Source organism: Halorubrum trapanicum, from assembly GCF_017873555.1.
Classification (GTDB): Archaea; Halobacteriota; Halobacteria; order Halobacteriales; family Haloferacaceae; genus Halorubrum; species Halorubrum trapanicum.
In genome coordinates, this window is sequence record NZ_JAGGKE010000008.1 from 55,001 (window position 1) to 110,684 (window position 55,684).

The 55,684-nt window shown below is 70.1% G+C and carries 53 protein-coding genes, 1 other RNA gene and 1 pseudogene (2 of these 55 cut by a window edge); 38 read left to right on the forward strand and 17 right to left on the reverse strand.

Annotated features, from left to right (window positions below; genetic code table 11):
- Window positions 1-2 carry a 2-nt sliver of a transcriptional regulator FilR1 domain-containing protein gene (locus J2744_RS10030; protein WP_210113222.1) on the reverse strand. 3,853 nt of this gene lie to the left of the window's left edge, so only 2 of the gene's 3,855 nt are visible here; the start codon is cut by the window's left edge — 2 of its three bases fall inside, at window positions 1-2; its stop codon lies beyond the left edge, outside the window.
- A 117-nt stretch (window positions 3-119) separates the two neighbouring features.
- Here J2744_RS10030 and J2744_RS10035 point away from each other — a divergent pair, with 117 nt between their 5' ends.
- Window positions 120-1,676, forward strand: a complete 1,557-nt coding sequence (locus J2744_RS10035; RefSeq protein WP_210113223.1) for an aldehyde dehydrogenase family protein — start codon at window positions 120-122, stop codon at window positions 1,674-1,676.
- Between the two features lie 39 nt (window positions 1,677-1,715).
- Here J2744_RS10035 and J2744_RS10040 read toward each other — a convergent pair whose 3' ends face one another.
- The gene (locus J2744_RS10040; RefSeq protein ID WP_210113224.1) at window positions 1,716-2,627 is read right to left on the reverse strand and encodes an HD domain-containing protein; all 912 of its coding nucleotides are present in this window, start codon (window positions 2,625-2,627) and stop codon (window positions 1,716-1,718) included.
- A 157-nt stretch (window positions 2,628-2,784) separates the two neighbouring features.
- Here J2744_RS10040 and J2744_RS10045 point away from each other — a divergent pair, with 157 nt between their 5' ends.
- The 7 genes and pseudogenes from J2744_RS10045 (at window position 2,785) to J2744_RS10075 (ending at window position 10,065) form a co-directional block, all read left to right on the forward strand.
- Window positions 2,785-3,468, forward strand: coding sequence for a haloacid dehalogenase type II (locus J2744_RS10045; protein WP_210113225.1), 684 nt, complete (start codon window positions 2,785-2,787; stop codon window positions 3,466-3,468).
- A gap of 302 nt (window positions 3,469-3,770) precedes the next feature.
- Window positions 3,771-4,772, forward strand: coding sequence for a 4-hydroxy-tetrahydrodipicolinate synthase (dapA, locus tag J2744_RS10050; protein ID WP_210113226.1), 1,002 nt, complete (start codon window positions 3,771-3,773; stop codon window positions 4,770-4,772).
- Window positions 4,769-5,577 (forward strand): annotated as a pseudogene (dapB, locus tag J2744_RS10055) (4-hydroxy-tetrahydrodipicolinate reductase). The gene dapA and the pseudogene dapB overlap by 4 nt, the downstream one beginning before the upstream one ends.
- Before the next feature lie 57 nt (window positions 5,578-5,634).
- On the forward strand, window positions 5,635-6,474 hold the full coding sequence (locus J2744_RS10060) for a 2,3,4,5-tetrahydropyridine-2,6-dicarboxylate N-succinyltransferase (protein WP_210113227.1): 840 nt from the start codon (window positions 5,635-5,637) through the stop codon (window positions 6,472-6,474).
- On the forward strand, window positions 6,471-7,907 hold the full coding sequence (lysA, locus tag J2744_RS10065; RefSeq protein ID WP_210113228.1) for a diaminopimelate decarboxylase: 1,437 nt from the start codon (window positions 6,471-6,473) through the stop codon (window positions 7,905-7,907). The genes J2744_RS10060 and lysA overlap by 4 nt, the downstream gene beginning before the upstream one ends.
- A complete protein-coding gene (gene dapF, locus J2744_RS10070) occupies window positions 7,904-8,818 on the forward strand; it encodes a diaminopimelate epimerase (RefSeq protein ID WP_210113229.1) in 915 nt (304 codons plus the stop codon). Before lysA ends, dapF begins: the two co-directional genes overlap by 4 nt.
- Window positions 8,815-10,065 (forward strand): M20/M25/M40 family metallo-hydrolase, encoded by a 1,251-nt coding sequence (locus J2744_RS10075; protein ID WP_210113230.1) that lies wholly within the window; start codon window positions 8,815-8,817, stop codon window positions 10,063-10,065. The genes dapF and J2744_RS10075 overlap by 4 nt, the downstream gene beginning before the upstream one ends.
- A 25-nt stretch (window positions 10,066-10,090) precedes the next feature.
- On the opposite strand, the gene J2744_RS10080 is transcribed toward J2744_RS10075, so the two are convergent.
- A complete protein-coding gene (locus J2744_RS10080) occupies window positions 10,091-10,588 on the reverse strand; it encodes a LabA-like NYN domain-containing protein (RefSeq protein ID WP_210113231.1) in 498 nt (165 codons plus the stop codon).
- Between the two features lie 117 nt (window positions 10,589-10,705).
- Here J2744_RS10080 and J2744_RS10085 point away from each other — a divergent pair, with 117 nt between their 5' ends.
- From J2744_RS10085 to J2744_RS10100, 4 genes are all read left to right on the forward strand, one after another.
- Window positions 10,706-11,809, forward strand: a complete 1,104-nt coding sequence (locus J2744_RS10085; RefSeq protein ID WP_210113232.1) for an AI-2E family transporter — start codon at window positions 10,706-10,708, stop codon at window positions 11,807-11,809.
- 81 nt (window positions 11,810-11,890) lie between these two features.
- Window positions 11,891-13,072, forward strand: coding sequence for an FtsZ/tubulin family protein (locus J2744_RS10090; protein WP_210113233.1), 1,182 nt, complete (start codon window positions 11,891-11,893; stop codon window positions 13,070-13,072).
- Window positions 13,073-13,155: 83 nt separating this feature from the next.
- A complete protein-coding gene (locus J2744_RS10095) occupies window positions 13,156-13,890 on the forward strand; it encodes a hypothetical protein (RefSeq protein WP_210113234.1) in 735 nt (244 codons plus the stop codon).
- 150 nt (window positions 13,891-14,040) lie between these two features.
- On the forward strand, window positions 14,041-15,222 hold the full coding sequence (locus tag J2744_RS10100) for a 5-(carboxyamino)imidazole ribonucleotide synthase (protein ID WP_210113235.1): 1,182 nt from the start codon (window positions 14,041-14,043) through the stop codon (window positions 15,220-15,222).
- An 18-nt stretch (window positions 15,223-15,240) separates the two neighbouring features.
- Here the strand turns inward: J2744_RS10100 and J2744_RS10105 are convergent, their stop codons facing one another.
- Both J2744_RS10105 and J2744_RS10110 read right to left on the reverse strand, forming a co-directional pair.
- Window positions 15,241-15,492, reverse strand: a complete 252-nt coding sequence (locus J2744_RS10105) for a type II toxin-antitoxin system HicA family toxin (protein WP_210113236.1) — start codon at window positions 15,490-15,492, stop codon at window positions 15,241-15,243.
- A gap of 1 nt (window position 15,493) precedes the next feature.
- A complete protein-coding gene (locus tag J2744_RS10110; protein ID WP_210113237.1) occupies window positions 15,494-15,763 on the reverse strand; it encodes a type II toxin-antitoxin system HicB family antitoxin in 270 nt (89 codons plus the stop codon).
- A gap of 119 nt (window positions 15,764-15,882) precedes the next feature.
- Between J2744_RS10110 and purE the strand changes: the two genes are divergently transcribed.
- The 13 genes from purE to J2744_RS10175 all read left to right on the forward strand — a co-directional run bounded on the left by purE (window position 15,883) and on the right by J2744_RS10175 (window position 27,500).
- Window positions 15,883-16,491: a 5-(carboxyamino)imidazole ribonucleotide mutase gene (purE, locus tag J2744_RS10115; protein WP_210113238.1), complete on the forward strand. Its 609-nt coding sequence runs from the start codon at window positions 15,883-15,885 to the stop codon at window positions 16,489-16,491.
- A gap of 198 nt (window positions 16,492-16,689) precedes the next feature.
- Window positions 16,690-17,106, forward strand: a complete 417-nt coding sequence (locus J2744_RS10120) for an NADH-quinone oxidoreductase subunit A (RefSeq protein ID WP_210113239.1) — start codon at window positions 16,690-16,692, stop codon at window positions 17,104-17,106.
- On the forward strand, window positions 17,106-17,804 hold the full coding sequence (locus J2744_RS10125) for an NADH-quinone oxidoreductase subunit B (RefSeq protein WP_006629677.1): 699 nt from the start codon (window positions 17,106-17,108) through the stop codon (window positions 17,802-17,804). Before J2744_RS10120 ends, J2744_RS10125 begins: the two co-directional genes overlap by 1 nt.
- A complete protein-coding gene (locus J2744_RS10130) occupies window positions 17,801-19,465 on the forward strand; it encodes an NADH-quinone oxidoreductase subunit D (RefSeq protein ID WP_210113240.1) in 1,665 nt (554 codons plus the stop codon). The genes J2744_RS10125 and J2744_RS10130 overlap by 4 nt, the downstream gene beginning before the upstream one ends.
- Window positions 19,465-20,538 (forward strand): complex I subunit 1/NuoH family protein, encoded by a 1,074-nt coding sequence (locus J2744_RS10135; protein WP_210113241.1) that lies wholly within the window; start codon window positions 19,465-19,467, stop codon window positions 20,536-20,538. The genes J2744_RS10130 and J2744_RS10135 overlap by 1 nt, the downstream gene beginning before the upstream one ends.
- A gap of 1 nt (window position 20,539) precedes the next feature.
- Complete coding sequence (locus J2744_RS10140; RefSeq protein WP_210113242.1) at window positions 20,540-21,001, forward strand: NuoI/complex I 23 kDa subunit family protein; 462 nt, start codon at window positions 20,540-20,542, stop codon at window positions 20,999-21,001.
- A 43-nt stretch (window positions 21,002-21,044) separates the two neighbouring features.
- Window positions 21,045-21,311, forward strand: coding sequence for an NADH-quinone oxidoreductase subunit J (locus J2744_RS10145; protein WP_006629673.1), 267 nt, complete (start codon window positions 21,045-21,047; stop codon window positions 21,309-21,311).
- Window positions 21,308-21,655, forward strand: coding sequence for a hypothetical protein (locus J2744_RS10150; RefSeq protein ID WP_210113243.1), 348 nt, complete (start codon window positions 21,308-21,310; stop codon window positions 21,653-21,655). The genes J2744_RS10145 and J2744_RS10150 overlap by 4 nt, the downstream gene beginning before the upstream one ends.
- Window positions 21,652-21,972 (forward strand): NADH-quinone oxidoreductase subunit NuoK, encoded by a 321-nt coding sequence (gene nuoK / locus J2744_RS10155; protein WP_210113244.1) that lies wholly within the window; start codon window positions 21,652-21,654, stop codon window positions 21,970-21,972. Before J2744_RS10150 ends, nuoK begins: the two co-directional genes overlap by 4 nt.
- 1 nt (window position 21,973) lies before the next feature.
- Entirely contained in the window at window positions 21,974-24,019 is a 2,046-nt protein-coding gene (gene nuoL / locus J2744_RS10160) for an NADH-quinone oxidoreductase subunit L (protein WP_210113245.1), read from the forward strand.
- Window positions 24,019-25,551: a complex I subunit 4 family protein gene (locus tag J2744_RS10165; RefSeq protein ID WP_210113246.1), complete on the forward strand. Its 1,533-nt coding sequence runs from the start codon at window positions 24,019-24,021 to the stop codon at window positions 25,549-25,551. Before nuoL ends, J2744_RS10165 begins: the two co-directional genes overlap by 1 nt.
- Complete coding sequence (locus J2744_RS10170) at window positions 25,544-27,046, forward strand: NADH-quinone oxidoreductase subunit N (RefSeq protein ID WP_210113247.1); 1,503 nt, start codon at window positions 25,544-25,546, stop codon at window positions 27,044-27,046. The genes J2744_RS10165 and J2744_RS10170 overlap by 8 nt, the downstream gene beginning before the upstream one ends.
- A gap of 136 nt (window positions 27,047-27,182) precedes the next feature.
- Window positions 27,183-27,500: a hypothetical protein gene (locus J2744_RS10175; protein WP_210113248.1), complete on the forward strand. Its 318-nt coding sequence runs from the start codon at window positions 27,183-27,185 to the stop codon at window positions 27,498-27,500.
- 12 nt (window positions 27,501-27,512) lie between these two features.
- On the opposite strand, the gene J2744_RS10180 is transcribed toward J2744_RS10175, so the two are convergent.
- The 3 genes from J2744_RS10180 to J2744_RS10190 are packed head-to-tail and all read right to left on the reverse strand — an operon-like array spanning window position 27,513 to window position 29,978.
- Window positions 27,513-27,743, reverse strand: a complete 231-nt coding sequence (locus J2744_RS10180; RefSeq protein WP_210113249.1) for an H/ACA ribonucleoprotein complex subunit GAR1 — start codon at window positions 27,741-27,743, stop codon at window positions 27,513-27,515.
- 2 nt (window positions 27,744-27,745) lie between these two features.
- Entirely contained in the window at window positions 27,746-28,024 is a 279-nt protein-coding gene (gene srp19, locus J2744_RS10185; RefSeq protein ID WP_210113250.1) for a signal recognition particle subunit SRP19, read from the reverse strand.
- Window positions 28,025-28,082: 58 nt separating this feature from the next.
- Window positions 28,083-29,978 (reverse strand): ATP-binding protein, encoded by a 1,896-nt coding sequence (locus tag J2744_RS10190; RefSeq protein ID WP_210113251.1) that lies wholly within the window; start codon window positions 29,976-29,978, stop codon window positions 28,083-28,085.
- Between the two features lie 222 nt (window positions 29,979-30,200).
- On the opposite strand from J2744_RS10190, the gene alaS reads away from it, so the two are divergent.
- The 5 genes from alaS to citZ all read left to right on the forward strand — a co-directional run bounded on the left by alaS (window position 30,201) and on the right by citZ (window position 37,939).
- Complete coding sequence (alaS, locus tag J2744_RS10195; protein WP_210113252.1) at window positions 30,201-32,981, forward strand: alanine--tRNA ligase; 2,781 nt, start codon at window positions 30,201-30,203, stop codon at window positions 32,979-32,981.
- Between the two features lie 32 nt (window positions 32,982-33,013).
- The gene (locus J2744_RS10200) at window positions 33,014-33,817 is read left to right on the forward strand and encodes an alpha/beta fold hydrolase (RefSeq protein WP_210113253.1); all 804 of its coding nucleotides are present in this window, start codon (window positions 33,014-33,016) and stop codon (window positions 33,815-33,817) included.
- Between the two features lie 98 nt (window positions 33,818-33,915).
- On the forward strand, window positions 33,916-34,629 hold the full coding sequence (locus J2744_RS10205) for a type 1 glutamine amidotransferase (RefSeq protein WP_210113254.1): 714 nt from the start codon (window positions 33,916-33,918) through the stop codon (window positions 34,627-34,629).
- Between the two features lie 125 nt (window positions 34,630-34,754).
- Window positions 34,755-36,644 carry a PINc/VapC family ATPase gene (locus tag J2744_RS10210; protein WP_210113255.1) on the forward strand — a complete coding sequence of 630 codons (1,890 nt, stop codon included), beginning with the start codon at window positions 34,755-34,757 and terminating at the stop codon, window positions 36,642-36,644.
- Between the two features lie 146 nt (window positions 36,645-36,790).
- Window positions 36,791-37,939 carry a citrate synthase gene (gene citZ, locus J2744_RS10215; RefSeq protein WP_210113256.1) on the forward strand — a complete coding sequence of 383 codons (1,149 nt, stop codon included), beginning with the start codon at window positions 36,791-36,793 and terminating at the stop codon, window positions 37,937-37,939.
- Window positions 37,940-38,066: 127 nt separating this feature from the next.
- Here citZ and J2744_RS10220 read toward each other — a convergent pair whose 3' ends face one another.
- From J2744_RS10220 to J2744_RS10230, 3 genes are all read right to left on the reverse strand, one after another.
- On the reverse strand, window positions 38,067-39,302 hold the full coding sequence (locus J2744_RS10220) for a digeranylgeranylglycerophospholipid reductase (protein WP_210113257.1): 1,236 nt from the start codon (window positions 39,300-39,302) through the stop codon (window positions 38,067-38,069).
- Between the two features lie 128 nt (window positions 39,303-39,430).
- The gene (locus J2744_RS10225) at window positions 39,431-40,294 is read right to left on the reverse strand and encodes a 2-oxoacid:ferredoxin oxidoreductase subunit beta (RefSeq protein ID WP_210113258.1); all 864 of its coding nucleotides are present in this window, start codon (window positions 40,292-40,294) and stop codon (window positions 39,431-39,433) included.
- 3 nt (window positions 40,295-40,297) lie between these two features.
- A complete protein-coding gene (locus J2744_RS10230; protein WP_210113259.1) occupies window positions 40,298-42,055 on the reverse strand; it encodes a 2-oxoacid:acceptor oxidoreductase subunit alpha in 1,758 nt (585 codons plus the stop codon).
- 368 nt (window positions 42,056-42,423) lie between these two features.
- On the opposite strand from J2744_RS10230, the gene J2744_RS10235 reads away from it, so the two are divergent.
- Window positions 42,424-43,068: a ferredoxin--NADP reductase gene (locus J2744_RS10235; RefSeq protein WP_210113260.1), complete on the forward strand. Its 645-nt coding sequence runs from the start codon at window positions 42,424-42,426 to the stop codon at window positions 43,066-43,068.
- A 105-nt stretch (window positions 43,069-43,173) separates the two neighbouring features.
- Window positions 43,174-44,199: an aldo/keto reductase gene (locus J2744_RS10240; RefSeq protein WP_210113261.1), complete on the forward strand. Its 1,026-nt coding sequence runs from the start codon at window positions 43,174-43,176 to the stop codon at window positions 44,197-44,199.
- A 59-nt stretch (window positions 44,200-44,258) separates the two neighbouring features.
- On the opposite strand, the gene J2744_RS10245 is transcribed toward J2744_RS10240, so the two are convergent.
- A complete protein-coding gene (locus J2744_RS10245; RefSeq protein WP_210113262.1) occupies window positions 44,259-44,717 on the reverse strand; it encodes a hypothetical protein in 459 nt (152 codons plus the stop codon).
- Window positions 44,718-44,831: 114 nt separating this feature from the next.
- Here J2744_RS10245 and J2744_RS10250 point away from each other — a divergent pair, with 114 nt between their 5' ends.
- Together J2744_RS10250 and ffs are read left to right on the forward strand one after the other, a co-directional pair.
- Entirely contained in the window at window positions 44,832-45,245 is a 414-nt protein-coding gene (locus J2744_RS10250; protein WP_210113263.1) for a DUF7548 family protein, read from the forward strand.
- 70 nt (window positions 45,246-45,315) lie between these two features.
- An RNA gene (gene ffs / locus J2744_RS10255) (signal recognition particle sRNA) lies at window positions 45,316-45,627 on the forward strand.
- A 403-nt stretch (window positions 45,628-46,030) separates the two neighbouring features.
- On the opposite strand, the gene J2744_RS10260 is transcribed toward ffs, so the two are convergent.
- The gene (locus J2744_RS10260) at window positions 46,031-46,615 is read right to left on the reverse strand and encodes a GNAT family N-acetyltransferase (RefSeq protein WP_210113264.1); all 585 of its coding nucleotides are present in this window, start codon (window positions 46,613-46,615) and stop codon (window positions 46,031-46,033) included.
- Window positions 46,616-46,756: 141 nt separating this feature from the next.
- Between J2744_RS10260 and J2744_RS10265 the strand changes: the two genes are divergently transcribed.
- The 4 genes from J2744_RS10265 to cdd all read left to right on the forward strand — a co-directional run bounded on the left by J2744_RS10265 (window position 46,757) and on the right by cdd (window position 51,727).
- Entirely contained in the window at window positions 46,757-48,709 is a 1,953-nt protein-coding gene (locus J2744_RS10265; protein WP_210113265.1) for an ATP-dependent DNA ligase, read from the forward strand.
- Window positions 48,710-48,834: 125 nt separating this feature from the next.
- A complete protein-coding gene (locus J2744_RS10270; RefSeq protein ID WP_210113266.1) occupies window positions 48,835-49,569 on the forward strand; it encodes an MBL fold metallo-hydrolase in 735 nt (244 codons plus the stop codon).
- 69 nt (window positions 49,570-49,638) lie between these two features.
- On the forward strand, window positions 49,639-51,219 hold the full coding sequence (locus J2744_RS10275) for a glutamate--cysteine ligase family protein (RefSeq protein ID WP_210113267.1): 1,581 nt from the start codon (window positions 49,639-49,641) through the stop codon (window positions 51,217-51,219).
- A 67-nt stretch (window positions 51,220-51,286) separates the two neighbouring features.
- Window positions 51,287-51,727, forward strand: coding sequence for a cytidine deaminase (gene cdd / locus J2744_RS10280; protein ID WP_210113268.1), 441 nt, complete (start codon window positions 51,287-51,289; stop codon window positions 51,725-51,727).
- Window positions 51,728-51,744: 17 nt separating this feature from the next.
- On the opposite strand, the gene J2744_RS10285 is transcribed toward cdd, so the two are convergent.
- The 4 genes from J2744_RS10285 to J2744_RS10300 form a co-directional block, all read right to left on the reverse strand.
- On the reverse strand, window positions 51,745-52,887 hold the full coding sequence (locus J2744_RS10285) for an Mrp/NBP35 family ATP-binding protein (RefSeq protein WP_210113269.1): 1,143 nt from the start codon (window positions 52,885-52,887) through the stop codon (window positions 51,745-51,747).
- A gap of 87 nt (window positions 52,888-52,974) precedes the next feature.
- Entirely contained in the window at window positions 52,975-53,298 is a 324-nt protein-coding gene (locus J2744_RS10290) for a hypothetical protein (RefSeq protein WP_210113270.1), read from the reverse strand.
- Entirely contained in the window at window positions 53,295-54,617 is a 1,323-nt protein-coding gene (gene nrfD, locus J2744_RS10295) for an NrfD/PsrC family molybdoenzyme membrane anchor subunit (RefSeq protein WP_210113271.1), read from the reverse strand. The genes J2744_RS10290 and nrfD overlap by 4 nt, the downstream gene beginning before the upstream one ends.
- On the reverse strand, window positions 54,614-55,684 hold the 3' portion of the coding sequence (locus J2744_RS10300) for a 4Fe-4S ferredoxin N-terminal domain-containing protein (protein ID WP_210113272.1). The gene runs 195 nt beyond the window's last position; 1,071 of the gene's 1,266 nt are visible here — the last part of the coding sequence; its start codon lies beyond the right edge, outside the window — the gene reads right to left on this strand; the stop codon is at window positions 54,614-54,616. The genes nrfD and J2744_RS10300 overlap by 4 nt, the downstream gene beginning before the upstream one ends.

Sequence of the window (55,684 nt, forward strand, 5' to 3'; positions counted from 1 at the left end):
ATACGTCCCTCCGCACCGCCCCCACCGATATAACTGTTTCCTCGGTGACGACTCGACCCGCGCGGTGACACAGTGTTCCACGGGGTGAGAATAAGCCGGATCGGGCCGCAGTCGGGTCTATGGTTGGGGACCGAACGACAGAGAGCAACGAGACGGGAGCGACGGACGACCTCGACGAACCGGAATCGGACGGTTCCACGGCGAGGAACGAACTCGACGGCGCGGACGGTCTCGGCGAGCCGGAGGGGACCGACTCCGACGAAGCGACTCCGAGGGACGGCCGGCCCGGAGCGAGCACCCCGAACCTGTCTGGCCGCGCGTCGCGGACGGTCGATTCGGCGCGGACGGCGGCCGACGAGCTCGCGGCCTGGGACCCCGACGACGTCGACGCGCTCGTGCGGTCGGTCGGCGAGCGCCTGGCGGACCGGGAGACGGTCAGCCGGCTCGCGCGGTCGGCGGCCAACGAGACGGGGCGGGGGCATCCGGGAACGAAGGCCGAAAAGATCGCGACCGCGCTCGACGCCGCCCGACGGACGCTCCGGGACGCGCCGACCGCGGGCGTGGTCGACCGCGACGGCGCGGCGGGCACGGTGACCGTCGCCGGACCGATCGGCGTCGTCGGCGCGGCGGTCCCCGCGACGCACCCGGTCGTGGTCCCCGCGGTCCTCTCGCTGTACGGGCTCGCCGCCCGGAACGCGGTCGTCTTCGCCCCCTCGCCGTCGACCGTCGAGACCTGCGACGTCGTCGTCGAGACCGTCCGCCGGGCGCTCGCCGAGGCCGGAGCGCCGACCGGCGCGGTCTCGATGCTGCCCGCGCCCGCCTCCAAGCCGGGGACGGACGCCCTGTTCGAGCGGGCCGACTTCGCCGTCGCGGCCGGCTCCGAGGCGACGGTCGCCGCCGGGCAGCGCTGCGGCACGCCGAACGTCGCCGCCGGCGCGGAGGGGGTCGTCGCCGTCGCCGACGGGTCGGTCCCGGCCGAGGCCGTGGCGACGCGAGTGGCGGTCGGCGCGACCTACGACTTCGGCGCCCACCCCGCGGGCGACGCCGCTGTCGTCACGGTGTCGCCGGCGGTCGGCCCGCTGTGCTCCGCGCTGGAGGACGAGGGCGGGTACGTCCTCGACGCCGCCGAGCGCGACCGCCTCCGGGCGCTCCTCGACGAGGGCGAAACGGACGAAACAGCTGAGGCGGACCCTCGCGGGAACTCGCCGCGGTGGCTGGCGGCCGCGCTCGACCTCCCGGGCGCGGCCCGAGAGGCGGCCTTCCTCGTCGCCGAACCCGACGGCGCCGACGGCCCGCTCGCGACGCTGCCCGGGATCCCCGCGGTCGCGGTCCACGGCCGCGACGGGTTCGACGCCGCGACCGCGCTCGCCGCCGAGGTCGGCGCCCCCCACGCCGCGGCGGTCCACACGACCCAACAGCGCCGCGCTCGCCGGGTCGCGGAGCGGCTCTCCCCCGGCCGCCTCGTCGTCAATCAGCCGGGGATCGCGGCGACGGGAGCGCGCTCGAACGGGTTCGAGGCGGCGCCCGTGCTGGGCGGCGGGACCGCCGAGGGGAGTCAGCTGTGCGGCGGACTCACCCCAGCGCGCCTCGCGCGGACGACGACCGTCGCCGCGACGAGCGTCGTCGACGAGGCGGCACACCGGAACGGCGCGGGCGACACGCTTCGCGGGCCCTGAGTCGAGCGGGTCGGAAGGGGTCCGGCGCGAACCGAGCCGTCAGAGCTCGATCCGGTCGACGATCGCCTCGTTGCCGTCGACGCCGTCGCTGTGGGTGTTGATCGCGACCGTCCGGATCTTCGCTTCGAGCAGCGACCCGTCGATCTTCGCCTTCAGCAGCGAGTCGACCTGGTAGACGCCGGCGGCGTTGTTCATCCGGATCACGACCTGAACCGGGGTCTCGTCGCCTTCGCGGAGCGAGACGCGCTCGATCGCCTGCGAGGAGACGGTGTTTATCCCGCGCCCGCCCTCCTCGTAGGGGACCCGCGAGCGCCCGCGCTCCATGTCGAGTCCGTCGGCGATCCGGACGACGCCCGCCTCCAGCGTGAGCGGCTGCTCCTCGGTGTGGTGACAGAGGATGGCGTGGAGCACCTCGGCCTTCACGCGGACCTGGTCCGCCACGTCGTAGAAGGCCGGAAGGAGGTCGTCGAGCAGGTCGGCCGCGAGCGGGATCGAGTAGTACGGGTGGTCGTGGCGGTGGACGACGTGGCCGATGTCGTGGAGCGTCGCCGCCAGCGCGATGACCACCGGCTCGTCCGCCTCGTCCAGCCCCTGCTGGCGGGCGCCGTTGAACTCGACGCCGCCGGCCTTGAGCAGGTCGTACAGCCGCAGCGCGCGGTCGCGGACGATCTCGACGTGCTTGGAACCGTGGTCGTTGTACCCCTTCCGCGCGACCGGGTTGACGTTCTGCGCCTCCAGGTAGGCGAGGATCTCCTCGTCCGACGTGAGCCGCGACATGACCTCGTTGAGCCGGTCGTCGGGGAACGCGTGGTCGGCGTCCGGGTCGTACTCGTGGCGGCCGGCGTCGGTGTCGGCGTCGACCTCCTCGTGCGCGCCCGGCGCGTCGTCCGCGGTCGGATCGGGGGCGCTGTCCGCGGCCGGCTCGGGTTCGTCCTCGGCAGGGTCGCTCATGTGTCCACCAGAGTCGCCCGCCCGGGATAAATGTGCGAGCCGCGCGGCTCGAGCGACCGGGTCGCCGCTCGACGACCGGAGCGACCCGCGGGCCCAACCGCGACGGAGCCTACCGGCGCCCCGGCCGCTTATCCCGCCGCCGGCTGTGGTCTCGCGCATGGCGCTCGACCCCGACCGCGTCTCGACGGTGACGTTCGACTCGTACAGCACGCTCGTTGACGTCGAGGCCGCCGAGGCCGCGCTGGCGGACCGCGTCGCCGACCCCGAGCCGGTGTCGCGGCTGTGGCGGTCGCGGTCGCTGGCGTACACGTTCGTCGCGAACGCGGTCGACGCCTACCAGCCGTTCTACGAGGTGAACCGCGACGCGCTGACGTACGCGCTCGCGGCGCACGGCGTCGACCTCTCCGACGCCGAGCGCGACGAGATCCTCGCGGTGTACCACGAGCTTGAGGTGTTCGACGACGTGCGCGACGCGATCCGACGCCTCCGCGACGCCGGCTACGACTGCTACGTCCTCTCGAACGGCGACCCCGAGATGCTCGCGTCGCTCGTCGACCACGCCGACATCGCGGACCTGATCGAGGACGCGATCAGCGCCGACGAGGTGGAGACGTTCAAGCCCGACGCCGAGATCTACCGCCACGGCGCGGCCCGAACCGGGACGCCGATCGACGAGGTGGTCCACACGACCGCCGGCTGGTTCGACGTGCTTGGCGCGCGCCACGCCGGGATGCGGGCCGCGTGGGTCGACCGGAAGGGAACGCCGTGGGAGCCGTTCGGCGGCGATCCGGACGTCACCGTCGAGACGCTCCACGAGCTGGCGGACCTGCTCGGGGCCTGACCGGTCCCGGATCGGTATCCCGGGAAGCGGGTCCCTCGGCGACCGCCGCGGCAGTTTCGACCCGAGGCACAACGTATAAGCGCGAGAGCGATCCATATGCCGGTGTGACTCGATCCGCGTCCGCACGCGGTCAGCCGTCGACGCCAGCGACGCGGCTCTTCTCGAAGAAACGCGCGTGATCCGTCCGCCGGCGGGAGTGGCGACCCCGTCCCGGACGACCCCCGACCCGCGCGCACCGGTCCGCTGAGCGACCCGGGTCCTCACCGACCCGGACCCACCGATCCGAACTCACCGCAGCACCCATGACGGACACCACCACCACGACACCCTACGCGACGCACGAGGAGACGGACAGCGAGAGGACCGACGCCCCCTTCGAGGGCGTGTATCCGGCCATGACCACGCCGTTCGCCGACGACGGCGCGGTCGACCACGACCAGCTCGCCGAGAACGCCCGCTACCTCGAACGCGCCGGCGTCGACGGCGTCGTCCCCGTCGGCTCGACCGGCGAGTCGGCGACGATGAGCCACGACGAGCACGTCGCGGTGATCGAGACGGTCCGCGACGCGCTCGACGACATCCCCGTGATCGCGGGCACCGGCTCGAACAACACCGCGGAGGCGCTCTCGCTCTCGGAGCGCGCGGCCGACGCGGGCGCCGACGGCCTGCTGCTCATCTCGCCGTACTACAACAAGCCCGAGCCGCAGGGGTTCTTAGACCACTATCGGACCATCGCCGACGCGGTCGACCTCCCGCAGATCGTCTACAACGTGCCGAGTCGCACGGGCCAGTCGATCCCGGTCGACGTCACCGTCGAACTCGCGGAACACCCGAACATTCGGGGGTACAAGGCGGCCTCCGGCGACCTGAACCTCATCAGCGAGGTGATAGAGCGCACCCGCGACGAGGCGTTCGCGGTGCTGTCGGGCGACGACGGACTCACGCTCCCCGTCCTCTCTATCGGCGGCACGGGCACGATCAGCGTCGTCGCCAACGTCGAGCCGGAGCGCGCCTGCGCGATGGTCGGCGCCGCGCTCTCGGGCGACTACGACCGGGCGCGGACGCTTCACCACGAGCTGTCGCCGCTCGTCCGCGAGCTGTTCGCCGAGACGAACCCGATCCCGGTGAAGGAGGCGATGCACGTCCGCGGGCGCGGCGGGCCGCACGTTCGTTCGCCGCTCTCGCGGCTCTCCGAGGACCGCCGCGAGTCGCTCCGCGACCTGCTGGCCGCGTACGACGAGCGCGCGCCGGGGACGATCGACCCGACGGCCGTCGACCCGGCGGCGACGGGGGGCGCGGAATGAGCAGAGCAGATCTGTCGATCGCCGTCACCGGCGCGGGCGGTCGCATGGGCCGCGAGGTGATCGAAGCGGCCGCCGGCCGCGAGGGCGTCGCCGTCGCGGTCGCGGTCAACCGCACACCGACCGACCCCGTCGCGGGCGTCGCGGGCTTGTACGCGCCGACCTCGCCGAACTGCTCGCGGACGAGGAGCCGGACGCCCTCGTCGACTTCACCGGGCCGACCTCGGCGGTCGCGTACGCCGAGACCTGCGCCGACGCCGGCGTCCCGCTCGTGACCGGGACGACCGGCTTCGCGGACGCCCAGATCGACAGCCTCCGGGCCGCGAGCGAGGCGGTTCCCCTCCTCAAGGCGTCGAACTTCGCGCGCGGCGTGGCCGCGCTCCGCCGGGCGGTCCGCGAGGCCGCCGCCGCGCTCCCGGGTTACGACGTCGAACTGACGGAGACGCACCACAACGCGAAGCGCGACGCCCCCTCGGGCACCGCGAAGTCGATCCTCGACGACGTGGAGGCCGTGCGCCCCGACCTCGACGAGCGCGTCCACGGCCGCGAGGGCGACGCGCCGCGGAGCCCGGGCGAGGTCGGCGTCCACGCCCGCCGCGCGGGCGACGTGACCGGCGAACACGAGGTCCTGCTGGCCGGGAACCGCGAGACGCTCGAACTGACGCACCGCGCCGGCGACCGCGGGGTGTTCGCCGAGGGGGCGATCGACGCCGCCGCGTGGCTCGCCGACAGCGACCCGGGCTGGTACGGGTTCGGCGACGTGTTGGACGGCGGGGAGGGAGGCGACGTCGGTGGCACCGATGAATAACTCACGTACATACGAACATCGACGAATAAATACCGCCACTCATCCATACACTACCCAATGACGCTCGAAGCCGACGTATCCGATCTGTGGGACCGCTATCAGGACGGGCTGACCGCCGCCGACGCGACGGACGAGGACGCCGCCGTCGTCGACGAGTTCCTCGCCGCGCTGGAGGCCGGCGAGGTCCGCGCGGCCGAGAAGACCGGCGACGACGTGACCTCGTGGGAGGCCAACGAGTGGGTCAAGCGGGGGATCCTGCTCAACTTCGGCCTGCGCGAGACGGAGCCGCGCGAGTACGGCGGCGTCACCTACCACGACGTGCTCCCGCTGCGCGACACCGACGACCTCGCTGAGCGCGGCACCCGGAACACGCCGGACGGGACCGCGATCCGGCGCGGCGCGTACCTCGGGAGCGACTGCATCATGATGAGCCCCTCGTTCGTCAACATGGGTGCGTACGTCGGCGACGGCACCCTCGTCGACTCCTGTGACACCGTCGGCTCCTGCGCGCAGCTCGGCGAGAACGTCAAGCTCGGCGCCAACACGCTGATCGGCGGCGTCCTCGAACCCGTCGAGGACGCGCCCGTAATTATCGAGGACGGCGTCTCGCTCGGCGCCGGCTGCCGGGTCACCTCGGGCTTCCGCGTCGGCGAGAACTCGATCGTCGGCGAGAACACGCTCCTCACGCCGCGGATCCCCGTCTACGACCTCGTCGAGGAGGAAATTATCTACGGCCACCTCCCGGCCGAGCGCCGGGCGTTCACCCGGATGGTTGAGTCGTCCGTCGGCGACCACGACCTCTTCGAGGGCGGCGCGTACAAGCCCGCGGTCGTGGCGACGGGCGTCGAGGAGGACACCCTCGAAGCGACGCGGCGGGAGGACGCCCTCCGCGAATGAGCGACCGCGACGCGGCCGCCGAACCGATCGCAGAACCCACGGAGGGTAACCCGCCGGTCCGCCGCGTGAGCGACTGGGACGCCGATAGCCTGCGCGACCTCGCCGCCGAGCACGACACGCCCCTGTACGTCCAGGACCTCGACCGCGTCCGCGAGAACTGCGAGCGCCTGCTCGCGGCGTTCCCCGACGCGGACGTGCGGTACGCCGTCAAGGCGCACACCGGGCGCGCCGTCTTAGCGGCGGTCCGCGACGCCGGACTCGACGCCGAGTGCGCTTCGGCGGGCGAGGTCGACCGCGCGCTCGCGGCCGGCTTCGACGGGTCTCGGCTCCACTACACCGCGGTCAACCCCCCCGCCCGAGACCTCGACTACGTCGCCGGCGTCGCCGAGGCGGAGCCGGAGCTGACCGTCACGGTCGGCGCGACCGACACCCTCGACCGCCTCGCGGAGCGCGGCTACGACGGTCGAGTCTGCGTCCGCGTGAACCCCGGCGTCGGCGCGGGCCACCACGAGAAGGTCACCACCGGCGGCGCCGCGAAGTTCGGGATCCCGTACGACCGCGCCGCGGAGGCGACCCGAGCGGCGGCCGAGCGATTCGACGTGGTCGGAATTCACGCCCACGCCGGCTCCGGCATCGACCCGGACCAGCTGGACAGCCACCGCGAACTGGTCGCGCGGATGGGCGACCTGGCGCGCGAGCTGGCGGGTCCGAGCAACGCAGGTGCCGGCTCCTCCGGCGGCCCAGACGCGGCCTCCGACGCCGACCCCGTCGACCTCGAATACGTCGACGTCGGCGGGGGGTTCGGCGTCCCCTACGAGGAGGACGCCCCGGCGCTCGACCTGCCGGCCGTCGCGGAGGCGACCCGCGAGGCGGTCGCGCCGCTCCCGGAGGGCACCGACCTCGCGATAGAGCCAGGGCGCTACGTCGTCGCGGACGCCGGCGTCCTCCTGACGCGGGTGAACGCCGTGAAGCCGACGCCCGACGAGACGGTCGTCGGCGTCGACGCCGGGATGACGGACCTCCTGCGCCCGGCGATGTACGACGCGTACCACCCGATCCGAAATCTGGGAGGCGGCCGGGAACGCGACGGGGGCGACGCTCCCGCCCCCGCCGAGCGGGAGGCAACCCCTGTCACGGTCGCCGGACCTATCTGTGAGACCGGCGATACCCTCTGTAGAGACCGAGCGCTCGCCGAGCCGGCCCGCGGGGACTGCCTCGCGGTCGGCGTCGCTGGCGCGTACGGATACGAGATGGCGAGTCAATACAACTCACGACCGCGGCCGGCGGAGGTCGCGCTCGACGACGGAACCGCGACGGTCGCCCGCCGCCGAGAGACGCTCTCCGACCTGACGACGGTCGAACGGGAGGCGACCTCCGGCGGCGACCGACCGGAGGCGACTCGCGGTGACGACCGAACGGGGGCGGACCGATGAGCGTCCACGCCGTCCCGGTCGAGAAGTACCACGGCACGGGCAACGACTTCCTCGTCGTCGACGCGGCCGCCGAGGACGTCGGCGACCGCGCGGCGTTCGCCCGCGCGCACTGCGACCGCGAGACCGGCGTCGACGTGGGAACCGGTCGGTGCGGCGCGGACGGCGTCCTCTTCCTCAGCCTCGCGGAGCGGTTCGACCCGACGCGCGTCGTGATGACGCTCGTCCAGCCGGACGGCTCGACCGCGACGATGTGCGGCAACGGCGCCCGCGTCGTCGCCCGGTGGGCGCACGACCGGACCGGCGACCGCGAGTTCATGATCGACACGCAGGCCGGCACCCGGCGCGCGACGGTGACCGCGGACGCGAGCGCGGCCACCATCGAGATGGGCGTGCCGACGTTCGACCCCCGCCGCGTCCCGGTCGCCCGCGAGCGCGCCCTCGCGGACGGGCCGCTGGTCGACGAGCCGGTCGAGGGGGTGACCGTCACCGCCGTCAACACCGGCGTCCCCCACGCGGTCGCGTTCGTCGACGGCGGCCGCGACGACCCTGACGGCATCGACGCGGTCGATCTCGAATCTGTCGCGCCGCCGGTCCGCCACGCCGACGTCTTCCCCGAGGGCGCGAACGTGAACCTCGCGGCGGTCGTCGACGACGGGAGCGGCGACGGGCCGGCGGTCCTCGACCAGCGCACCTTCGAGCGCGGCGTCGAGGGGGAGACGCGCTCCTGCGGCACCGGCGCGGTCGCGGTCGTCGCGGCCGCCCGCCGGCTGGGGCTGATCGACGGCGACTCGGCCGTGAGCCGTCCGCCGGGCGGCGAGCTGGAGATCACCGTTCCAGACGCGGGCCACGCGACGCTGACCGGGCCGGTCGCCCACGAGTTCTCTGGGACGCTCCCCGCCGATCCACGATGAGCGGCGGGATCGGCGCCGGTTCCGGCTCGAATGGGGGATCCGACTTCGATCCGGTCTCGTTCCTCGAAGACGCGGTTCAGATTCCCTCCCACGAGTCGGTCGACGAGGTGCGCGAGTTCGTCGTCGACCTGCTGGACGCTCGCGGCGCCGACCCCGCGGTCGTCGCGGACGGCTGCGTCCTCGCGGAGAAGCGCTCTCCGGCGCCCGAGGCGGGACCGCACCTCGTGTTGAACACCCACCTCGACACGGTGACGCCGCACGTCCCGTTCGAGCGGGGGGAAGCGCGAGAAGATGAGCGCGGGGATTCCGCGTCGAGCGAGGGGGCCATCGAGGAGGTACTCCGCGGGCGCGGCGCCTGCGACGCGAAGGGACCGCTCGCGGCGCTCCTTGCGGGATTCCTCGCCGCCGACCCGGACCGCGGGCGGGTCACGCTCGCGCTCACGCCCGACGAGGAGGCGCTGTCGCTCGGCGCGGCGGCGCTGACGGGGCGGCTCCCGGGGACCGACGACCGGCTCGACGGCGACCTGTACCTCGTCGGCGAGCCGACCGGGCTCGACGCGTGTACCGCCGCGAAGGGGCGGTTCCAGGCGACCGTCGAGCTGTCGGGGACGGCCGCGCACGCCGCGGAGTTCGCCGGCGCGAACGCGGTCGCGGCCGCGGAGGACGCGCTCGCCGCGATCCGGACGTTCGACGTGGGCGCCGACGCCCACCCGCAGCTCGGCCCGCCGAAGCTCACCCCGACGGTCGTCGAGGGCGGCGCGGCCACCAATCAGGTGCCCGCGGACTGCGGTATCACGGTCGACCGGCGGAGCGTCCCGCCCGAAACGGCCGCGGAGTTCCGGTCGTCGCTCGCGGACGCGGTCCGGGAGTCGCTCGCGGCCGCCGCCGGCGACCGCGACGGCGTCGGCGTCGCGGTCGCGCTCACCGACCGCGAGTCGCCCTTCTTAGAGGCGTTCGCGACGGATCCGGACCACGAACTCGTCCGAGCGGTCGCGGGCGCGGCGCGCGAGGCGGGCGACGCGGTCGGTCTCTCGAGCGAGCGGGGCGGCGACGTTCGGCCGTTCGGCGCGGCGACGGAGGCGTCGTACTTCGCGCCGGCGCCGACGGTCGTGTTCGGTCCCGGCGACCTCGCGGACGAGGCGGGCGCGGTCGCGCACGCCGAGCGGGAGTACGTCCGAGTCAGCGAGATCGAGGCGGCCGCGAAGACGGTCGAGCGCGCGGTGACGGCGCTGCTCTGCGACGAGTAGGAAGACGCGCTGCCGGCGCCGTCGACTACAGCAGGAACTGCTCCTCGTCGTCCGCGAGGTCGACGAAGTCGTCCGCGGCGTCGATCAGCTCGTCGGCGGCGGAGTTGCCGAACCCCATCGCCTCCACGCGGACCCCCTCGTGGCGGAGGTGCGAGCAGAGCCGCGCGAAGTCGCCGTCGCCGGTACAGAGGACGACGGTGTCGACGTGGCTCGCGAGCGAGACGGCGTCGAGGCTCATCCCGAGGTCCCAGTCGGCCTTCTTCGAGCCGTCCGCGAACGTCTTGATCTCCTTGATCTTCGTCTCGAAGCCGATGTCGCGGAGCGCCTCGAAGAAGCTCTCCTCCTCGGGCGAGTCGGCGCGGATCACGTACGCGATGGCCCGGACGAGCGACCGGTCCGCGACGGCCCCCTCGAGCAGGCCGGCGTAGTCGATGTTCCGCGAGTAGACGCTCTGTGCGGAGTGATACAGGTTCTGCGAGTCCGCCAGCACCGCGACGCGCTGGTCCGGGTGAATATCGCTCATAGGTCCCCCTTCACTCCCCGCCGTTAGGGGCTTTGGGATCGACGCGACCGCGTTCTCGGTCTCGTTGCCCCCGCAGCGACCACCATGGTTTATGTCGAGCGCTGGCGACCGTGTCCCATGGACGAAAAGCGGTTCGTCGTCGCCCTCTTCGGTCTCGCGGTCGCGATCGTCTCCGGCTACGTGGCCTATCGGTTCGTCGCCCCGCTCACCGTCGGCGTCTTCCTCTACTACTCGACGCGGCGCTTCTACCACCGGCTCGAACGCTTCCGGCTGCCGGCCCGGATCCGCGCGGTGGTGTCGCTGTCGGTCATCGGCGTGCCGCTCATCGGACTGGTGAGCTACACGCTGGTGTTGCTAATCTTAGAGGCGCGGCGGTTCATCGAGGAGTACCCCGTGGCCGACACCATCGGCGCGGAGAACTCGGTGATCGCCGACCTCGCGGAGCTGTCGAACCCGACGATGGACGAGCTGCTCGCGGCGTACCGCTCCGGGCAGTTCGACCCTCTCATCGACCTCGTCTCCGAGCAGGCGTCGCTGCTGGCGAGCACGCTCTCCGGGCTCGCCTTGAACCTGATCATCACCGTCATCGTCACGTACTACCTGCTCATCGACGGCTCCCGGTTCCACGACTGGCTGCTCAGGTTCGACGACGACGCGATCGTCCGCGAGTACCTCGAAACCGCGGACGCGGAGCTGGAGGCGGTGCTGTACGGGAACCTGCTCAACGTCATCGCCATCTCGATCATCGCCGTCGTCACCTACCTCGGGTACAACGCGGTCGCCCCCGCAGCGGTCGAGATCCCGTACCCGACCCTCGCGGGCGCGCTCACCGGCGTCGCCAGCCTGATCCCCGTGATCGGGATGAAGATCGTCTACATCCCGATCGCGGCGGCGATGTCGATACCGATCGCGCTCGACGGCGAGATCTCGCTGCTCGCGTACGTCGCCGGGTTCCTCGCCGTCGCGGTCGTGGTCGTCGACACCATCCCCGACATCGTCCTCCGACCGTACTTCAGCGGCGAGACGACCCACGTCGGCCTGCTCATGCTCGCGTACATCTTCGGTCCGGTCGTGTTCGGCTTCCACGGGCTGTTCCTCGCGCCGATCATCCTCGTGCTGGCGCTGACGTTCGCGGACACCGCGCTGTTGCGCCTGCTCGGCGCGGATCCGGATCCGGGACCCGAGGTTCCCGAGAGCCAGCGCCGGATCGACGAGTTCTGAGTCCGCGCGGGCGCTCGGCGGTCCGGCCGCAGTTCGCGGCGAGCCGAAGTCATATATCCCCGCTCGACGACCGGGGCACGTATGCGAGTACACGTCATCGGTCTCGGGGGGGCCGGGGGGCGAATCGCCGACCGGCTCGCCGCCGAGCACGACCCCGACCCGTTCCTCGCGGGCGTCAACGCGTTCGACACCGACACCGACGCGCTCGGGACGCTGGACGCGCTCGGCGAGGAGCGCCGGTACCGGTTCGGCGACGCCGCGGGCGGGGACGGACTCGGCGGCGACCTCCACGCGGGGCGCCGCCTCGGGGACGCGCACGCGAGCGAGCTTGGCAGGGCGATGGACGACCAGCGACCGTCGCTCGCCGAGGCGTTCCTGATCGTCGTCGGACTCGGCGGCGGGGCCGGCGCGGGCGCGGCGCCCGCGCTCGCCGAGGAGCTGTCGCGGCTCTACGACGCCCCCGTCTACGCGTTCGGGTTCCTGCCGACCCCGAGCGAGACCGAGGAACCGGACGACGGCGACGGTCCGGGGAGCGCGTCGGCCGGGCCGTCCGGCGCCGCGACCTCATCCGGGAACGAGCCGGCGCCGCCGACTCCACACCGCCCGCTGGCCGAGCGGAACGCCGCGCGGACCCTCGACGCGCTCTCGGACCGCTGCGCGGCGGTCTTCCCGTTCGACAACGCGGCGTGGCTCCGCCCCGGCGAAACGCTCGGCGGGGCCCGCGACCGGCTCAACGGGGTCGCCGCCGAGCGGATCGCGGCGCTGTTCGGCGCCGGCGAGACCCCCGACGGCACGGCGACGCCCCAGCAGGTGCTCGACGCGAGCGACGTCGCCCGGGCGGTGGGAAGCGACGGGGAGATCGCGGCGATCGGCCACGCGACACAGCAGGTGGAGTCGCCCGACGAGGGGTCGCGGTTCGGTCTCGGGCTGTTCGGCTCCTCGGAGCCGGCCGAGGTCGACGCGAGCGCCGCGGTGTCGGCCATCGAGACGGTCATCCGGAAGGCGACCCGCGGGAAGAACACGATCGAGGTCCCCGAGGGCCGGGCCGACCGCACCCTGCTCGTGGTCGGCGGCCCGCCCGCGTGGCTCAACCGGGAGGCGATCGCCGACGGGCGGCGCTGGCTCGCCGAGGAGACCGGCTCGGACGCGATACTGAGCGGCGACGCGCCGGTCCCGGACGGCGACGCCGTCTCCGCGGTCGTGATCCGCTCGGGCGTCGACGAACCGGATCGGATCCGGGAGCTGCGCGAGACGATCGCGTGACCGCGCTCGAACGGACGGCGGCGGCGCTCGGCGGTCGGGCGCGGACCCGAACCGATTAACCGCGTGGCGCGCCCACTGAGACCGTGACGACGCAGGCAGACCTCGGGATCGACATCGACGTCCGGGACGCCGCGGCGGTCGCGGAGCGCCGCGACGAGCTCGTCGCCGCCGTGCGCGACCACGCGGGACGGATCGCCTACCAGCTCGCTCAGCTCCGGGGGGGCGACTACGGCCGCGAGACCCTCTCTACCCCCGGCGGCGAGTGGACCGTGAAGTACGAGGCGGGCGAGCTGGAGTTCCTCTTGTTCTCGCCGGACTCCGGCTCTGACACGTACGTGATCTCGACGAAGCAGCCGCCGGAGCCGGCGGCGCTTGCGACGGCCCTCGCCGACTACGCGGCGTTCGTGGCGGCGTGGAACGACCACGTCGAATCGCTGTCGGGCGTCCTCGACGGCGTGAGCGCCGAGTTCCCCGAGCCGGCGACCACCGACGGGCTGGTGGCCGAGCGCGACCGCGTCCTCGATCGGATCCGCGAGACCTGCGCGGTCATCGCCGGGGAGGTCCACCGCTACGAGAGCGACGACTACGGGACGTTCACGGCTCGGGTCGAGGGCGACCGCTGGGAGCTGAAGTACGACGAGGGGGCGGTCTCGTACCTCCGGGTCGGGGGTTCCGGCGGACTCTACCTCCTCTCGCAGTACGAGGCGCCCTCCGCGGCCGACGTCCGTGAGTACGCGGACCGGTTCCGCGGGTTCGTCGAGGCGTACAACGAGTTCGTCGACGGCCTCGAAAGCGACCTCGAACGCGTCTCCGTCTGACCCGCCGTCGCCCGGCTTACCGATCCAGCCCGACCGCGGCGCTCGAACGCGTCGAGGCGGTGCGCTCCGCCGAACGTGATCCGTATGTATGCGTATTCGGACACCAGTTTTGGTAATACTTATTCACTCCTGTTCAGTACCTACTCGCACATGTCGATCACCCTGCCGGGACCGACGCTCGGCGTCGTCGGCGGCGGACAGCTGGGCCGAATGCTGGCCGAGGCCGCCGCGCCGCTCGGCGTCGACCTCGTCGTGTTGGACCCGACGCCCGACTGTCCGGCGGCGCCCGTCGCGGCCGACCAGATCGTCGCCGACTTCGACGACGCTGACGCGATCGATCGGCTCGCGGCCCGCGTCGACGCGTTGACGTTCGAGATCGAACTCGCGGACCCGGCGGTCCTCGCGACCGCGAGCGAGGAACACGGCGTACCGGTCCACCCCGACCCGGCCACCTTAGAGATGATCCAGGACAAACTGGTTCAAAAGGAGGCGCTCGCGGACGCGGGGATCCCCGTCCCCGAGTTCGTCGCGGTCGCGACCGCCGAGGGACTCGAACGCGTCGTCGAGGAGTTCGGCGGCGTGATGCTGAAGGCCCGGGAGGGCGGGTACGACGGCCGCGGGAACGTCCCGGTCGAGACGCCCGACCAGGCCGCCGCCGCGCTCGATGCGGTCGGCGGCGCCGCGATGGTCGAGGAGTTCCTCGACTTCGAGCGCGAGATCGCCGTGATGGGGCTGAAGGGCGCGGACGGCGAGACCCGGACCTACCCCGTCACCGAGACGGTCCACCGCGAGGAGATCCTCCGCGAGAGCCTCAGCCCCGCCCGGGCCGACGACGCCGTCGTCGCCGAGGCCGAGTCGGTCGCACGCGACGTGCTCGACGTGCTCGACGGCCGGGGCGTTTTCGGGATCGAGCTGTTCGAGGCCCGCGACGGGGAGGTGCTGGTCAACGAGATCGCGCCGCGCCCGCACAACTCGGGTCACTGGACGATCGAGGGCGCGCGCACCTCGCAGTTCGAGAACCACGTCCGCGCCGTCCTCGGGTGGCCGCTCGGCCCGACCGACCTCGTCGCGCCCGCGGTCACCGCGAACGTGCTCGGCGACGTAGAGGAGACCGAACCGGCGACGCTGTCCGGCGTCGAGGCGGTGTTCGCGGCGCCCGACGCCGACCTCCACTGGTACGGCAAAGACGACGTGTACCCGCTTCGGAAGATGGGTCACCTGACGGTGACGGAGCGGGAGGCGGACTCACCGGGCGACGGCGAGACCGACCGCGACGCCCTACTTTCTCGGGCGCGCGACCTCCGTGACGGACTGACGTTCCGGGACGCGTAGCCGCGGACCGGTCGGCTTTCACGAGTTGCGGTCGACCCACGCGCAGAAGGCGTCGAACTCGTGCGCTCCGGCGTCGTCCGCGATATTCCTGAGCGTTCCCTCCCGAAGTTCGTCGTGTAGTGGCACCGTGACGTGCCGCTTGTCTGTCTCGTTCGTCGGGTGTTCGTAGTAGAGCTGTGCGTGGTCACCTGTAGTCCGTCGCCACTCGAATCCACCGCGGTTGACGAGTACCTTCACGACCTCCCGACCGGAGAACGTGCGCCTCGCCACGCTATTCGAGGACGTCGGGCGGCTTCGCGTCTCCGGTCGCGTTCTCCTCGGGATCGATCCCGAGTTCCCGAAGCTCTTCGTCGGTCGGCTCGCGGCCGACCTCTCCCCGATGGAGTGCGACGGCCTCGTCGAGGTTCTCCAGCGCGTCGGACCGGGACTCTCCCTGCGTCGTGACGCCCGTTCCCACGTCCCGGGCGATCCACCACCCTTCGTCTCGCCAGAGGCGGATCTCGCCTTCGTGGTCGGTTCCGTTTTCCGTCGAGCTTGCCATTGCTGTACACTTCGTGCGATTTGGGTGATAAGGGTTGGGCAGGGAACAACGAACCGACCGAGCCGAGACCGGTCGCCGCATCCGGGAGTTCCTTGTAGCCCTCCGCCGAACCCTCGTCCATGACCACGGTGGACGACCTGATCGACCGGCTCGAAGCTGAAGCGGCGGCCGACGCGGACCCGGCGACCACCCCCGACGTGGGGATCATCATGGGCTCCGACTCGGACCTCCCCGTCATGGAGGACGCCTACGAGGCGCTCGACGACCTCGGCTTCGCGGAGCAGACCGACTTCGGCGAGGCGCCGGACGCGCGGTTCACCTACGAGAGCTACGTCGTCTCCGCGCACCGCACGCCCGAACTCATGTACGCGTACGGGGAGACGGCGACCGACCGCGGGCTGGACGTGATCGTCGCCGGCGCGGGCGGGAAGTCCGCCGACCTGCCGAACATGACCGCCTCCGTCGCGTACCCGGTGCCCGTGATCGGCGTGCCGGTCCAGGAGAAGTCGGTGGACTCGGTCATCGGGATGCCGACGGGCGCGCCGATCGTCGCCGTCGACGCCGGGAAGTCGTACAACGCGGCGCTGTCGGCGGCGCAGGTGCTCGCGCGCGAACACGACGAGATCGAGGAGCGGTTGGTCGACCTCCACGACGAGCAGACGGCGGGCGTCGCGGACGTCTCGGCCGCTCTCCACGACCTTGGGATCGACGGGTTCCGAGAGCGGTAGCGGGACCTCGGCACGGCGACCGCTTCGCGGTCCGGACGCGTTCCGTTTCACTCCGCGACGAACCCGTTCGACGGCTCTCGGTCGGTTCGCGGGCGCTTCGACCGCAAACCGTCGATACCGGCCCGCACGCCCGCGGACGCACAAGACTCAACGCTTATGAGGGGGCGGTCCAAACGCCAGCACGTTACGGAGACCTATATGAGCGATTGGATAGCGATTGGCGCCTTGGCGGTCGTCGGCCTGCTCATCCCGATAGCGATGATGACAGTGTCGGCGCTGCTCCGTCCGAGCGTGCCTGAGACCGGTAAAAGTACCACCTACGAGTCCGGCGAGACCCCGACGGGCGGGACGCGGATCCGGTTCAACATCCAGTACTACATGGTCGCGTTGTTGTTCGTCGTGTTCGACATCGAGACCGTGTTGCTGTTCCCGTGGGCGGTCATCTACCGCCCGGCCGTTCAGGCCGGCGTTCCGATGGCCGACCTGCTGTGGCCGATGTTGGCGTTCGTCGGCATTCTCGCGGTCGGACTCGTCTGGGCGTGGCGGTCGGGGGCGATCAGCTGGGCCCGCAGCCCCCGCGCGACCAGCAGAAAGACGACGGAGGAACTCAACTAATGAGCAGCGATCAACCGTTTATCACCGACGAATCGCAGGTCGTAACCGAGACCAGAGACGCCCGGATGACCGGGCAGGGGGACCGGTTCAACTCCCGGCTCCGCGAGGCGTTCGGCTCCTCGCCGTTCATCCTCACCAAGTTCGACAAGTTCCTGAACTGGTGTCGGGGCTCTTCGATGTTCATGCTGCAGTTCGGCATCGCCTGCTGTAGCATCGAGATGATGCACACCTACGCGGTGAAACACGACCTCGACCGCTTCGGGTCGGGCGTCCCCCGCGCGTCGCCGCGGCAGGCCGACGTGATGATCGTCCCCGGGACGATCGTCTCGAAGTTCGCCCCGCGGATGAAGCGCGTCTACGACCAGATGCCCGAGCCGAAGTTCGTCGTCGGCATGGGTTCGTGCACAATCTCCGGCGGCCCGTTCCAGGAGGGGTACAACGTGATCAAAGGCGCCGAGGAGGTCATCCCGATCGACATCCACGTCCCCGGCTGCCCGCCCCGTCCCGAGGCGCTCGTCTACGGCGTCGTGAAGCTGCAAGAGCGCGTCGCCAACGGCGAGGCCGCGCCCGTCACGGTCAAGCCGTACGAGCTGGAGGAGTTCTCGGACCTCGAACGCGACGAACTCGTCGACAAGCTGACCGACCAGATCGACGACGACGAGCTCGTCATGCGGTACAACTTCGCTGATTCGCCATGAGCCTCGAACGACCGGACACCGTCGACGACGGCGCCGTCGAGCGCACCCCCGACGAGCTGGAGGCGCTGCTCGGCGACCTCGTCGTCGACCGCGACGACCACCTGAACGCGCCCGGGTTCGTCATCCGCCCGGACACCGTCCAGGAGACGCTCTCGATCCTGAAACAGCAGGCGGGGTACGACCACCTCTCCGTCGTCTCCGCACAGGAGTACGAGAACCGCTACGAGTCGATCTACCACCTGAAGAAGTACGACGACCCGACCCAGGAGGTCAGCGTCGTCGTCCCCGCGGACAAGGACAACCCCGTCTCCGAGACGGCCGAACCGGTCTTCCGCACCGCCGACTGGCACGAGCGGGAGGCGTACGACCTGATCGGCGTCGAGTACGAGGGGCACCCCGACCTGCGCCGGATCCTGCTGCCCGAGACCTGGCAGGGCCACCCCCTGTCGATGGACTACGACAAGGACCGGCCGCAGATCGCCACGCTGCCGGAGCACGCGAATCCGCTCGAGGAGCATCACAAGGACGCCGAGTCCGACACGATGTTCCTCAACATCGGGCCGCACCACCCGGCGACCCACGGGGTGCTCCACCTGAAGACGGTCCTCGACGGCGAGCAGGTCGTCGACGTCGAGCCGGACATCGGCTACCTCCACCGCAGCGAAGAGCAGATGGCGCAGTCCGGGACGTACCGTCACCAGATCATGCCGTACCCCGACCGCTGGGACTACATCTCGGCGGGGCTGCTCAACGAGTGGGCGTACGCCCGCGCGGCCGAGGACCTCGCGGACATCGAGGTGCCGGAGTACGCGCAGGTCATCCGGACGATGGGCGCGGAGATGTGCCGGATCGCCGCGCACATGCTCGCGCTCGCCACGTTCGCGCTCGACATCAACGGCGACTTCACGGCGACGTTCATGTACGCCATCAACGACCGCGAGCGCGTCCAGAACCTCTTGGAGGACCTGACGGGCCAGCGGCTGATGTTCAACTACTTCCGGCTCGGCGGCGTCGTCTGGGACCTGCCGGAGCCGCGCGAGGAGTTCTTCTCGAAGACCCGGGACTTCCTCGACCACCTCCCGGAGTCCGTCGAGGAGTACCACAACCTCATCACCTCGAACGAGATCTTCCAGATGCGGACGATCGACACGGGGATCCTCCCGCCGGAGGTCGCCAAGAACTACGGCGCGACCGGTCCCGTCGCCCGCGGCTCGGGCGTCGACTACGACCTGCGCCGCGACGACCCGTACGGCTACTACGACGAGCTGGACTGGGACGTCGTCACCGAGGAGGGGTGCGACAACTTCAGCCGCCTGCTCGTCCGGATGCGCGAGGTCGAGGAGTCGGCGAAGATCATCGAGCAGTGCGTCGACCTGCTCGAAGACTGGCCCGAAGACGAGCGGAACATCCAGGCGAACGTGCCGCGCACGCTGCGCCCGGACGACGACACCGAGATCTACCGCGCCGTCGAGGGCGCGAAGGGCGAGCTCGGCATCTACATCCGCGCGGACGGGACGGACAAGCCGGCCCGGTTCAAGATCCGGTCGCCGTGCTTCTCGAACCTCCAGACGCTGCCGGAGATGGCGAACGGGGAGTACATCCCGGACGTCATCGCGGCCCTCGGTAGCCTCGACGTCGTTCTCGGGGAGGTGGACCGCTGATGGGCACGGCGCCCGCGCAGCTGTTCCCCGAGTTCATCGTCGACACGCTCGGGCTCGACAGCGTTATCGGCGAGGTCGCGGCCTCGCTGGTCGCCGCCTTCGTCGTCGGGAACATCATCCTCGCGTTCACGGGCGTCGCGGGCCCGTGGGCGAAACGGAAGGTCACGGCCGCGTTCACCGACCGGATCGCGGTCGACCGGATCGGCCCGTACGGGCTGCTCATCATCCCGGCGGCCGCGGTCCAGCTGCTCGCGAAAGAGCTGATCGTCCCCGAGGGCGTCGACCGCCCCACGTGGGACATCGCGCCGATCCTCCTGCCCGCGTCGGCGCTGCTCGGCTTCTCGGTCATCCCGATGGGTCGGATCGGGCCGATCAACCTCCACCTCGCGGACCCGGAGGTCGGCTTCGCGCTGGTGTTCGCGTTCGCCTCCATCGCCTCCGTCTCGCTGGTGATGGCCGGCTACGCGTCGAGCAACAAGTACTCGCTTCTCGGCGGCCTCCGCGCCGTCGCGCAGAACCTCGCGTACGAGATTCCGCTCATCGTCACCGCGATGTCGGCCGTGATATTCGCCGGCACGCTCCAGATGAGCGGCATCGTCGGCGCGCAGACGGAGACGCTCGCGACGATCGGCGGCGTCGCAATCCCGTCGTGGTACGCGTTCGTGAACCCGTTCGCGTTCGTGCTGTTCCTCACGGCGAACATGGCGGAGATCGGACGGAACCCGTTCGACATCCCCGAGGCGCCGACGGAGATCGTCGGGGGGTACCAGACGGAGTACTCCTCGGCGTACTTCGTCCTCTTCTATCTCGGAGAGTTCGTCCACATCTTCCTCGGCGGAGCGATCCTCGCCGTGACGTTCCTCGGCGGCGCCTCCGGGCCCGGCCCGGAGAGCATCGGCTTCATCTGGTTCGTGGTGAAGATCTGGGGCTTCTTCCTGTTCACGCAGTGGGCCCGCGCGGCGATACCCCGCGTCCGGATCGATCAGCTGATCGAAATCGGCTGGAAAGGTATGCTGGTGCTGTCGTTCGCGAACCTGGTTCTCACGGCCGTAATCGTGGGGGTGATCGCGTAACATGATCGGACTCATGAAATCCATGGCGACGACGATGAAGCACGCGCTGGACGGGAAGACGTTCACCGTGGAGTACCCGGAGGACGCGCCCGAGGTGAGTCCCCGGTTCCGCGGGGTCCACAAGTTCAGCCAGGAGCGGTGTATCTGGTGTCGGCAGTGCGAGAACGTCTGTCCGAACGACACGATCCAGATCGTTCAGGACGACCAGCGCAACGGCGAGCAGTACAACCTCCACATCGGGCAGTGTATCTACTGTCGGCTCTGCGAGGAGGTCTGCCCCGTCGACGCCATCCTGTTGACGCAGAACTTCGAGTTCACGGCGGACACGAAAGACGGCTTCGTGTTCAACAAAGAACAGCTCAAGAACGTCCCGTGGTACAAGGGGATCGACCCGCTGGAGTCCCGCAATCCCGATCGCGGCGCGTGGATCGGGGAGGGCGACGGCGAGGTCGACTACCAGTAGCGTCTCGAAATCTTCAAAGGGGTTCTCATAGGAGACAAACACAATGGTTGAAGTCACCATCGCGTTCGGGCTGTTCGCCGCGGTTACGCTGGCGTTCGCCCTCGGGGTCGTCCTGGCGCGCGACGTGTTCCACGCCGCGCTGCTTCTGGGCGGAGCCCTCACGAGCGTCGCGGTGCACTACGTGATGCTGCGGGCGGAGTTTATCGCCGCCATGCAGATCCTCGTCTACGTGGGCGGGGTCCTCATCTTAGTCACGTTCGCCGTGATGCTCACGCGATCGGATTCCGAAACGGAGGTGAGTCGCGCGTGAGCAACGACGAGAGCCGCGGGTCGCGGATCGCGCCCGCAATCGCCGTCGGCGCCCTGTTCGCCGTGCTGGCCGCGACGGTCAACGCGGCGACGTTCGGTTTCGAGGAGGTCGGGTTCCCGGCCGACGCTTCTGTCGTCCACAACATCGGATACGCCCTGTTCAATCTCGGCGGGTACGACATCGCGACGATCCCCGCAGAGGGGTTCCTCGCCGCCTTCCTGATCGCCGCGGTCGCGCTCGACGTCGCGGTCGACGGGGCCGTCTACCTGGCGAAGCGCGAGGAGGACGACTCCATCGTCTCCGCGCTCGGGCAGGCGTTCACCGACGGAGGTGACCGCCGGTGACCGCCATCGCCTCGTCGATCCCGCCGTCGTGGTACCTGCTGTTGGCGTCGGCCGTGTTCTGTATCGGACTGTTCGGCGTGCTGACGCGACGGAACGCGCTGTACTTCCTCATGAGCGTCGAGCTCATGATGAACGCGGCCAACATCAACTTCGTCGCGTTCGCGCTGTACTACGGCGACCTCACGGGGCAGGTGTTCGCGCTGTTCGTCATCGCGCTCGCCGCCGCCGAGGTCGCCATCGGTATCGGCATCATACTCGTGTTATACCGTAACTTCGGCACGACAGACGTGACCGTTCCCGCGGAGATGAGGTGGTAAGATGGTGGACGCATTCGCATACGTTCCGGCGATCGTGCTCCTCCCGTTCTTCTCGTTCCTGGTCGCGCTCGGCGCGGGCAGGTACCTCCCGAAGGGCGGCGCCTTCGGCGGCATCGCGGCGACGGCGGGGTCGTTCCTGCTGTCGATCTGGGTCGCGGCGACCGTCGCGAGCGGCCGCGCGTACAACGAGACGCTGTACCACTGGGCGAGCGAGGGCGGCGCGGGGATCGGGCCGACGGAGATCGAACTCACGTTCGGCGTCCTGATCGACCCGCTGTCGGCGCTCATGCTCGTCATCGTGACGCTCGTCGCGCTGCTCGTGCACGTGTTCTCGCTCGGGTACATGAACGACGAGGGCGAGACGGGGCTGCCGCGGTACTACGCCGGACTCGGCCTGTTCACGGCGTCGATGCTCGGCTTCGTCGTCGCCGACAACCTGCTGATGGCGTTCATGTTCTTCGAGCTGGTCGGGCTCTGCTCGTACCTGCTCATCGGCTTCCACTTCCGGGAGCCGGGTCCGCCGTCGGCCGCGAAGAAGGCGTTCCTCGTCACCCGCTTCGGTGACTACTTCTTCCTCGTCGGCGTCGTCGCGGTGTTCGCCACCTTCGGCACGGCGCAGTTCGCCGGGCCGGAGTCGTTCCCCGCGCTCGCGGACGCGGCGATCAACGGCTCCGGGTCGGTCGCGTGGACGCCCGGCGGTCTCGACCTCGGGACGTGGCTGACGGTCGTCGGCCTGCTCGTCTTGGGCGGCGTCGTCGGCAAGTCCGCGCAGTTCCCGCTTCACACGTGGCTCCCCGACGCGATGGAGGGTCCGACGCCCGTCTCCGCGCTCATCCACGCCGCGACGATGGTCGCGGCCGGCGTCTACCTCGTCGCGCGGATGTACGGCTTCTACGTGCTGACGCCGACGACGATGGCCGTCATCGCCTTCATCGGCGGCTTCACGGCGCTGTTCGCGGCGACGATGGGACTGGTGAAAGACGAGCTGAAGCAGGTGCTCGCGTACTCTACCATCTCGCAGTACGGCTACATGATGCTCGCGCTCGGTGCGGGCGGGTACGTGGCCGCGGTCTTCCACCTGACGACCCACGCCTTCTTCAAAGCCCTGCTGTTCCTGGGCGCCGGCGCGGTCATCATCGCGATGCACCACAACGAGGACATGTGGGACATGGGCGGGCTGCGTTCGAAGCTGCCGGTGACGTACTACACCTTCCTCGCCGGCTCGCTCGCGCTCGCGGGCATCTTCCCGTTCGCCGGCTTCTGGTCGAAAGACGAGATCCTCTACGAGGCGCTCGTCCACGGACTCAACGACCCGCTGCTGCTCGGCGGCTACCTGATGGGGCTGCTCGCGGTGCCCGTCACCGCCTTCTACACCTTCCGGATGGTGTTCCTGACCTTCCACGGCGAGCCGCGGAGCGACACCGCGCGCGAGCCCGAACCCGTTCGCTGGAACGTGAAGGGGCCGCTGACGGTGCTCGGGTCGCTCGCGGTCGTCACCGGCTTCATCAACATGGTACCGGTCCAGAAGGTGCTCGGACTGGAGGGAATCGACCTGCTCCACCTCTGGCTCGACAACCACTGGGGCGGCATCGAGGGCCTTTCCTCGCACCACTACGCAGACCTGAGTCCGTACAGCAGCGGTTACCTCGTCGGCGGTGAGGTCGGAACCGTCCTCGTCGGCGCGGCAGTCTCGCTCGGCCTCGCCCTGCTCGGACTCGGACTCGCATGGCGGCTCTACAACGTGGCGTCGCCGACGGAACACACCGCCAAGCTCGGCGGGGTCAAAGACGTGCTGTACAACAACTACTACCTCGACGAACTACAGGTCTGGCTCGCGTATCGAACGGAAGACGTCGCGGGCGGCGCGAACGTCTTCGATCAGGGGATCATCGACGGCGTCGTGAACGGCGTCTCCTCGGTGAGCCTGACCGGCGGCGGTCGGGTTCGGAAGCTCCAGTCCGGCGTCGTCTCGCAGTACGCCGCGCTGCTCACCTTCGGACTCGTCGCGCTGTTGCTCGTGCTCGGCGCGACCGGGGGGTGGTTCTGATGCTACTCGAAGCGCTCATGGCGGCCGCCTTCGTCGGCGCGCTGACGGTGTTCCTCGCGCCCGACGAGTGGGCCGGCCGACTGGCGTTCGCGATCAGCCTGATCCCGTTCGTCGGGAGCCTCTACCTCTGGTCCGGCTTCGAGGCCGGCGGCAACGCGCTGCTCGGCGGCGAGGTCGCGTACGCGACGCAGATCGAGTGGCTCGAAGTCGGCGGTCGTAGCGTCTCGTGGTTCGTCGGACTCGACGGGATCAGCCTCCCGCTGTTCGTGCTCACGACGTTCCTCGTGCCGCTGGCGATCCTTAGCGCGTGGACGCCCGTGGACACGCGGCAGAGCCAGTTCTACGGCCTGATGTTATTCATGGAGGCGAACCTGCTCGGCGTGTTCGCCGCGCTCGACTTCTTCCTGTGGTTCGTCTTCTGGGAGGCGGTGCTGGTCCCGATGTACTTCCTCATCGGGATCTGGGGCGGCCCGCGCCGCAAGTACGCCGCGATCAAGTTCTTCGTGTACACGAACGCGGCGTCGCTGCTGATGTTCCTCGGCTTCATGAGCCTCGTGTTCGCGCTCGGGGACTCGGTGTCGTCGTTCGCGCTGCCTGAGATCGCACAGGCGATCGCCGCGGGCGACCTGAGTGCGTGGTTCGGCATCCCGCCGGACCGGATCGCGATGGTGGCGTTCCTCGCGATGTTCCTCGGGTTCGCGGTGAAGGTCCCGATCGTGCCGTTCCACACCTGGCTGCCGGACGCTCACGTTCAGGCGCCGACTCCCGCGTCGGTGCTCTTGGCGGGCGTCCTCCTGAAGATGGGGACGTACGCGCTGCTCCGGTTCAACTTCACGATGCTCCCCGAGCAGGCGTCGATGCTCGCGGTCCCGATCGCGGCGATCGCGGTCATCAGCGTCATCTACGGCGCGATGCTGGCGCTGGCCCAGAAGGACCTCAAGCGGATCGTCGCCTACTCCTCCGTCTCGTCGATGGGCTACGTCATCCTCGGACTCATCGTCTTCACCGAGTACGGGGTCGGCGGCGCGACGTTCCAGATGGTCGCGCACGGTCTCATCTCGGGGCTGATGTTCATGGCGGTCGGCGTCATCTACAACACCACCCACACCCGGATGGTCGGTGACATGGCCGGGATGGCCGACCGGATGCCGGTCACCGTCGGCATCCTCGTCGCCGGCGCCTTCGGCTACATGGGGCTGCCGCTGATGGCCGGCTTCGCGGGCGAGTTCTTCATCTTCGTCGGCTCGCTGTCCGCGCCGGCACTCCCGTACGCGCCGGTGTTCACGGCGCTCGCCATGTTCGGTATCGTCATCGTCGCCGGCTACCTGTTGTCGGCGATGCAGAGCACGCTGTTCGGGCCCTTCGAGCTCGAGACCGACTACGAGGTCGGACCCGCGGCGTTCCACGACGTCGCCCCGCTCGCGGTGCTTCTGGTGGCGATCATCGTGCTCGGCGTCGCGCCCGACATCTTCTTCGAGATGATCCGTGACGCTGCCGTACCCGTCGTCGAGGGGGTGACGCTCAATGGTTAACGGTCTCCCCGGCGTGACGGCACTGTTGCCGGCGCTGCTCTTGGCCGTCACCGGACTCGCGCTACTGCTCGTCGACACGATCCGGCCGGACGCGCGGTCGAACACGTCGATGGCGATCGTCGGCGCGATCGGTTCGCTCGCCGCGCTCGCGGCCACCGTCTGGCTCACCGCGAGCGGCGGGGTAAGCCCGGACGGCGGCGCGGTCTACCTGTTCGCGGACGCGATCAAGGTGGACACGTTGGCGTTGTTCTTCACCGCCATCTTCGCGTCGGTGACCGCGCTGGTGCTGGTCGCCGGACACGACTACTTCCACGACCACGCCAACCCGGCGGCGTTCTACTCGCTGGTGACGTTCGCCGCGACCGGGATGGCGCTGCTCGCGGTCGCGAACTCGCTCGCGGTCGTGTTCGTCGCCCTGGAGATGGTGTCGCTGCCGTCGTACGTGCTCGTCGCGTACCTCAAGCACGACCGCGGGAGCGTCGAGGCGGGGCTGAAGTACTTCCTCGTCGGCGCGCTCTCCTCTGCCATCTTCCTGTTCGGCATCTCGCTCGTGTACGCGGCCACCGGGTCGCTCATCCTCGCCGACATCGCGTCGGCGTCTATCGAGGGGCTGACCGGCGTCCTCGGCGTCGGCGTCGTGATGATGATCGGCGGCGTCGCGTTCAAGACCGCCTCCGTCCCGTTCCACTTCTGGGCGCCGGAGGCGTACGAGGGCGCGCCCGCACCGGTGAGCGCGTTCCTCTCGTCGGCCTCGAAGGCCGCCGGGTTCGTCGTCGCGTTCCGCGTGTTCACCGAGGCGTTCCCGCTCGAACTGGCGGTCTCGGCGAACATCGACTGGATGCTCGCGTTCGCGATCCTCGCGGCCGTCACGATGACGGTCGGCAACTTCGCGGCCGCGGTCCAAGAGGAGGTCAAGCGGATGCTCGCGTACTCCTCTATCGGGCACGCCGGGTACGCGCTCATCGGCGTCGCCGCGCTCACGGTCGACGGACCCGCGAACGGCACGGTCATGGGCGCCGCGATGGCGCACCTGCTCGTCTACGGGTTCATGAACACCGGCGCGTTCCTCTTCGTCGCGATGGCGGAGCGGTGGGGCGTCGGCCGCACCTTCGCGGACTACGCGGGACTGTGGCGGCGCGCGCCGGTCGCCTCCGTCGCGATGGCCGTGTTCATGTTCTCGCTGGCCGGGCTGCCGCCGTTCGCCGGGTTCTTCTCGAAGTACTTCCTGTTCCAGGCGGCCATCGACAACGGCTTCCTGTGGCTCGCCGGACTCGGCGCGATAAACAGCGTCGTGTCGCTGTACTACTACAGCCGGGTCGTGAAGGCGCTGTTCCTCGACGACCCCGAGTCGCCGAGCGCGCTCGACGCGATCGACGTGCGGCCGACGGCGCTGTACGCCGCGGTCGTCTTCGCGGCGGTCGCGACGGTGCTACTCCTTCCCGGCTTCGGTCCCGTCATCGAGACGGCCGAGGCGGCGGCGTCCGCGCTGTTCTGACCGGCGCTTCCGTCGGTCGACCTTCGTTTCTGTTCTGCCGTTGTTTACGGCGCCCGCGCCGAGTTCGACGATTTTGATCGGCGAGTCGAACGCCGGCGACCACAGATACTCCTTCCTTCGGTCCCTCAGTAGTTTCGTGTCTTGGACTCACACCTACCGGTGTCTGAACTGTCTCGACGAGGTCCTCACGCGGTCGTTCGACGTGTCGCACCTGTCGCGGACCTGCCCGAACTGCGACTCCTTCGAGCGGTTCGCCAACGAGACCGTGATCGACCGGTTCGAGTCGTTGGAGGCGTCGCCGCCGGCGGAACTCGACTGGGAGCGGCTACAGCGCCGGGAGAAGCTGCTCGTCGCGGAACGGCTCGCGCGTACGGAGAAGACGCTCGCGGACTTCGACGTGGCCGGAAACGAGAGCGAGGACGTGGGCGACGGCGTCAGCGCGACCGAGGCGTAGCGCCGCCCCGACTCACCGAGCGTACAGTTTCCCGCCGACGAGGTCGGCGAGTCCGACGCCGTCGTCGGGCGTGACGGCCACGTAGGGGCGGTCGACCGGGCCGAACACGTCGACGACGCGGCCGACCGTCGAGAGCGACTCGTCGACGACGCTCGCACCGATCCGCGGCGGGTCTTCGCCGGGGTCGCCGCGTGCGATCGCCAGCCCCCCGGCGGTGCGGACGACGGTGCCGACGCGCCGCACGGTTACTCCCGGAGAACGCCGAGATACGCGGCGATCGCCTGAACGAGGTCGTTTTTCGCGGTGTCCTCGGTACCTTTGACCGCCACGGAGCCGCGGGCGTCGAACTCGCGCGGGTAGGTGGCGTCGCGTTCGACGACGGCGTCGTAGCCGACCTGCTGGACGGCCTTCGCGATCTCGTCGACGGTCGGCGCTTCGACCGCCAGATCCATCGGGACGCGGCGTCCCTCCGAGCGCGACAGCTCGGCGTCGAAGTAGGCGGGGTAGACGACGTTCTCGACCATATCGGAGAGCCGAGCGCGCGGCGTAAGGTCGTTTCGGACCGGCGCGGCCTGGGTGCGCTCAGGCCGTCCGGAACTCGAAGCGGGCCCCGCCGTCCTCGGCGGCGCGCGCGGCGACGGTCCACCCGTGCGCCTCGGCGATGCGCTTGCTGATCGCGAGCCCGAGTCCCGTGCCCGACTCGTCGGTCGTGAACCCGCTCTCGAACACCCGATCGACGTCGTCTTCCGGGAGACCGTGTCCGTCGTCTTCGACGTAGAACCCGTCTACGGCGGTGTCGTCGCCATCACGGCGAGTCGTAGTCCCCACCCGGACCGAGAGCGGGTCGTCCGGGGAGCTGCGGCCGTGTTCGGCGCTGTTCCGGAAGACGTTCTCGAACAGCTCGCGCAGTCGCGTGCGGTTCGCCTCCAGGGTCGCGTCCGACTCGACGCTCAGGGTCGCGCCGTCGGTGTCGACGCTCTCCCACGCCTCGCGCGCGATATCGGACAGCGAGACCGACTCCGTCTCTCCCACCGACCGCCCCTGTCTGGCCAGCGACAGGAGGTCCGCGACGAGTTCGTCCATTCGGGAAATCGCGTCCGCGGCCCTATCGAGGTGGTCCATGTCGCCGGTCTCGCGGGCGAGATCGACGTACCCCTCCGCGACCGACAGCGGGTTTCGGAGGTCGTGTGAGACGATGGACGCGAACTCGTCGAGCCGTTCGTTCTGCCGTCTGAGCGTCTCCTCGCGCTCGCGTCGGTCGGTGACGTCGGTGTAGATGGCGTAGCCGGCCGCGTTCGCCGCGTCGAGGTGGATCGGGATGACGTGGAGGATGAAGTGGCGCGGCCCGTCCGCGGTGGTCCGCGTCACCTCTCGGCGGACGTTCTCGCCGCGCTGTAACCGTTCGTTGAGGTCGTCGGCCTCCGATTCGGCGTCGGGCGGAACGATGTACTCGTCGATGGACTCGCCGAGCACCGTGTCCGCGTCGTATCCGAACGTGTCTTCGAACGCGTCGTTCACCTGCCGGACGACCGGGTCGCCGTCGGCGTAGTCGTAGGCGATAGCGGGGTCCGGGACGTTCGTGAACAGCGCGAGGAGCCTGTCGCGTTCGGCCCGGAGCGTCTCGGTGACGGCGATCCGGTCGAGCGTCTCCTCGAGGTGGGAGCCGAGCAACTCCGCCAGCCGGCGATCGGCGTCGTCGAACTCGTTCGTCCCGTCGGCCGCGGCGGCGAGTTGAAAGACGACGTCGTCGCCGACCGGAACGGTGAGCAGTGCGTCGAACTGGCTCTCGGGGTTCGGATTCGGCGCGATCGACGTGTCGCCGGTCCGAATGGCTCGTCCGGCCACGCCGCTGCCGACGCGGACCCGGTTACAGTTCTCGACCGGCGTCCCGCTGGAAGCGACCACCGGCTCGACCCACTCCTCGTCGCGGACGGCCACCACGCACTGGTACTCCGGGAACACCTGTTCGGCCACCGCGATAGCGGCCCGGTACGCCTCGTCGACCGACCTGACGGCGGCCAGTTCCGTCATTCCGGCGTTGAGCTGTTCGATCCGCGAGGGCGTCCGCGTCGGCTCCGACCGGGTGACGGACCGCCGATCGCGTGCGAGCAGCCACGACACGGTCTCCGAGAGCGCCTCGGGCGTTCCGGCGACGGCGTCCACGACCGAGTCGGTCGCGATCTCGCCCGTCGGATCGTCGACGTATGCGACCACGGCGCTGGTGCGGTCGGCGGATCGGACGCGTTCCAGTCCCGCCTCGTCGACGACGACGGCCACGTCGACGTCGGCGATCCGCTCTTCGGTGACTGCGTCAGGCGTAACGGCGTGTGCCTCGACCGTGAACGTTCCGTCGCCGTCGGAGCCGTCGCCGTCGGAGCCGTCCCCGTCGGACTCGACCCGTGACCCGATGTCTCCGGTGAGTTCGGGGTCGTCGCCGAGCACGAGAACCGACGCGTACTCGCCCAACGCAGAAGTCACGATGGTACATGATAGCTCGCGCCGAGAGTATAAGTCTTCTTACCGGTCACGGGACCCGGTCGTCCCGTTCCCGCCGGTCGGTATCCATCCGGCTGCGGCCGAGGTCGTGTTCCCGTCGTGGACGTGTTCGCGTTCTCGCCGTGGTCGGGGTCGCGTTCCCGCGACGACCGGCGAGGAGCGACCCCGGAACCCTTTTGGAGCAACACGGGCCACGTTCGTGTAATGAGCGATCTCGAAGCGGAGTACCGTCTCGACTACTTCGAGGAGGAAGGGTTCGAGCGGAAGGAGTGTTCCTCCTGCGGCGCGCACTTCTGGACCCGCGACGCCGACCGCGAACTGTGCGGCGAGCCGCCGTGTGCGGACTACAGCTTCATCGACGATCCGGGCTTTCCGGAGGCTCACTCGCTGTCAGAGATGCGCGAGGCGTTCCTCTCCTTCTTCGAAGACCACGGCCACGAGCGGATCGACCCGTACCCGGTGGCCGCGAACCGCTGGCGCGACGACGTCCTCCTGACGCAGGCGTCCATCTACGACTTCCAGCCGCTCGTCACCTCCGGGCAGACGCCGCCGCCGGCGAACCCGCTGACGGTCTCCCAGCCCTGTATCCGGATGCAGGACATCGACAACGTCGGCAAGACGGGTCGCCACACGATGGCGTTCGAGATGATGGCCCACCACGCGTTCAACACGCGCGAGGAGGTCGCGGAAGACGAGTACGCCTACCACGGCGAGGTGTACTGGAAAGACGAGACGGTCCAGTACTGCGACGAGCTGTTCGAGAGCCTCGGGGCGGATTTGGAGGAGATAACCTACATCGAGGACCCGTGGGTCGGCGGCGGCAACGCCGGTCCCGCCATCGAGGTCATCTACAAGGGCGCCGAGCTGGCGACGCTCGTCTTCATGTGTATGGAGCGGGACCCCGACGGCGACTACGAGATGAAAGACGGGCACACGTACTCGTTCATGGACACGTACATCGTCGACACCGGGTACGGGTTAGAGCGGTGGACGTGGATGAGCCAGGGGACCGCGACGGTGTACGAGGCGATCTACCCCGACGCGATCGACTTCCTGAAGGAGAACGCGGGGATCGAACACACGGAGGCGGAACGCGAGATCGTCCACCGCGCCGCGAAGCTCTCCGGCCGACTCGACATCGACGACGTCGACGACGTGGAGGCCGCGCGCGGCGAGATCGCCGACCGGCTCGACGTCGACGTCGACCGGCTCCGAGAGCTGGTGGAGCCGCTCGAATCGATCTACGCGATCGCCGACCACTCGCGGACGCTCGCGTACATGTTCGGCGACGAGATCGTCCCCTCGAACGTCGGCACGGGCTACCTCGCCCGGATGGTGTTGCGCCGGATGAAACGGCTCGTCGACGAGGTGGGCGTCGACGCGCCCCTCGACGAGCTGGTCGACATGCAGGCCGAGCGGCTCGGCTACGAGAACCGCGACACGGTCCGCGAGATCGTCCGCAGCGAGGAGCGGAAGTACGAGGAGACGCTGGAGCGCGGCGCCCGGAAGGTCGAGCAGCTCGCCGACGAGTACGCCGGCACCGGCGAGCCGATCCCGACCGCGGAGCTGCTCGAGCTGTACGACTCCCACGGGATCCAGCCCGACATGGTCGCCGACATCGCCGACGAGCGCGGCGCGGCCGTGGACGTGCCCGACGACTTCTACGCGCTCGTCGCCGACAGACACGAGGAGGGCGACGCCGAGGCGGAGCGCGACGAGCGCGACGAGCGGCTCGCGGACCTCCCCGAGACCGAGAAGCTGTTCTACGACGACCAGGGACGCACGGAGTTCGAGGCGGTCGTCCTCGACGTGCTGGACGCCGAGGAGGGGTACGACGTCGTCTTAGACCAGACGATGTTCTACCCCGAGGGCGGCGGGCAGCCGGCAGACAGGGGGCAGCTCACGGTAGGCGAGACGACCGTCGACGTCACCGACGTCCAGGAGCGCGACGGCGTCGTGCTCCACCGCACCGACGCGGACCCCGGGAAAGGCGAGTTCGTCAAGGGACAGGTCGACGGCGACCGCCGCGAGCGACTCCGGACGCACCACACCGCGACCCACCTCATCGGTCACGCCGCGCGTGAAGTGCTCGGCGACCACGTCCGGCAGGCGGGCGCACAGAAGCGGACCGACTCCGCCCGGCTCGACGTGCGCCACTTCGAGCGTATCACCCGGGAGGACGTCAAGGCCATCGAGCGCGTCGCCAACGAGCTGGTCCGCGACGACGTCCCCGTGCGCCAGGAGTGGCCCGACCGCAACGAGGCGGAGGCGGAACACGGCTTCGACCTGTACCAGGGCGGCGTCCCGCCGGGAACGAACGTCCGGCTGATCCACGTCGGCGACGCCGACGTACAGGCCTGTGCGGGCACCCACGTCGACCGGACCGGCGAGATCGGCGCCGTGAAGGTGCTGAAGACGGAGCCGGTCCAGGACGGCGTCGAGCGGATCGCCTTCGCGGCCGGCGCCGCGGCGGTCGAGGCGACCCAGCGCACGGAGGACGCGCTGTACGACGCGGCCGACGTGCTCGACGTCGACCCGCTCGACGTGCCCGACACCGCCGAGCGCTTCTTCGAGGAGTGGAAGGCCCGGGGGAAGGAGATCGAGTCGCTCAAAGAGGAGCTGGCGACCGCGCGCGCCTCCGGCGGCGCCGACGCCGAGGAGGTGGAGGTCGACGGGACGACCGCGGTGATCCAGCGGCTCGACGGCGACGCCGACGAGCTGCGCGCGGCCGCCAACGCCCACGTCGACGACGGGAAGGTCGCGGTGATCGGCAGCGGCGCCGACGGCTCCGCCAGCTTCGTCGTCGGCGTCCCCGACGGCGTCGACGTGAACGCCGGGCAGGTCGTCTCGGAGCTGGCCGGCCGCGTCGGCGGCGGCGGCGGCGGCCCGCCGGACTTCGCACAGGGCGGCGGCCCGGACGCCGACGCGCTCGACGACGCGCTCGACGCGGCGCCGGACGTCCTTCGCAGCCTCCAGGAGGCCTGACGGTCTCGTATCCGCGCACCACCACTCCACCCATGCCACACGCGACCAACGCCGGCGTCGAGATCCGGTATGAGGTGGACGCCCCCGACGCAGGCGACCCCGACGAGGCGGTCGTCTTCTGCGGCGACGTCGGGCTGGGCGCGTGGCAGTTCGGCTGGCAACACGCCGCGCTGGCGGGACCGCACACGGTCATCACGCCGGAGACGCGCGGCATCGGGCGGTCGGACGCGCCGCCGGGACCGTACGCCGTCGCGGACCTCGCGGCCGACATCGACGCGGTCTGTGCGGCCGAGGGGATTCGGAACGCCCACCTCGTCGGCTACGGTCTCGGCGGCGGCGTCGCGCTGACGGCCGCAATGGCCTCCTCGCGGCCGACGAGCCTCACGCTGGTGGGAACGCCGCCCGCGGGCGACGCGTACAACCCCGACGGCGTCTGGGCCGACCCGAACGACCAGGCCGCGGTGGAGGGATCGCTGAACGGGCTGCTCTCGGTCGACTTCCGCGAGGCGCACCCGGACGCGCTCTCGCGGATCGCGGAGTGGCGCGTCGCGGAGGACGCCGACCGGGAGGCGTACGAGGCGCACCGCGCGGCGATCGAGGGGTTCGACCTGACCGACGCGCTCTTCGAGGTCACGACGCCCGCGCTCGTCGTCCACGGAACCGACGACACGGTCTGTCCGATCACGGCCGGCGAGACGCTCGCGGAGGGGCTTCCACGCGGCGAGATAACGACCGTCGACGGCGCTCGACACCTCGTCGGCGTCGAGGCGTCGGCCGCGGTCAACGACCTACTCGTCGGCTGGCTCGCCGAGCACGCGAGCGACGCGTTCGAGTAGCGTCGCCGTCTCCCGACCGACGATCCCCGCGTCCGCGTCGTCGGCCGGCGTGTCCGGCGCCGCAACCGTTTTGTGACTATCCCGTCTCCGTTCGGTCGATGACTCGCCTTCGGTTCGCCCTGTTGAACGCCGCCCACGACGGCGCGAACACCCGTCGGAACTTCCGCCGAGAGATCGACGCCGACCTCGTCGAGTTCGACGCCGTCGGGGGAGATATCCCCGACCACACCGAGTTCGACGGCGTCGTGGTGACGGGGTCGCGCTCCTCGGTCTACTGGGATGAGGCGTGGATCCCGCCGCTCGTCGACTACGTCGCGGAGGCCGCGGACGCGGGCGTCCCGGTGCTCGGCGTCTGTTACGGCCATCAGGTGCTCGCGGAGGCGCTCGGCGGCCGCGTCGCGGGGATGGACGGCTTCGAGATCGGCTACAACGAGATCCGCCGGCCCCGCGACGACCCGCTGTTCGACGGGATCGGCGAGTCGTTCACCGCCTTCACGACCCACGGCGACGCGGTGGTCGAACTCCCGCCGTCCGCGACGCTGCTCGCCGAGAACGACCGCGGCGTCCACGCGTTCCGGGACGGTCACTGCTGGGGCGTCCAGTTCCACCCCGAGTACGACGTCGAGACCGCCCGCGAGGTGACCGACGGGAAGCGCGACCAGATCGGCGACGCCCGCGTGGACAACGTCCTCGACTCGATCACGCCGGAGGCGTACGACGCCGCCTGCGAGGCGAAGGCGCTGTTCGAGAACTTCACCGCCTACGCCGAGCGCCTCGCCGCCGACGGGGCGGAGGCGGCGGCGGACGACTGAGCGGGTCCTGTCGCCCGGACGACCGATCGAAGCCCGTCTCCGCAGCCGACGCGGTGGCGGCCGCCCCGGACGACCGAGCGCCCCCGGTCGAACACCCTTATACCCCTCCCGGACCGATCCGCGGTATGAACGTAGTACCGGACACGAGCGCGGTCGTCGACGGCCGCGTGTCCGAACGCGTCGCGGACGGGACCTACGAGTCGGTCACCGTGTTCGTCCCCGAGGCGGTCGTGGGCGAACTGGAGTCGCAGGCGAACGACGGTCTCGAATCCGGCTGGGACGGGCTGAGCGAGCTCAAGCGGCTCTCCGACCACGCCGACGACGGGACCATCGAACTGCGGTACGTCGGCGAGCGCGCGAGCGGCGACGCCCGCTCGAACGCCCACGAAGGCGACGTGGACGCGCTGATCCGCGACCTGGCCGCCGACCACGACGCGACGCTGCTGTCCAGCGACGTGGTCCAGGCCGAGGTCGCCCGCGCGAAGGGACTCGACGTCGAGTACGTCGAACCCGTCGCCCGCGGCGTCGTCGACGACCTCCCGATTCAGGACTTTTTCACCGACGAGACGATGTCGGTCCACCTCAAGACCGACACCGTTCCGAAAGCGAAACGCGGGACGCTCGGCGAGATGCGGTATGTCGAGATCGACGAGGGGCCGACCGACGAGGCACAGATGCGCGAGTGGGCCAACTCGATCGTCGACCTGGCCCGCCAGTCCAGCGAGGGGTTCATCGAGCTGTCGGACGACGGGATGGACATCGTCCAGTTCCGCGACTACCGGATCGCGGTCGCGCGACCCCCCTTCGCGGACGGGATCGAGATCACCGCGGTCAGACCGATCGCGAAGACGACCCTCGACGACTACGAGTTCGCCGACGAGCTGCGCGACCGGTTCACGGAGCGGAAGCGGGGCGTGCTCATCTCGGGGTCGCCCGGCGCCGGCAAGTCGACGTTCGCGCAGGCGGTCGCGGAGTTCTTGAACGACAGCGACTACGCGGTGAAGACGATGGAGAAGCCGCGGGACCTCCAGGTCGGCCCGGAGATCACCCAGTACGGCGCGCTCGGCGGCGAGATGGAGAACACCGCCGACTCGCTGCTCCTCGTCCGGCCCGACTACACCATCTACGACGAGGTGCGGAAGACGAACGACTTCGAGGTGTTCTCGGACATGCGGATGGCCGGCGTCGGCATGGTCGGCGTCGTCCACGCCTCCCGCGCCATCGACGCGCTCCAGCGGCTCGTCGGCCGCGTCGAGCTCGGGATGATCCCCCAGATCGTCGACACCGTCGTCTACATCGAGGCCGGCGAGGTCCACACGGTGTACGACGTGACCACCGAGGTGAAGGTGCCCGCCGGACTCACCGCCGAGGACCTCGCGCGCCCGGTCATTCAGGTGTCGAACTTCGAGACCGGCCGGCCGGAGTACGAGATCTACACGTTCAACCGGCAGGTCGTCACGGTCCCGCTCGACGAGGACGGCGGCGAGGCGGAAACCGAGAGCGGCGTCGGCCGCATCGCCAAAAAGGAGATCGAACGCGAGATCAAGTCGGTCGCGCACGGCCGCGTCGACGTGGAACTCAACGGCGACGACGAGGCGGTCGTCTACGTCACCGAGGGCGACATCGGGACGGTGATCGGGAAGGGCGGCGGCCGCATCGCCGACATCGAGAACCGCCTCGGGATCGACATCGACGTGCGCACCCACGACGAGAAGCCCGGCGGGTCGGGATCGGGTCCGTCGGGCGGCGCCGCCGAGAACGGCCGCGGCGACGGACAGGTCGGCGCCGAGCGCGGGACGGCGGTCGCGCCGGAGATCACCTCGCGGCACGTCGTCATCGACGTCGACGACGGGGTCGGCGAGACGGTCGAGGTGCGCGCCGACGGCGAGTACCTCTTCACCGCCACCGTCGGCCGCGGCGGCGAGGTCCAGGTCTCCCGCGGCTCCGCCATCGCCGAGGAGCTGGAGGACGCGATCGACCGAAACCGGACGGTGACGGTCGTTCCGGCCCGCTGAGGCGACGCGGCTCCGGGACGCGCCCCGCGCGCAGACGTTTCCGAACCCTGTCACGTCGTCGTTCGACGCGGCGGCGTACCACGATCGACGTATCGTATTCCTCCTGAAAGATAACGCTTTTTTGCCGTTGGTCGGAACGACGTGGTATGGCCGATGAGTTAAAACGCGGGCTTGAAGGCGTCCTCGTCGCGGAGTCGGATCTGAGCTACGTCGACGGCGAGGTCGGGAAGCTCGTGTATCGCGGGTACGACATCGAGGACCTCGCGCGCGGCGCGAGCTACGAGGAGGTGCTGTATCTGCTGTGGCACGGCTCCCTCCCCACCGCAGCCGAGCTCGACGCGTTCGCCGCCGACCTCGCGGCGGAGCGCGCGGTCGACGACGACGTCGTCGAGACGGTCCGCGCGCTCGCCGACGCCGGCGAGCGACCGATGGCCGCGCTCCGGACCGCGACGTCGATGCTGTCCGCGTACGACCCGGACGACGACGAGCGCGGCGACGACGGCGAGACCGCCCTCCGTCAGGGCCGACGGATCACGGCGAAGATTCCGACGATCCTCGCCGCGTTCGAGCGCGTCCGGCAGGGAGAGGAGCCGGTCGCGCCCGATCCGGACCTCTCGCACGCCGGTAACTTCCTCTACATGCTCACCGGGACCGAGCCGGACGCCGTGAGCGAGGAGACGTTCGACATGGCGCTCACGCTGCACGCCGACCACGGACTCAACGCCTCCACGTTCACCGCGATGGTGATCGGGTCGACGATGGCGGACGTCTACTCCGGCGTCACCGGCGGTATCGGCGCGCTCTCCGGGCCGCTCCACGGCGGCGCCAACCAAGACGTGATGGAGGTGCTCCACGAGGTGGACGCCTCCTCGAAGGACCCGGTCCAGTGGGTGAAAGACGCCCGCGACGAGGGGCGGCGCATCCCCGGGTTCGGCCACCGCGTCTACAAGGTGAAAGACCCCCGCGCGAAGATCCTCGAAGAGAAGCTCCGCGACCTCTCGGAGTCGTCCGGCGACACGAAGTGGCTGGACTACACCACCGCCATCGAGGAGTACCTCACCGACCAGGGGCTCGTCGAGAAGGGGATCGCCCCGAACGTCGACTTCTACTCCGGCTCCGTCTACGACTCGCTCGGCATCCCGGTCGACATGTACACGCCCATCTTCGCGATGAGCCGCGTCGGCGGCTGGATCGCCCACGTCGCGGAGTACCAGGAGGACAACCGCCTCATCCGCCCGCGCGCCCGGTACACCGGTCCCGAGGACGCCGAGTTCGTCCCCCTCGACGAGCGGTAGGCGGGTCACCCGACGGTCCCCGTTTCTACTGTCGGCCCGTTTCGATACTCGAACGCCGCGACATCAGTCGTCTCCTCGTCGGGCACCACCCGCGGCCGTCGGGGGGAACCGACCCCGTCCCGTCGTCTCAGATGTCGAACCGCTCGCGAGCGAACTTCGCCAGAAGCGGGAGATCGGAGAGGTGGAGCAGCTTCGCCATCGACGCCTTCTTGCCGCGGTTCGCCTCCTCCAGCGTGTTCTCGTCCGCCTGACGGAGGTCGCGCATGAACCGGTCGTACCGCTCGTTGGGCGCGAGGTACAACAGTCGCGTGAGCATCAGCCGCGCCTTCATCCGCGGGGCCACGTCGCGGTGCCAGAGCCGCTCGTAGACCGCGAGGCTCTCCGCGTCGAGGCGGCGCTCCGAGTCGGTGAGACAGCGGTCGACGGTGGCCGCCGCGGCGCGGGCCGACTTCATCGCCTTGTGGATCCCCTCGCCCCACAGCGGGTCGATGGAGGGGACCGTGTCGCCGATCGCGAGGAAGCGGTCGGTGTGCATCCGTCCCGGACGCTGGATGTGTGCGGAGCCGCGGTGGACCTTCTCGCCGATCTGTTCGGCGTCGGCGAAGCGGGGGTCGCGGTTCACCCACTCGTCGAGGTACCCGTCGACCGTCTTGCCCGCCTCGGCGAACTCGCGGTGGCGGTCGTTCTGGATGTAACAGAGTCCCACCTTCGCGGTGTCCTCGCCGGTCGCGAAGATCCACGAGTAGCCCCCGGGCGCGATGTTGTGGTCCAGGCGGAGCATCATCGCGCGCCGGAGGTCCGCGTACTCGGGGTGGTTCATCTCGACGCCCTCCATCTCGTACTCGATCCCGATCGCCTGGTTCTCGCGTTCGAGGTCGACGACGTCGAGCGCGCTCGCGAGCGGCGCGGCCGGGCCGGTGGCGTCGATCACGACGTCGGCGTACACCTCCTCGTCGCCGTTGTACCGGACGCCTTCGATGACGCCGTCGTCGTCGAGGACCGGCCGCGAGACCCGCGCGTCGAAGCGGTACTCCGCGCCGTTCTCGCGGCCGTCGGCGACGAGGAACCGCTTGAACTCCGCGAACTCCAACACCGCCCCCGGCTGGTAGCTCTCGTAGTACTCGTTGGGCGACTCCAACACGACGTCGTCGGTGAACGACATCACGACGTCGTCGGGGATCCCGAACGAGGACATCATCGACGGGAACGTGCCGGCGGTCGACTTGTTGCTCTGTCGCGGGAACTCGTCTTCCGACTCCGTCTCGAGGACGACGACGTCGTAGTCGCGCGTCGCCAGGTCGCGGGCGCACTGCGCGCCCGCCGGACCCGCGCCGGCGATCGCGACGTCGTAGCGGTCAACCATACACGGGAAATACGGACCCACCTAATTAGGCTTGCTGAAACCCGCCGCAAAATCCGCACGAACACCCTCGTTCGGCCGGTTTTGGCCGTCGCGAGAGGACGGAATCCGCCCGGGACCGTCCGGCGGTCTCAGTAGAACTCGCGGACGAGGTCGGTCGCGCTCTCGGGGGCGCCGTCCGGGAGGACGGACATGTCCTCGTCGACCCCGTGCTGTTCGTGGTACGGCACCGACGACTCGTCCTTGTAGATGACGCCCTGGTGTTCCTTCTCGTTGTCGAGGATGACGTCTTTCGCGTCCTCGCGGGAGGTGGGGTCGTGGTCCTCCTCCTTCAGGTCGACCAGCGAGTCGCGGAAGTAGTCGTACGTGTCGACGTCGTTGAACGTGACGCACGGCGAGTAGACGTTCACGAAGCCGAACCCGTCGTGTTCGATGGCCTCCTGGATGATCTCCTGGTGGCGGAGCGCGTCCGAGGAGAACGACTGCGCGATGAACGTCGCGCCCGACGCGAGCGCCAGCGCGTGCGGGTTGACCGGGGGCTGTTTCGGGCCCTCGGGGCTCGTCGACGTCTCGAAGTCCTCGCGGGAGGTCGGCGAGGCCTGCCCCTTCGTCAGCCCGTAGATTCGGTTGTCCATCACGACGTACGTCATGTCGACGTTTCGCCGGACGGCGTGGACGAAGTGGCCCGCGCCGATGGAGTAGCCGTCGCCGTCGCCGCCGGCGACCATCACTTCGATGTCGGGCCGGGCCATCTTGACGCCGGTGCCGACAGGGAGCGCGCGCCCGTGAACGCCGTGGAGCGCGTAGCTGTGCATGTACGTGCCGATCTTGCCGGAACAGCCGATGCCGGCGACGACGAAGGTGTTGTCGGGGTCGTTGCCCGTCTCCGCGAGGCCCTTCATCATCCCGTTCATCGTGCCGAAGTCGCCGCATCCCGGGCACCAGGTCGGCTGCTTGTCGGACTTGAAGTCGGTGAATCGAATGTCTGAGCTCATTGGTTACGCCTCCACCCCCTCCGCGAGGGTCGCCTTGATCTCCGCTGCGAGTTCGTCGGCCTTGAACCGCACGCCGTTGTACTTGTTCACGCGGTCGACCCGTTCGAGCACGTCGTGCTCGACGAGGTCAGCGAACTGCCCCCGCTCGTTACACTCCACGACGACCGTCGTCTCGGCGGCCGCGACGTCAGCCGAGAGGTCCGGCCGCGGGAAGATGTACGGGACCGAGAGCACGCGCACGTCCTGTCCCTCGTCGTCGAGCATCTCGACCGCCTCGGCGAGCGCGCCCTCGTTCGACCCCCACGTGATCACGAGGGTGTCGGCATCTTCGTCGCCGAACTCGCGGGGACTCCAGTCCTCGCGCTCGCGGGCCGTCTCGACCTTCCGGTTGCGCTTGTCGACCTGCTCGACGCGCATCTCCGTGTCCTCGGTCCGGCGGCCCTGCTCGTCGTGTTCGAGACCGGTGGACATGTGCGCGCCGTCGGCCGTGCCGGGGAACGCCCGGGGCGAGACCCCGTCGTCGGTGATCTCGTGGGGCTGGAAGCCGCCGGAGTCGCTCATGTGGTCGTCGATCGTCGTCTCGTCGACGACCTTGCCGCGGTCGATCTCGACCTCGTCCATGTCGAACGTCTCGGGGGAGAACGTCTGCTCGGTGACCGCCATCGAGAGGTCGGCGGTGAGGTACACCGGGAGCTGGTACTTCTCGGCGAGGTTGAACGCCTCGACTGTCTTCCAGAAGCACTCCGCGATGGTGGTCGGCGCGAGCACGAACCGCGGCACCTCGCCGTGGCCGCCGTACAGCATCTGGTTTAAGTCGCCCTGCTCCTGTTTCGTCGGCATCCCGGTCGACGGCCCGGAGCGCATCACGTTACAGATGACGAGCGGCGTCTCCGAGGTGGCGATGAGACCGAACGTCTCGGTCATCAGGTCGATCCCCGGCCCGGAGGTCGCCGTCATCGCGCGGGCGCCGCCGCGGGCCGCGCCGAGCGCCATGTTGATCGCGGACAGCTCGTCTTCCGCCTGAACGACGTGGCCGCCGTACCGGTCGATGCGGCCGGTGAGGTACGTCATCACGTCGGTCGCGGGCGTGATCGGGTAGCCGGCGTAGAAGCGGCAGCCGGCCGCGATGGCGCCCATGCCGATCGCCTCGTCGCCGTTGAGGAGGACGTAGTCCTCGTCGGTGGTCTCGAGGTCGTAGTCGAACTCGTGGTCGTACTCGTCGGCGACGTACGACCGGCCGGCGCGGGCGGCCTCCTTGTTGTTGTCGACCAGCTTCTGTCCCTTGTCCTTGAACCGCTTCTCGAGCGCCGAGTCGAGGTTCTCGATCGGGAACTCGGCCACCTCGCAGGCGGCGCCGAGCGCGACGACGTTCCGCATGATCGCCCCGCCCGCCTCCTCGGCCAGGCTCTTGAGCGGCACGTCGAGACCGATCATCCCCTCGGGGATCTCGACGTCCTGCATCGTCGTCCGCTCGCCGTCGTAGATGATCACCGACCCCTCGTGGAGCTCGTCGAGGTTCTCCTCGATCGTCCGGGGGGTCAACGCGATGAGCACGTCGAGTCGGTCCACGACGCTCTGTACCTTGTCGACGGAGGTCCGCACCTTGTAGGCGGTGTACCCGCCTCGGATCCGCGATGCGAAGTCCTTCGACGTGAACACGTGTCGACCCGCGCGGGAAAGCGCCTGTGCGAAGATCTTCCCCGTCGAGTCGATGCCGTCGCCGGCCTCTCCGCCGACAGCCCAGTTGAAATCCGCGGCCATGTGCTATGGGCAAGGTTCCGGCGGACTCATCAAAAGGCTTCTGGAAGGAGACACCGAGGCGTTTCTGAACGAACGTGTTTGTATTCGCGAATATTGTCACTTTCTACCGCCGTAGATGCCCTAAATACGAATATAATTAGACGTATGTTCACCAAATTCCTCACGATCGACCCCTCGCGTCGGACCGGTTTTCGACGTTCGTCGAATACGTTCGCCCGGAGATCGACCCGGGAGGTGCGCGCCGGAGACCGGCACACAGGCGGGGCGCGGGTATCGGCCGTGACGGGCGCCCCGACCGAACCGGTTTCGACACGGGCAGGACCGACGCCGACGGGAAGGGGTTTGTGTCTCCCTCGCCGAACCGTGGTATGGACACGACAGCGACGGTCGAGTCGGTCGAGTCGGTCGGTCCCGACACGTACGCCCTTCGGTTCCGCGCGCCCGACGGGTTCGCGGCCCAACCCGGACAGTTCGTGAAGCTCGGCACCGAGATCGACGGCGAGTCGGTCGCGCGCTTCTACACCCTCTCGTCGCCCCGCGTCGGCGAGACGTTCGAGGTCACGGTCGGCATCGACCCCGACGAGGGCGGCGAGTTCTCGGCGTTCCTCTCGGACGCCGAGGCGGGCACCGAGATGACGCTCTCCGGTCCCTTCGGCGACCAGCACTACGACGGCGAGCCGCGCGCGGTCGTGATCGCTGGCGGTCCCGGGATCGGTCCCGCGGTCGCCATCGCGGAGCGCGCGCTCGACGAGGGCGCCGAGGCCGCGGTCGTCTACCGCGACGACGACGTCGCCCACGCCGACCGGATCGACGCCCTCCGCGAACGGGGCGCCGCGATCCGCCTCGTCGACGCTGACGGCCCCCTGACCGACGCCGTCGCCGACGTCCTCGCGGGCGCGGACGGCGAGATGGTCTTCGTCTACGGGTTCGCGGACCTCGTCGCCGACGCGGAGGCCGCCGTCGACGCGGCCGGCGGCGACGCGGACGCCGCGAAGGTCGAGAACTTCGGATAGTATCGGTACCTTCGGGTAATCGCGGTCGACGGGAGTACTGCTCCGCTGCCGGTCTCGCCCGCCGGTGCCGCCACGCTTTACGTACCGCGCCCGAGACGTGCCGGTATGGACTACCGACGACTCGGCGACACCGGACTCAGCGTCTCGGAGCTCTGCTTCGGCACCTGGCGCTTCGGCCGCGAGACGAACGGCGTCGTGGAGACGGGCCGCGAGGAGTCGCACGAGCTGCTCGACGCGGCCGCGGACCGCGGGATCAACTTCATCGACACGGCCAACGTGTACGGGACGCCGAACGGCAAAAGCGAGGAGTACATCGGCGAGTGGCTCGCGGACCGCGACCGCGAGGACTACGTGATCGCCTCGAAGGTGTATTTCCCGTTCGACGGCCGCGGCGAGCCGGGACCCAACGACTCGGGGCTGGGGCGGAAGCACATCCGGGCACAGATCGAGGGCACCCTCGACCGCCTCGACACCGACTACCTCGACATTTACTACATCCACCGCTGGGACGAGGAGACCCCGATCGAGGAGACGATGCGCGCGCTCGACGAGCTGGTCGCGGAGGGGAAAGTCCACCACCTCGGCGCGTCGACGATGGCGGCGTGGCAGCTGACGAAGGCGCAGTGGACCGCGGACGTCAACGACTACGCGGGCTTCGACGCCGTCCAGCCGCTCCACCACGCGGGCTACTACGAGGACGTGAAGGAGTATCTCGACGTCTGTATCGACCAGGACCTGGCGGTCTGTCCGTACTCCCCGCTCGCGGGCGGGTTCCTCACCGGGAAGTACGAGCGCGCCGACCCGGACGACCCCGAGCAGGTGATCGCGCCGGACGGCTCCCGCGCGAGCTTCGACGACCGGTTCGAGCGCTTCTACCTCTCCGAGCGCGGCTGGAAGGTGCTCGACGCGGTGCGCGAAGTGGCCGACGAACTCGACGCGACGCCCGCGCAGGTCGCGCTCGCGTGGCTCACCGAGTGGGACGAGTTCACCTGCGTCCCCATCGTGGGCGCGCGGACGGTCGACCAGCTCGACGAGAACGTCGCCGCGGCCGACCTCGCCCTCTCCGACGACCAGTGGGACCGGATCATGGACGCGCGCTACGACCCGGACGGCAACCTCTGGGGCCACTGAGCCGCCGGGGACCGCGGTCCGTACCGGCTCTGCCGGTCGCTGCCTCTTGACGCCCGGAACTACGTCTCGAAGTCGGGCAGGTCGTCCGGCGCGTCGAAGTCGGCCTCCCAGTCGATGTACTCCTCCTTGAGCGTTTCACAGACGATCTGCCCCAGCTCCGTGAGACCGGCGTTGATCGCGGAGACCGTGCCCCACGAGTCGAGGTCGGGATGGAGGTCGCGCTCCTTCCAGTCTTCGGGGAGTCCCGGCGCGTGGTAGCCGACGCGGTCGGCGAAGTCGTCCCAGAAGAAGTCGAACCGGGAGACCAGACCGAGGTCGAGCGCGATCTCCCAGTCGTCCTCGTCCATGTCGCTGCCGGCGGCCCACTCCGCGAACGCCTCCTCCCACGCGCCCTCGCGGAGGAAGGCTTCCAGTTCGTCGCGGCGGTACTCCCCGCCGGACACCTCGGCGTCCTCGTACTCGTTCGGGTCGACGGCGGCGAGTTCGGGGGGATCCGGCGGGTCGACGTCGAGTGACATGTGCCGAGTTGGGTGCCGGCGGGGCAAAACCCTACGGGAACGGATCGGCCGCGAGGGCGCCGCCGGCGCCGTCCGATCCGGTCCTTTTACCGCGGCGCCGTCCCGAGGGCGGGTATGGACCTCCGCGCCCTCTCGCGTCGGGTGGGAATCGCCGCCGCCGTCGTCACCGTGATCGCGCTCGTCGCGCCGTACGCGATCATCTCTGGACCGGCGTACGCGTCGCAGCTGGCGACCTACTACGCCTCCGGGGTCGTCGGCTGGGGCGGAATCGCGCTGTTCGCGCTGCTCTCCGCGGTCGTCATCGCCTCCGTCGAGCAGGGGAACGTCGACCCTGGGACGCTCGCGGGCGTCGCGGTCGCCCTCGGGCTGGCGACGACCGCGAGCGCGGCCAGTTGGGCGCTGGCGGTGGAGCCGAGTCCGGTGTTCCGCGACCACCTCTGGCTGGTGTGGCACGCGCGCGCCGTCGTCGCGCTGTCCGTCCCCGTCCCGCTCGCCGCCGCGGCGTACGCCTGGGACCTGCTGTCGTAGGTCGCCGGGACGCGTCGCGGCGAGGACGGCCGCCGAACGAAAGGCCCTTATGGGACACCCGAATAGCGTCGAACGGACTAGGTCGGGCGGTTAGGCCCCGCTCGTCACCCGTGAGGCAGTCTTTAGCGGGGACCGAACAGCGGGCGCGTCCGGTCAGACCGGCACGGGCCCCGAGAGCCAACGTGGAAGCCTCGTCCGCCGGGGACAGCGGTCCGCGACGCCCGCTCGCAGGAGCGGTCCGTCGCGGTTCGTCGGCGACACCGGGTCAGGCGCGGAAGCGAGCAGCCCACCGCCGAACGCCCGTCGCTCGTCGGGTCGCGGGGTGGAGGAGGCAATCGGGATACCCCGTGACGGAACGCCGGGCTACCCCGCCTGTCCGCCATTCATACCGATTCTCGTCTCGTGAGTGGTGACGCTGTGGCGGTGCGGTCGCCGGCGTGATCGTCTTCGAAGTCCCAGCTGCTTACTTATAAATAGTTGCTGCCGGATCGGCGACGAACACCGCCGAAGCCCCAGCCGCGAGGACTCGCGCGCCTCGTTGCGCGCTTCAGTCGCTCGCTGCGCTCGCTCCTTCCAGTGCTTACGTCGGCGTGCTTTGCCCTCGCGGCTGCCCCTTCGAGTCCCACCCCACACCGCACAGCCCCGCACCTCACGCCTCCCCAGCCTCGCCGCTCACGCCCTGCGGGCGTTCGCGGCGTCCCTCGCGCGTGCTGACTCGCGGCCGCCGGTGGCGGCCGCTCGCAGGCACGCGCCACCGCGACAGAGAACAGGACTAATCTCGCGGCTCAGCGACCGGTGTCGTACTTGTACGTCGCCGAGTCCGGGTCGATCCCGAAGTCCTCGGCGGACTCCTCCGGCTCGTCGCCGCCGGTCGGCTCGGCGTCCTTGAACGCCTGCCGGAAGCGGCTCGGCATCTCGAACTCGTCGACTGCGAGTCGAAGGCCGACGACGCCCCCGCCGAGGAACTCCCGCTTCTCGGTGAGGCGGTCCGAGAGCGCGGGCGGGAGGTCGTCGGTGTCGACGCGCTCGAAGCCGAACTGCGTCAGGTACTCCGGCTGGTCGGTGAGCACGTACACCGTCTCGAACCCGTCCGCGGCCGCGGTGTCGACGAGGCGCTCGACGACGTGCGCCCCGACCCCGCGGTCGCGCCACTCGGGGAGGACGCCGATCCCCGTGAGTTCGATCCGGTTCGCCTCGCCCTCGTCGCCGCGGTGGAGCCGGAGCCGGCCGAACCCGGCCCGGTCGCCGGACTCCTCGTCGACCGCGATCACGTAGTCCCGCGACCGGAAGGCGACGTCGTCGAGCCCCAGCTGCTCGATCGCGTCCAACAACCACGCCTCGTCACGGTTTTTGGCGTCGCGGACGTACATGGAGAGCCGTATGAGGGCGGGGGTAAAAAGCGGTTCCCCGGCGGAGCCCGCAGCTCCCCCCGCCCGCGAAACCGGCTCCGAACGCGGCGAACTCCGTGCGCATCGGGCCGCTTTTGCCCGCCGGTCGCCGACCCGACGCGTATGGACTTCGCCGCGCTGGCGGAACGGGCGGAAGGGGTGGCCGCGAACGACGGCGACATCGAGACGACGCTCTCGGTCGCCGATCTGCTCGCGGACGCCGGGACCGCCGAAGGCACCGAGAACGGCGGTTCGGACGACGACCTCCCCGTCCTCGTCCGATTTCTTCTCGGACGCGTCTTCCCCGCCCACGACACCCGCACCCTCGATGTCGGACCCGCGCTCTGTCGCGAGGCGATCGCCCGCGCCGCCGGCCCGAACGTCTCCGCGGCCGACGTCGAGGACCGCCTCGCCGAGCGCGGCGAGATCGGCGCCGTCGCGGCCGCGTACGACTTCGGCGGACAGCGCGGACTCGCCGCGTTCGGAAGCGGCCGCGACGCCCTCACGGTCGCCGGGGTCGACGAGGAGCTGCGCGACCTCGCGGCCGAGAGCGGCGACGGGAGCGAGTCGCGAAAGCGCGACGCGCTGTTCGGGCTGTTCACCCGATGCTCGCCGAGCGAGGCGGCGTTCCTCGCTCGACTGGTCCTCGGCGAGATGCGGCTCGGCGTCGGCGAGGGGACGGTCCGTGACGCGGTCGGGGAGGCGTTCCTCGTGTCGGAATCGAGTCCCGGATCCGGCGACGCGGACGAGGATGCGGACGGCGACGCTCCCGAACTCCGCGCGTCCGAGGAGGCGGTCGCCGCCGTCGAACGCGCCCTTCAGGTGACCAACGACTACGGTCGAGTCGCGGTCCGCGCCCGCGACGAGGGGATCGACGGACTCCGCGAGGAGTCGCTGCGCGTCGGCCGACCGGTCCAGGCGATGCTCGCGCAGACGGGCACCGCGACCGACGCGGTCGACGCGTTCGGCGAGGTCGCCGTCGAGACGAAGTTCGACGGCGCACGCGTACAGGTTCACTACGCTCCGGCCGGGGACGCGGCAGATGCTAGCTCGCCGGCCGGGGATGCGGCCGCCGGGGACGCGGCGGACGGGAACGCGGTAGACGACGGCGCGGCGGACGGAGAGGTGGCGCTCGGCCCGCGGCTCTACTCGCGGAACATGGACGACGTGACCGAGGCGCTCCCGGAGATCGTCGAGTACGTCGCCGAACGCGTCGACGTTCCGGCCATCCTCGACGGCGAGGTCGTCGCGGTCGACGACGACGGCGACCCGCTCCCGTTCCAGGAGGTGCTTCGGCGGTTCCGGCGGAAACACGACGTCGACCGCATGCGCGAGACCGTCTCGCTGCGGCTCCACGCCTTCGACTGCCTCCACGCCGACGGCGACGACCTGCTCGACGAACCGCTCCGCGCCCGCCACGAGCGGCTTCAGGAAGTGCTCCCGGACGCGGCCGCCGAACTCGCGCTCGCGGACGACCCGGAGGCGATCGCGGCCGAGGAGCGGGCCGCCCTCGATGCCGGCCACGAGGGCGTCATGCTGAAGAACCCCGAGGCGGCGTACACGCCCGGCAATCGTGGACGCGACTGGCTGAAACGCAAGCCGGACGTGGAGACGCTCGACGCGGTCGTCGTCGGCGCCGAGTGGGGCGAGGGGCGCCGCGCGGAGCTGTTCGGCACGTTCCTGCTCGCCGTCCGCGACGAGAGCGGGGACCGGTCGTCGGAGGGCGACGGCGGCGCGAGCGAGGCCGCCGACCGCCGCGCGTCCGACCGCGAGGCCGCCGACCTCGCGCCCGCGGGGTACGCCACGGTCGGCAAGGTCGCCACGGGGATCACGGACGAGGCGCTCGCGGACCTCACGGAGCGGCTGGAGCCGCACGTCGTCGACGAGACCGGGACGACGGTCGCGTTCGATCCCGAACTGGTGGTCGAGGTCGGCTACGAGGAGATACAGGCCTCGCCGACGTACTCGGCCGACTACGCCCTCCGGTTCCCGCGGTTCGTCGGCGTCCGCGAGGACAAGGGCGTCGGCGACGCCGACTCGCTCGCTCGCGTCCGTCGGCTCGCCGGCGACGACTGAGCCCGGAACCTCGACGGAATCGGGGATACGCGTGACAGAGCGACGAACTGCGGCCGCGACGCCGATCGCGACACCGGCCGCGACCGATAGCCACCCTCAAGACGACCGCGGCCGGAGGCGGTGACATGACGGTCCGTTACGAGGAGCTCGCGGTGGAGTGGCTCGGCTACGCGACGGCGCGGCTGGAGACGGACGAGGGATCGGTCGTCTACACCGACCCCGGGCGGTACGGCGTCCTCGACGACTACTGGGCGCGCGACGGCGACCTCGTCGCCGTCACCCACGACCACCACTACGACACCGACGGGATCCGGTCGGTCGCGAGCGAGGACGCGACGCTCGCGATCTACGACGCGGTCGACCCCGCCGGTATCGACCGCGACGTGGAGTCGATCGACGCGCTCGCGGCCGACTACGACGTGGTCCGCGTCGGCGAGGAGGACCGCGTCGACGTCGAGACGCCCGCCGGCGAGGTCCGGGTGTGGTCCGTCCCCGCCCGCAACGACCCCGAGGGACCGAACGCCGGTCCCGACGGCTCGGTCGCGCATCCGCCGGGCTTCGGCTGCGGCTTCCTGCTGTCGCTCGGCGGGCGCACCGTCTTCTGGCCGGGCGATTCGGACGCGCTCGACGGGTTCGCCGAGCTGGACGTCTCCGTCTTCCTCGCGAACATCGGCGGGGGCGGCATCGTCGCCGACCGGCGCGAGTCGGCCGACCTGGCCGAGGCGATGGACCCCGACCTCGTCGTCCCGATCCACTACGACACCTTCGAACAGCTGGAAGCCGACGGCGAGGCGTTCGCCGGCGACGTCGCGAGCCGGTCGATCCCCGTCGCGCTCGACGCGCGCTCCGCGAACCAGTAGTCGATTCAGACACGGAGGGAGTCTCGCGGTCGGTGGCCTTTTTACTTCGCCGAGTCCTTCCCCGGTCGCATGACCACCGAGTCCGCGCTCGCCGACGGGGTCCGGGAGGCGCTTTCGGTCGACGCCGAGGCGTTCGCCGAGCGCGCGGCCGAGGAGGCCGAGATCGTCAAACAGGAGCTTCGCGACGGCTCCTTCGACAATCACCAGTCGATCGTCGGCTTCGAGTACGAGTTCTACGCGGTCGGCGACGGCCGATGGAGCGAGGAGTCGCGGGCGGGCGAGTACGCGCTGATGCGCGTGCCGCGCCGCATGCTGGAGCTGATGGGCTTCGAGAAGGAGCTGGGACTCCACAACGCCGAGATGTCGACGAGTCCGCAGCCGCTCTCCGACCACGGCCTCCGCGCGCAGCTCGCCGAGGTCCGCGCGCGGCTGGAGGCCGCGGAGAACACCGCCGGCGTCGAGGGGATGCGGCTCGTCTCCGACGGGCTCTGGACCATCCCGCCGGCGGGCGAGACCGCAGACGAGTACCTCACCGACAGCGTCGCGGTCGACGGCGTCGTCGTCGCGGTCAACATGAGCGACGCGGTCCGGTACCACGCGATGGCCAACACGCGCCGAGAGGCCCCGACCGATTCCGAGGGTGAAGACCCCGTCGTCGTCCTCGACGCGCCGGGCGTGTCGCTGTCGGCGGAGACGGTGATGCCGGAGAGCCTCATCACCTCGATCCAGCCGCACTACCAGGTGGCACACGCCGAGACGCTGCCGCGGCACTTCCGGTACGCGCTCCGGATCGCCGGGCCGCTGCTGGCGCTCGGGGCGAACTCCCCCTTCTTCCCGCCGGAGCTGTACGACGACGACTGGGACGGCGGGCGCGTCCTCGACGAGGGCGCGACCGCGAACCGGATCCACGTGTTCGAGTCCGTCCTCAACGCTCGGACCGACGCGGACAAGGTGCGGTTCCCGAAGGACTTCCGTGACGTCGAGACCGCGGTCGACCGCATCGCGGCCGACGAGACGCTGATCCCGATGCCGGACCCGGGCGGCAGCGACCGGTTCGACGACGCGTTCGCGACGTTCCGGACGAAACACGGCAGCTACTGGCGGTGGGTCCGCCCCGTCTTCGAGGGGTCGAGCCGCTCGGCCGCGAACGCCCGGATCGAGTTCCGGCCGATCCCCGGCCAGCCCACCGTCCGCGACTCAATCGCGTTTCAGGGAGCGTTCGCGGGGCTGATGCAGGCGCTCGCGCAGCGCGAACACCCCGTCATCGGGCTCGACTGGGAGACCGCCCGCGACAACTTCTACGCCGCGGTCGCTGACGGACTCGACGCCGACATGGAGTGGATCGACCTCGACGGGGGGAGCACGACCGACACCGACGAGCTGTACGCGGACCTCCTCGACCACGCGGAAGCTGGACTCCGCACCGCCGGCTGCGCCGACGACGAGGCCGCCGAGTGGATCGCGCCGCTCCGCTGGCGCGTCGCGAACCGCACGACGCCGGCGAGCTGGAAGCGGGACCGCGTCCGTGCCCGCCTCGACGACGGCGACGACTTCGCGACCGCCGTCACCGACACCCAGCGCGAGTACATCCGCCAGCAGGCGGAGACGCTCATCGACGGCGGCTTCTCGGCGTGGGTCGACCGCTCCTGACCGGCCGACAGGCCCCCTCGCGACCGCGACACAGTACAGTTATCGGCCCGCCGCGTCACCCGCTCGTATGGACGAGCTGATCGCCGCGGCGCGCGACGCCCTCGACGCCGCCCACGTCCCGTACTCCGAGTACCGCGTCGGCGCCGCGCTCCGGACCGCCGACGGCACGGTCTACACGGGCTGTAACATCGAGAACGCGAACTACTCCAACAGCCTCCATGCCGAGGAGGTTGCGCTCGCGGAGGCGGTGAAGAACGGTCACCGCGAGTTCGACCGGATCGCGGTCTCCTCCGGCGTCCGAGACGGGGTCACCCCCTGCGGGATGTGCCGGCAGTCGCTCGCGGAGTTCGCGGCCGACGACCTCGTCGTCGCCTGCGACGAGGGCGGCGACGCGGTCACGGAGTACACGCTCGGCGAACTGCTCCCGAACACGATCAGCGAGGGAACGCTCGACGACGCGGAAGCGACCGCCGCCGACGCCGCGGACGCCGAAAAGAGAGGGAACTGACGCGACCGACGGTCCCGTTACTCCGAGGCGGACACCGGGTCGGGGTCCGCTGGCTCCTCGCCGCTTCCGTCGCCGGCTTCGCTACCCTCCTTGCTCTCGGCGTCCCACTCGCCGACGCGCTCGGCGACCCGCTTCCGGTTCACCTCGCCGACGCGGTCCGCGACGGAGTCGACCATCTCGAAGAGGTTTTCCTTGACCGGACTGTCCGGGTCGCGCACCGAGGGACCGTCGGACCCCGCCGAGTCGAAGTCGGGGTGGACGGGGAGCCGCGAGAGGACGGGGACGCCGTAGTCGTCGCGGATCTCGTCGCCGCCGCCCTCGCCGAAGACGGCGTGGGTGTCGCCGCACTCGGGGCACTGGAACGCGCTCATGTTCTCGACGACCCCGAGGACCGGCGCGTCGTGCTCGTCGAACAGGCGCAGTCCCTTGCGCGCGTCGGCGACCGCCATCTCCTGGGGCGTCGTGACGATGACGACGCCCGCGACGGGCAGCGACTGGAGCAGGTTCAGCGACGCGTCGCCGGTGCCCGGCGGGAGGTCGACGACGAGGTAGTCGAGCTGTCCCCACTCCACCTCGTTGACGAACTTCATCATCACGTTGTTCACCATCGGCCCGCGCAGCACCGCCGGCTGGTCGCCGTCGGGCATCAGGTGGTCGGTGCTCATCACGCGGACGCCGTCGGAGGCCGGCGGGACGATCTCCTCGTTCGGCGTGACGCCCGGCTCGTTCTCGGTTGGCAGCAGCCGCGGGACGTTCGGCCCGTGGACGTCGGCGTCGAGGATGCCGACTCTGGCACCGCGCTCGCGGAGTCCGGCGGCGAGGTTCGCGGCCACGGTCGTCTTGCCGACGCCGCCCTTTCCGGAGGCGACGGCGATCACGTTTCGGACGCCGGGAAGGGCGTCGGTCTCGTGGCCGTGCTCCTCACGGAACTCGGCGCGGAGCTCCGGTTCGAGACCGGCCGCCTCGATCACCTCGCGGACCGCGTCGCCGATCTCCATCTCCGCCGGCGCGTGCGGGGCGTTGAACGCGAGCGACACCTCGGCGGTGCCGTCGCTGATCGTTACGTCGTCGACGAGACCCATCGCGACGATGTCGTCGTCGTTTTGCGGGTCCTCGACGGCGGCGAGTCGGTCGGTCAGTTCGGCTTCGGTGAGTGTCATTGGTCTGGGTCGGGCGGCGTAGTCGATTCGGGTTCGATTCGGGCGGCGGGTCGTTTTGCGAGCTGTACGAGCGCCACCGGGACCGCGTCAGAAGAACACGGTCCCGATGATGATCGTCGCCACGAACAGGCTCCCCCACAGGACGGTGGTGAGTCCGGCGAGGTACCCGACGCCGAGCAGCCCGGCGAACCGGTCGCTCGGGTCGCCGATGAACCACGCCGCGACCATCGCGTACACCGGCGCGAGGACGATCCCGAAGATCAGGTACGTCCCCGGGCCGACGAACGGGAGCGTGTACTCCGCGGACAGCGGGACCGCTCCGGGCACCGCGGCGGTCGGCGCCGGCGCGAGGCCCGCGACTGAGGCTGCGACCGCTGCGAGGAGCCCTGTGAGGGGGACGAGCGCGGTCATGCGTCCACCTCCTCGTGCTCTTCGATCGCGTGGAGCTCGACGACCGGGATCACCTTCGAGACGACGAGGAAGAACAGCACGACGATTCCGACCGTTCCCAGCACCGCCGAGATCTCGACCGGCGAGGGGACGTACTGCCCGGGCACCCCGTCGTACAGGGCGAAGTGCGCGTGCTGGAGTCCCTCGACGACGAACAGCACCTTCTCGGTGAGCGTCCCGATCAGGACGCCGACTGAGATCCCGACCAGCGCGCGGATATCGAACAGGTCGGGCCGCAGCGCCGTCGCGAACGCGTACAGCATCGCGAGGACGACGAGGCCGATCGCGACCCAGTACAGCGGGGTCGAGATCTTCACCTCGGTCGCGTGCTGGAGCGTGGTCGGCGCCGCGAAGATCCCCGTGATCACCTGCTGGAGCTGGAGCCACAGGAAGATGAGGCTGAAGAAGCCGAGCCACTTGGCCAGCCCTTGGAAGACGGCGCGGGGGATGAGCTCCTCCCAGCCGTACGCGTGGCGGAACGCGGCCGCGATGATGATGATCCCGCTCACCGCGGAGGTCAGCGCGATGGAGAGGAACGACGGTCCCTGAACGCCGCCGTGCCAGCCCGCCATCGACGGCAGCAGCGAGAACAGCCACGGGATCACCCCCCCGTGAAGCAACAGCGGCGCCATGATGATGATCGCGAACGCGATCCACCAGACCATGCGCTCGACAACCTCGTCTTCCGTCTCGGTGTACCCCACGGTCAGCGCCGCGTACAGGGGTTCGAGCCGGTTCGGAAGCCGGTCGCGGAGCCGGTTCACGTCGTAGCGGATCGTCAAGGCGAGGTACGTCGCCGTCAACACGAAGTAGGCCGTGATGACGGTCACGTCCCACATCAGCGGCGACCACTGGACGCGGGTGGGCCACGCCGGCAGCACGCTCGTCACCAGCCGGTCGGGTCGCCCGACGTGGATGAGGATGAAGATGCCCGCGCAGGTCAGCGCGGCGATGGTAAGCAGCTCCGCCAGGCGCGCGACGGGCTGGTAGGTGTCCATCCCGAGCAGGCGCACCGCCGCCGACAGGATGATCCCGCCGTGGGCGATTCCTACCCACCAGATGAACGCGCCGATGTACAGCCCCCACGGCACCCCGCCGCCGGAGCCCCAGTCGGCGAGGTTGGTGACTATCAGGCCGTTCCGGAGCTGCTGGCTGTAGAAGAACAGCCAGACGCCGATCAGCCCGAGCGCGACCGCGAGCGCGGCGACGTACCGGTTCGAGAACGTCTTGATCGGGCGGACCAGCGTGTCGCGGTCGACGCCGGTCACGTCGACGCTCACGCCTCTTCACCCCCGTTCGCGGCCGCGCCCCGGTCGAGGACCTCCTTGCGGTCGTCGACGAGACCCACGTCCTCGTAAGCGACCGGCCCCTCCACCTGTTCGGCGTGCGGCGACGGCTCGTTGCCGATGAACTGAACGTTCGGCTCGGTGCCGCGTTCCTCCATCAGCTTGAACGTCGACACCGTGTGCCCCTTGCGGTTCGGGTAGGTGGAGGTGTCGTTCTCCTGTCCGTCCCGGTACTCCGCGAGGTGCTGGTTCGGATCGCTCTCCGGGTCGTTGAGGTCCCCGAAGTGGATCGCGTTCATCGCGCACGCCTCCTCGCAGGCGGTGGTGCCGATCAGGTCCTCGCCCATCTGGCCGTCCTGCCGGTCGACGCAGAACGTACACTTGCCCATCACGCCCTCCGGTGGACGGGAGCCGACCCAGCGCCCGCGATCGTCGATCTGGTGGTCGTCGTCGACCTCGGACTCGGGCACGTCCGGCTCGCCCCACTGGAAGTAGTTGACGCCGTACGGGCACGACACCTCGCAGTACCGGCAGCCGATACAGATGTCGTAGTCCGTGAGCACGAGACCGTCCTCCTCGCGGGTGTGGCGGGCGCCGACCGGACACACCTTCGTACACGGCGAGTCCGTACAGTGCTGGCAGGTCCGGGGGAGGAAGTTCGTCTCGTCGCCCTGCCCCTCGTCCTCGAACGAGAAGACGTACATCCAGTTGGCGCCCCGCGAGAGGTTGTGCTCCTGGTTACACGCGACCATACAGGCGAGACACCCGTCGCAGTTGTTGAGGTTGATCGTCATCCCCCAGCGGGTTCCCTCGCCGTCGTCGCCGCCGGCGCCGGCGGTGCCGTTGCCGCCGGTGGTCGCGCCCGCGGTGCCGAGTCCGCTGAGGCCGAGCGCGGCCGCCGCGGCGCCCTTCTTCATCACCGATCGACGCGACTCGGCGTCGTCACCGCCGACGTCCCGCAGGGCCTCCCCGATGCCGCCGAACGCCTCCTCGACGCGGTCGACGGCGTTCACGTCGTCCGCGTCGACCTCGTCGGGGTCGGGGATCGCTATCTCGCGGTC

What these genes read in the sequence shown, in the direction of transcription:
- J2744_RS10210 (WP_210113255.1), top strand. Translation starts at nt 34,755, where the DNA reads ATGAACGTAGTACCGGACACGAGCGCGGTCGTCGACGGCCGCGTGTCC.
- J2744_RS10250 (WP_210113263.1), top strand. Translation starts at nt 44,832, where the DNA reads ATGGACCTCCGCGCCCTCTCGCGTCGGGTGGGAATCGCCGCCGCCGTC.
- J2744_RS10275 (WP_210113267.1), top strand. Translation starts at nt 49,639, where the DNA reads ATGACCACCGAGTCCGCGCTCGCCGACGGGGTCCGGGAGGCGCTTTCG.
- J2744_RS10290 (WP_210113270.1), bottom strand. Translation starts at nt 53,298, where the DNA reads ATGACCGCGCTCGTCCCCCTCACAGGGCTCCTCGCAGCGGTCGCAGCC.
- J2744_RS10045 (WP_210113225.1), top strand. Translation starts at nt 2,785, where the DNA reads ATGGCGCTCGACCCCGACCGCGTCTCGACGGTGACGTTCGACTCGTAC.
- J2744_RS10035 (WP_210113223.1), top strand. Translation starts at nt 120, where the DNA reads ATGGTTGGGGACCGAACGACAGAGAGCAACGAGACGGGAGCGACGGAC.
- purE (WP_210113238.1), top strand. Translation starts at nt 15,883, where the DNA reads ATGACCACGGTGGACGACCTGATCGACCGGCTCGAAGCTGAAGCGGCG.
- alaS (WP_210113252.1), top strand. Translation starts at nt 30,201, where the DNA reads ATGAGCGATCTCGAAGCGGAGTACCGTCTCGACTACTTCGAGGAGGAA.
- J2744_RS10135 (WP_210113241.1), top strand. Translation starts at nt 19,465, where the DNA reads ATGGGCACGGCGCCCGCGCAGCTGTTCCCCGAGTTCATCGTCGACACG.
- srp19 (WP_210113250.1), bottom strand. Translation starts at nt 28,024, where the DNA reads ATGGTCGAGAACGTCGTCTACCCCGCCTACTTCGACGCCGAGCTGTCG.
- J2744_RS10120 (WP_210113239.1), top strand. Translation starts at nt 16,690, where the DNA reads ATGAGCGATTGGATAGCGATTGGCGCCTTGGCGGTCGTCGGCCTGCTC.
- dapA (WP_210113226.1), top strand. Translation starts at nt 3,771, where the DNA reads ATGACGGACACCACCACCACGACACCCTACGCGACGCACGAGGAGACG.
- J2744_RS10125 (WP_006629677.1), top strand. Translation starts at nt 17,106, where the DNA reads ATGAGCAGCGATCAACCGTTTATCACCGACGAATCGCAGGTCGTAACC.
- J2744_RS10270 (WP_210113266.1), top strand. Translation starts at nt 48,835, where the DNA reads ATGACGGTCCGTTACGAGGAGCTCGCGGTGGAGTGGCTCGGCTACGCG.
- J2744_RS10205 (WP_210113254.1), top strand. Translation starts at nt 33,916, where the DNA reads ATGACTCGCCTTCGGTTCGCCCTGTTGAACGCCGCCCACGACGGCGCG.
- J2744_RS10260 (WP_210113264.1), bottom strand. Translation starts at nt 46,615, where the DNA reads ATGTACGTCCGCGACGCCAAAAACCGTGACGAGGCGTGGTTGTTGGAC.
- J2744_RS10085 (WP_210113232.1), top strand. Translation starts at nt 10,706, where the DNA reads ATGGACGAAAAGCGGTTCGTCGTCGCCCTCTTCGGTCTCGCGGTCGCG.
- J2744_RS10225 (WP_210113258.1), bottom strand. Translation starts at nt 40,294, where the DNA reads ATGAGCTCAGACATTCGATTCACCGACTTCAAGTCCGACAAGCAGCCG.
- nuoL (WP_210113245.1), top strand. Translation starts at nt 21,974, where the DNA reads ATGGTGGACGCATTCGCATACGTTCCGGCGATCGTGCTCCTCCCGTTC.
- J2744_RS10200 (WP_210113253.1), top strand. Translation starts at nt 33,014, where the DNA reads ATGCCACACGCGACCAACGCCGGCGTCGAGATCCGGTATGAGGTGGAC.
- J2744_RS10140 (WP_210113242.1), top strand. Translation starts at nt 20,540, where the DNA reads ATGATCGGACTCATGAAATCCATGGCGACGACGATGAAGCACGCGCTG.
- J2744_RS10265 (WP_210113265.1), top strand. Translation starts at nt 46,757, where the DNA reads ATGGACTTCGCCGCGCTGGCGGAACGGGCGGAAGGGGTGGCCGCGAAC.
- J2744_RS10165 (WP_210113246.1), top strand. Translation starts at nt 24,019, where the DNA reads ATGCTACTCGAAGCGCTCATGGCGGCCGCCTTCGTCGGCGCGCTGACG.
- J2744_RS10130 (WP_210113240.1), top strand. Translation starts at nt 17,801, where the DNA reads ATGAGCCTCGAACGACCGGACACCGTCGACGACGGCGCCGTCGAGCGC.
- J2744_RS10240 (WP_210113261.1), top strand. Translation starts at nt 43,174, where the DNA reads ATGGACTACCGACGACTCGGCGACACCGGACTCAGCGTCTCGGAGCTC.
- dapF (WP_210113229.1), top strand. Translation starts at nt 7,904, where the DNA reads ATGAGCGTCCACGCCGTCCCGGTCGAGAAGTACCACGGCACGGGCAAC.
- J2744_RS10145 (WP_006629673.1), top strand. Translation starts at nt 21,045, where the DNA reads ATGGTTGAAGTCACCATCGCGTTCGGGCTGTTCGCCGCGGTTACGCTG.
- J2744_RS10245 (WP_210113262.1), bottom strand. Translation starts at nt 44,717, where the DNA reads ATGTCACTCGACGTCGACCCGCCGGATCCCCCCGAACTCGCCGCCGTC.
- cdd (WP_210113268.1), top strand. Translation starts at nt 51,287, where the DNA reads ATGGACGAGCTGATCGCCGCGGCGCGCGACGCCCTCGACGCCGCCCAC.
- J2744_RS10230 (WP_210113259.1), bottom strand. Translation starts at nt 42,055, where the DNA reads ATGGCCGCGGATTTCAACTGGGCTGTCGGCGGAGAGGCCGGCGACGGC.
- J2744_RS10075 (WP_210113230.1), top strand. Translation starts at nt 8,815, where the DNA reads ATGAGCGGCGGGATCGGCGCCGGTTCCGGCTCGAATGGGGGATCCGAC.
- J2744_RS10110 (WP_210113237.1), bottom strand. Translation starts at nt 15,763, where the DNA reads ATGGCAAGCTCGACGGAAAACGGAACCGACCACGAAGGCGAGATCCGC.
- J2744_RS10285 (WP_210113269.1), bottom strand. Translation starts at nt 52,887, where the DNA reads ATGACACTCACCGAAGCCGAACTGACCGACCGACTCGCCGCCGTCGAG.
- citZ (WP_210113256.1), top strand. Translation starts at nt 36,791, where the DNA reads ATGGCCGATGAGTTAAAACGCGGGCTTGAAGGCGTCCTCGTCGCGGAG.
- J2744_RS10170 (WP_210113247.1), top strand. Translation starts at nt 25,544, where the DNA reads ATGGTTAACGGTCTCCCCGGCGTGACGGCACTGTTGCCGGCGCTGCTC.
- J2744_RS10235 (WP_210113260.1), top strand. Translation starts at nt 42,424, where the DNA reads ATGGACACGACAGCGACGGTCGAGTCGGTCGAGTCGGTCGGTCCCGAC.
- J2744_RS10080 (WP_210113231.1), bottom strand. Translation starts at nt 10,588, where the DNA reads ATGAGCGATATTCACCCGGACCAGCGCGTCGCGGTGCTGGCGGACTCG.
- lysA (WP_210113228.1), top strand. Translation starts at nt 6,471, where the DNA reads ATGAGCGACCGCGACGCGGCCGCCGAACCGATCGCAGAACCCACGGAG.
- J2744_RS10040 (WP_210113224.1), bottom strand. Translation starts at nt 2,627, where the DNA reads ATGAGCGACCCTGCCGAGGACGAACCCGAGCCGGCCGCGGACAGCGCC.
- J2744_RS10060 (WP_210113227.1), top strand. Translation starts at nt 5,635, where the DNA reads ATGACGCTCGAAGCCGACGTATCCGATCTGTGGGACCGCTATCAGGAC.
- J2744_RS10220 (WP_210113257.1), bottom strand. Translation starts at nt 39,302, where the DNA reads ATGGTTGACCGCTACGACGTCGCGATCGCCGGCGCGGGTCCGGCGGGC.
- J2744_RS10090 (WP_210113233.1), top strand. Translation starts at nt 11,891, where the DNA reads ATGCGAGTACACGTCATCGGTCTCGGGGGGGCCGGGGGGCGAATCGCC.
- J2744_RS10100 (WP_210113235.1), top strand. Translation starts at nt 14,041, where the DNA reads ATGTCGATCACCCTGCCGGGACCGACGCTCGGCGTCGTCGGCGGCGGA.